The organism is Alkalibacterium olivapovliticus, from assembly GCF_003003275.1.
GTDB classification, from domain to species: domain Bacteria; phylum Bacillota; class Bacilli; order Lactobacillales; family Carnobacteriaceae_A; genus Alkalibacterium; species Alkalibacterium olivapovliticum.
Genome location: NZ_PVTO01000009.1, coordinates 57,672 through 112,373, shown reverse-complemented (window position 1 = coordinate 112,373; position 54,702 = coordinate 57,672). Strand labels below are relative to the sequence as shown.

Genomic DNA, 54,702 nt, shown 5'->3' with positions numbered 1-54,702 from the left:
GCTTACTTAAGATATTGAACCGCCGTATACGGAACCGTACGTACGGTGGTGTGAGAGGACGATAAATGAATTAATCATTTATCTCCTACTCGATTATGCTATTAGAAGGGGTATTCTTGTCTGCGGACAAGAATAGTCTTAATAAAAGAGCGCAGATCCTTTTTAGTCGGTTGGGGCTACCAAGGCTGCTGTTATTTGTAGTGCCCGCTCCATTCTGTCTAGCTGAGTCCTACAAATGGACCCGGATATGGAGTACTCAACTCAGTAGGATTTTCGAGCACTACAATTAGAGCCCCGAAATGTAGGACTCGTCTCGTTCCAGTTAGTCGAGTCCTACAAATGGCGACGGATATGGAGTACTCAACTCAATAAAAACAGCGAGTGCTACAAATAGAGCGCCGAAATGTAGGACTCGTCTCATTCTGTCTAGCCGAGTCCTACAAATGAAGCCGGAAATGGAGTACTCAACTCAATAAAAACAGCGAGTGCTACAAATAGAGCGCCGATATGTAGGACTAACCCAAGTAAACCCATTGAGTCATACAAAACACAGCCAGAAATCAAAGTATGAAAAACCCCATTCTCGAATACCGAGAATGGGGTTTACATTAACATCAATTACTCCCAGGTCACTGCGGAATGATCCACTGGCCAGGTTTCGCCTTCAGTTAATTCAAAGTGTCCGGAAGAATAGGGTTCCCCGTCAAGCGTCAGGTAAACCTCTTCAACATTATAATAACCACCGATAGTATTGATGATACCCTGAACAATCAGGCCTTCAATACCGGAGCCTGCATGCATCTCTTCAGTCAGCTCAACTGAAAAATCAGCATAGGCAATATCTTCATCTCCTAGGAACATGTAGTTGATGTCGACCCCCTCATTGATCAGTGCAGCTGACTCAGTATCGGGTGCTTGTCCTCTGAGGACCTCTACTAATGCGGTACGGATAGGCTCATTTGTGAAGAGCTCAATAGTCACGTCTGATGCAATGAGTCCTTCACCTTGGTCATCTAATGAAAAGATCGTTACCGGCAATTCTTCAGGCTGATTTTCCGAACGGGAGATGAGGGTAGACATAATTTCCATTTCCTCATCCCCAGGATTAGACACACGTTCTACCAGGCCAAGACCTTCTGCATAATAGTAGAGAGTATCAGTCTCATCAACAGTCCGTGTAACTTCTATAGCTTCAAAGGTTCCGAATTCCGTATCGATTTCAAAATCGATATTGGTGATTTCAGAAATGGAGCCTGTAGGACTTTCCCACGACTGTCCCATTTCGATAGGAAGCTGCAGGAGGATTTCATAATTTTCCTGTTCGCTGCTCAGTTCTGTATCGACAAAGTCGTCACGGAAATAGGTTTCGGGTCTGACAAAAATTTCTCTGACTTCCTGATCTGTATATTCATAGATGAACACAACATCAGTTCCTGAAGTAGACTCTACAAATTGATAGGTGTCTTCATGGACGAATTGAGGATAGCGGGTGAAGGAAGCATATTCGATGCCATCTCCTTCATAGTCCAGCAGAGTGTCTTCTGCCATTGGAATCCAGTCAGTCAAATCCTGAGAGACGGACACCTCATCGTCATTATCGTCATTTTCTGAATCTGATTCGTCGTCAGTGTCATCTGTCTCATCATCGTCTAGCTCTGGCGCGATAACTTCTTCATCTGTGTCGGGATCAGGATCATCATCCGTCTCTCCAGCACAAGCTGAGAGCAGCAGTCCAGTGGAAACTATCAGCGATGCGTAACGCAGTCGTTTAATGTCTAGCATAGTTTTCACTCCTCTTATAGTCTATCGATTTAATTAAAAATCCTTCAGCAAAGCCTGTCTGTAGATCTCTCGTGAAACATCCAAAGTCTGGTCGCCACGCTCGGAGATAGCGTCATTACCGTGTTTTTCCAGCTGACCGACTAAGGTATTAATATCCTCTTCTTTAACATCAACCTGCGATAAATTCACCGGCATATCAATCGATTTGAAAAAGATTACTGTTTTTAAGATAGCGGCGTCGATTTTCTCTTCTTCTGAGCCATTAGTGATGCCCCATACATTCTCAGCATATTGTACCAGTTTATCCCATTTTTTCAGTTTGCGGACCATCATGACAGCCGGCATGATAGCTGACAGGCTCCTAGCATGATCGGTATGGTTTAGAACAGTGATTTCATGTCCTAGTGCATGTGTAGACCAATCGCCTGGCACACCTCTTGAGAGTAGTCGATTCAGTGCAAGTGTTGCGGTCCACATAAAGTTGGCACGCAGGTTGTAGTCGTGATTCATTTCATCAACGACGTCAGGCCCGATTTTGATCAGAATACGTAAAAGACCTTCGGCAAATTCATCCTGAACCATACCGCCTACTGGGTAGGTCAGGTACTGTTCTAAAATATGAATGAAAGAATCAGTGATACCGTTTGCCAGTTGTCTCTTGGGAAGGGTATAGGTCAGTTCGGGTTCTAGTATAGAAAATTGTGGAAAAACATCCCAGCTACTGAAACTAACCTTGGCTTTTTTTTCAGGAAATGAGATGACAGACGTTTCATTCATCTCAGAACCAGTTGCCGGCAAGGTCAGAATCGTTCCGAAGGGTAAAGCGGATGTTACTTTTTTGCCGGTGCCGACTCCTTTTCCAAAAATATCGATTGGATCACCGTCAAATTCGGCTGCAGCAGCTATAAATTTAACGCCGTCGATTACTGATCCACCTCCGACTGCAAGCAGATAGTCATAATCCTCTTCATTTATTTTATCGACTGCTTTCATACATGTTCCAAAAGTGGGATTGGCTTCGATACCACCGAACTCTCCTGTTTCATAATCGGCAAGCGTCTTTTTGACACGATCCAGTGTGCCAAATCGTTTAACGCTCCCGCCACCATATAATATGAGAACTTTCTTATCTGAAGGGATGTGTTTACTTAATTGTTCGATTTTATTTTGACCAAATACGATTTTTACAGGGTTGTAAAAAGTGAAATCTGAAATCTCTGATGTCATTTAGTTCGTCCTCCTTTGATGTAGTTCAAGTATAGCATAAGCAGGGGTCTGATAAAAAAAAGACGCTGAGTATTACCCGGGGAGCAGCAAAGTCAAATAGCGAACGATAAAAGTGTATGCAAGCGTTAATATTCGTTGTATAAAAATGTAAACGTATTCTTTCGAAGTGGATCTCATTTTTACTGTTTGAGAACGAATGAAATCATGTTAGAATGTAGAAGAAACGTGGCTTTCAAAAAGCTGTTTAACAGTAGTGGAGGGATGGCATTGTCGATTGAAGAAACGCAGTTAAAACGAACACCCTTATTTGATTATTACACTAAGAATGATATTAAATTGGTTGATTTTGGATCATGGGCATTACCGATTCAGTTTACTAAACTAATAGATGAACACCATGCGGTTAGAGAGCGTGTAGGCTTGTTTGATGTGTCTCACATGGGAGAAATCGAGGTGAAAGGTGAACAGGCGACCAGCTGGTTGAACACGTTGATCACGAACGATTTATCGGCCATTAAATCCGGACAGGCGTTATACACATTAGTCACGAAGGAAACTGGGGGAATTTTAGATGATATCATCATCTTTAAAAAGAGCGATTCTGACTACTTACTGACCCCGAACGCGTCAAATACCGATAAAATCAGAAACTGGCTCCTTTCACATCAGGACGGGTCAGTCACAATAGAAGATCAGTCACTTGAAACAGGGTTGATTGCTGTTCAGGGACCCGATGCTGAAAGTGTCGTGGCTGCTGTATTTGGAGATAAAGTAAAAGAACTGAAAAACTATCATTTCACAGTTGAAATCGATTCATCTGACTTCACTGATGTGCTTGTCTCTCGAACAGGCTACACTGGTGAAGATGGATTTGAACTATATGTCAGATGGGATCAGACAGAAGCTTTATGGAAGACGCTTAAAAAAGCTGGAGAAAACGTCGCTATTGCTGAATGCGGGCTTGGTTCACGCGATACACTGCGTCTGGAAGCAGGCATGCCTCTGTATGGGCATGATTTATCAGAAGACATTACGCCGCTTGAGGCTGGACTGAGATTTGCAGTCAAATGGGACAAACAAGATAAATTTATCGGTCAGGATGCTCTGGAAAAACAGAAAGAAACAGGGGTAGAGTATTTATCTAGAGGGTTTGAACTTCTGGAAAGAGGAATTGCCAGAGAAGGCTACCCTGTCCTCAGCGAATCAGGTGAAGAATTAGGCAGCGTGACGTCAGGAACACAGTCACCGACCTTAGGTAAAAGCATCGGCTTCCTGAGAATGAAAAAAGACGCAGGAAAACTGGGCGATACCGTTTATATTCAGGTAAGGAAGAAAAAAGTCCCGGCAAAACTGATCAAGAAGACTTTTTTGCAACAGTAGAATCTGAACAGATGTTATCTGGCACTATTATATAAAGAAAGAAGGAATTAAAATGACAGATAAAGCTAAATTATTTTTTACAAAAGAACATGAATGGGTAGAATTAGTCAATGACGACTATGTCCGTATTGGCATCTCTGATTATGCTGTAGAACAGCTGGGGGATATCGTATTCGTTGAATTACCTGAGTTGAAAGCTGAATTAAGTGCAGAAGATGAATTTGCAACAGTAGAATCAGTTAAATCAACTTCTGAAATCTACGCACCTGTAGCCGGTAGTGTTGCCAAGGTAAACAGTGCACTTGAGGACGAGCCTGAAAAACTGAATGAAGCTCCTTTTGGAGAAGGCTGGCTTATTGAGATACAAGCCTCAGAAGCCGTTGATGTATCTGGTTTAATGGACTCATCAGCTTACGAAGAATACGTTTCAAGTTTATAATAACCTGTAGAAAGAAGAGCGATCAAACGCGTGTCTTCTTTCTGCTCTTTTTTTGAAATGAATCGATTTGAAGGAGTGACCCTTTTGACAAAACAGCACCGTTACCTGCCAACAACTGAACAAGATCGTAAAGACATGCTCGAGACTATTGGGGTGTCATCGATAAGAGAACTGTTTTCGGATATACCGGAATCTACTCGCGCAACGAAAGAGAAAGCAATCGAGCTGGAAGATGCCTTGAGTGAACTGTCTCTTACTAAACACATGAAAGAACTGGCAGCTAAAAACACAACAACCGAAACACATGCCTATTTTCTAGGTGCAGGGACTTATGATCACTACAGCCCTAGTATAGTTAATCACGTACTGTTGCGTTCTGAGTTCATGACAGCTTACACCCCTTACCAGCCTGAAGCTAGCCAGGGTGAACTGCAGGCATTATTTGAATTTCAGACGATGATGTGTGAACTGACTGGGATGGATGTCGCCAACTCTAGCTTATATGATGGATTCACGTCATTGGGTGAAGCCTGCAACTTAGCTACCTCTGTCACAAAAAAACAGGAGGTTCTGTATTCCAAAGCACTTCATCCACAAGCTAAAGAAGTTATCAGCACATACGCTTACGGAATGGAGTATGCTGTTAAGGAAATTGGTTTGAATGGAACAGCAACAGATCTGGAGGCTCTGAAAAACAGCATTTCAAATGAAACAGCTGCAGTCATCATCCAGTACCCTAACTTCTTTGGAACAATCGAAGATTTAAAAGAAATAAAATCACTGCTCGAAGCCTCAAAAGGAATGCTTATCGTAATGGCAAATCCCCTGGCACTTGCGCTGCTTGAATCACCGGGTAAACTTGGTGCTGATATTGTAGTAGGGGATACACAGCCTTTTGGACTGCCAATGAGTTATGGTGGACCTCACTGTGGCTATTTTGCTGTCAAAAAGAAATATATGCGTAAAGTACCGAGTCGAATCGTCGGTCAGACAGTGGATAAAGACGGCAAGCGTGGATTTGTTATGACACTTCAGACAAGAGAACAGCACATCAGACGTGAAAAAGCGACTTCAAATATGAGTTCGAACCAGGCTTTGACAGCTCTTGGCAGTTCTGTATTTCTGGCAGCTGTTGGAAAAGTAGGCCTGCAGGAAATGGCTCAGCAAAACATCAACCATGCACATTATGTGAAAAACGAACTGGAAAGCAAAGGCGTGACTGTGTTATCAGAGGCAAACTTCTTTAACGAGTTTGTCGTTAAATTAGATAGACCAATTAATGAAGTTTCGGATGTTCTGCTGGATAATGGGATCATCGGTGGATATGACGTGTCTTCAGAACTGAATGAAGAGAACACGATGCTGTTATGTGTCACTGAAAAACGCACCAGAGAAGAAATGAACAAACTCGTATCGATTTTAACAGGGGAGGGCAAGTAAATGACAACGACCTATGATGACTTATTATTTGAAATTTCCAAACCAGGCCGCATCGGTTACAGTTTACCTGAATCCTCTATTGAGAAGACGGATTTAACTAATCTGGTATCAGACCATTTAATTAGAGAAGAGCCTGCTGAATTGCCGGAATTATCCGAACTGCAGGTTATGCGTCACTATACGGGCTTATCCAATAAGAACTTTGGAATCGAAACGGGCTTTTACCCGCTTGGCTCATGTACGATGAAGTACAACCCTAAAATCAATGAAGATATTGCACGTTATCCTGGATTCGCACAGATCCATCCTCTACAGCCTGAAAAAACGGCTCAGGGCGCACTGGAGATGATGTACCGTCTTGAAGAAAACTTGAAAGAGGTCACAGGAATGGATGCCATTTCCCTTCAACCCGCAGCGGGTGCGCAAGGCGAGTGGGCGGGTCTCCTGATTTTCAAAGCCTACCATCAGGCAAATGGTGAAGGAGATAAGCGACGTAAAATTCTCGTTCCGGACTCCGCTCACGGAACCAATCCGGCTAGTGCAATCGTAGCTGGATATGATGTCGTTGAGATCAAATCAAATAAAGAAGGACGAGTCGGCGTTGAAGCACTGAAAGCAGCCGTTGGACCAGATACTGCTGGTTTGATGCTGACTAACCCGAACACACTGGGCTTGTTCGAAGTGGATATCGTGGAAATCGCTCAAATCGTTCATGAAGCTGGCGGACTCCTTTATTACGATGGAGCGAACGCTAATGCGATTCTGGGCAAATCGACTCCTGGAGAAATGGGATTCGATGTAGTTCACTTGAATCTGCATAAAACATTCAGTACGCCTCATGGTGGAGGAGGACCGGGTTCTGGTCCGATCGGCGTGAAAGACTACTTGAAAGACTTTATGCCAGCTCCCCGTATCAAAAAAGAGGAAGATGAGTACAGTCTATCCTATACCCATCCGCAATCGATCGGACGTGTCAAAGGCTACTATGGCAACTTCGGTGTTAACGTCAGGGCCTACTCCTACATTCGTTCGATGGGTGCTGAAGGACTCCTGCAGGTATCAGAAGATGCTGTCCTGCACGCGAATTACCTGAAAGCAAGACTGGAACCTTATTATGAAACACCGTATAAAGATCACTGCAAGCATGAATTTGTGTTAAGCGGTATTCGCCAGAAGAAACTGGGTGTCAGAACACTGGACATTGCCAAGCGTCTGCTGGATTACGGATTTTATGCTCCAACAGTGTATTTCCCACTGATCGTCGAAGAGTGTCTGATGATCGAGCCGACTGAAACGGAAGCAAAAGAGCAGCTGGATGCCTTTGCTGATGCGCTGATCGATATTGCAAAAGACGCTGAAGAAAATCCGGACACGGTTACGGGTGCACCGTATACTAAAGCGGTCAAACGTCTGGATGAGGTCACCGCGGCTCGCAAACCGATCGTTGTCTATCAGAAAAATTAAGCTGTTTCATTGACTAACGCATCGATATCGATTAGGATTAATGAAACAATCAACTTAAATAAAAAAAGCAGGTTCTTTAGCTATTATCATTAAAGAGCCTGTTTTTTGTAGGGAGGACACTATGGATCTGCATTTAACAGGAAAAACAGCGATTGTTCTGGCATCCAGTACTGGACTGGGGAAGGCCGTTGCCAAAGAACTGGCTCTTGAAGGAGCTAACGTCATGATCACCAGTCGCAATAAGGACAAGCTGGTTCAGGCGAAAGAAGAAATCGAACAGGTTGCCAAAGGACGAGTCGAGTTTATGGTGGCGGATGTGACCGATGCTCACAGTATCAAAGCGCTAGTTGACGTTACCCGTCAAACTTTCGGCAAAATCAATATTCTGGTCAACAATACAGGTGGACCTTCTGCAGGATCATTTGAAGACCTGACCGATCAGGACTTTCAGAAAGCATTCGACCTGACATTGATGAGTTACATCAGAGCGGTCAGAGAAGTTCTGCCGGATCTGAAGGAAACAAGAGGCCATATCCTCAATAACACATCGTCTTCAGTTAAACAGCCTATTGATGGCCTGCTGCTGTCAAACGTCTTCAGAATGGGTGTTCAAGGTCTGTCTAAGAGTCTGTCTCAGGAGCTGGCACAATATGGGATAATGGTCAATACCATCGGTGCCGGACGGATCGCAACAGACCGTCTCACAGAACTGGACCAGAACCGTGCCGAAAGAGAAGAAAAGACAGTTGATGATATACAGGCTTCGATTAAGGATCAGATACCTGCCGGCCGTTATGGAGAACCTGAAGAATTTGCTAAAATGGCGACTTTCCTGGTTTCTGGTGTCAATACCTATGTAACGGGCCAGACGATTCTGGTCGATGGAGCATTGAGCAAAGCCTATTAAGTTCAAGTGTCTGCTTTGCCATTACGGGAAGCAGCATTTTTGCGAGCAAAAAATTGAATCAAATGGGTTTAAACTCGAAAGGATCTGACTTATGACTAAAAAGATATATTTTGCATCTCCATTATTTACTGAAATGGAGCAGACCTACAACACACTGATCGTTTCTAAATTAAGGCAGGCATTTTCTGAACAGCTGGATATATATCTGCCTCAGGAAAATGTAGCGATCAATGACAAAAGTAACTATGCCAACAGTATCCAGATAGCAGATGGAGACAATGCGCATTTAGAGAAAGCGGACATACTGGTCGCCATATTAGACGGCGTGACGATAGACGCGGGAGTAGCATCAGAAATCGGCTATTTCTATTCGATGAATAAACCGATCATCGGTGTCTATTCAGATATTCGTCAGGGGGCGGGAGCCAATACTGAAAAAATAGAGGCGCTTGATGAGATTGCAGAATCACCGTTTTCATACATCAATTTGTACACTGTCGGATTAGTCAAAAAGCGCGGTAAAGTCGTCAGAAACAGTGATGAACTGACTAATGAAATCAGAACACTCATTTAGATAAAAAAATAGTATTGAAGCCTTTCTTAAGAACTTGATTAGAGTAAGATAATATAATTAAAACTATTATTGTAATCATTCTGAAATAAGTGTAGACTAATAAACGTTGTGAAAATTAAAAAGATAGAGGCGCAAAGAAAAAGAGTAGTGATCATGAGGGTGACTCCCTGTGACTGATTGCGAAAGGGTTCTTTGCCGAAGGATAGCTGATTGTCAACTTGCTGTTCTGGGCGTACGTTTAACAGGCGTATGACTGTCACGATTTCGTGGAGCACTATCCTACTCAATGTTTATCTTTTAAGCATCCAGGAGCATGTTCCTGGGTGCTTTTTCTATACAAAAAAATAAGAATTGGAGAATGAGAACAATGAAAAGAAAAATACAATGGTTTACCCTGATTGCACTGATCAGTCTGATTCCAAGCCCTGTCTTAGCGGCAGAAGCGGAAGGGACGCTCGCCTCTACATTAGGAGCAGTCACATTGATTCCACCATTAGTAGCGATCGCTTTGGCGTTTATTACTAAAAATGTAGTCTTGTCTTTATTTTTAGGGATATTCTCCGGGACGATCATTTCCCAATACGCAGGGGGGGCCAATATCCTTGAGGGGATCATACTGGGTTTCACTGATATCGTCCAGTACATCCTGACCTCACTTGCAGATCCCTGGAATGCCGGGATCATACTACAGGTACTGGTTATTGGTGGACTGATTGCTTTGATCACCAGTTCAGGAGGGGCACGTGCAATAGCGGAAGCACTCGCTAGAAAAGCTAAAGGACCGATCAGTACGCAGTTGATTACCTGGGCGCTTGGCTTGTTGATTTTCTTCGATGATTACGCAAATGCACTGATCGTCGGACCGATCATGCGTCCTGTATCTGATAAAATGCACATATCCCGTGAACGATTGGCATTTATTATTGATGCGACAGCTGCACCGATCGCAGGAATCGCTTTGATTTCGACCTGGATCGGCTATGAAGTTGGATTGATTAACGAGGCTTATCTGTCGATCGGTCAGGAAGTTAATGCTTACGGCGTCTTTTTACAGACGATTCCTTATCGATTCTACAATATTTTAATGCTTTTATTCGTTGTTCTGACATCTGCGACACTTCGAGAGTTTGGACCGATGAAAAAAGCTCAGGAACGGTCTCGTGACACTCATCAGCTGATTGCCCATGGGGCGTCTGCTGAAGTTCAGGAAGAAGATCTGGAAATCGTAGCGAAAGGTGAACCATCAATCTGGAGCGCTTTGATTCCAATCGGCGCACTGATCCTCTTCAGTTTTATAGGATTTTACACAGATGGTCGCCAGGCTATTTTAACTTCTGATAACACAGCACTTATTCAAACGGTTCAAAACGCACCATTTTCCTTTGTAACATTAAGAGAAGCATTCGGAGCTTCTGATGCGTCTGTCGTTCTGTTCCAGGCTGCTTTGATTGCCAGCATTATTGCGCTGGTGATGGGCGTTGTCAAAGGGCACTTTACCTTTGGAAAAGGGATTGACATTTGGGTGTCCGGTATGAAAACACTGATGATCACTGGAGTTATTCTTGTTTTGGCCTGGTCACTTTCAGGCGTAATGGGCGAGTTAGGAACAGCGGACTATCTTGTGTCTCTCTTAGGAAACACGTTACCGCCTTCCTTATTGCCGACAGTCATCTTCTTGCTAGGCGCCATCATCTCCTTCGCGACAGGAACGTCATATGGGACGATGGGCATATTAATGCCACTGGCTATCCCACTGGCCACGGCCATGCAGCCGGAGAATGCAGACTTTATCGTCATGTCTGCCGGAGCTGTATTGACAGGAGCCATTTTCGGGGATCACTCGTCACCGATATCAGATACGACAATCTTATCTGCTATGGGAGCAGGGTCCAACTTGCTTGACCACGTGAAGACACAACTGCCTTACGCTGTTACTATTGCGCTCGTATCCGTATTCTTCGGGTACTTGCCTACTGCATTCGGGTTGAATGTGTATATCGTATTAGCACTGGCTACTCTGATCGTCATCATGATCGTTTTCCTGTTCGGAAAAAAAGTCGACACGTCCCTGCACGACAATATAACAGAATAGAATGGACAAAAGGGTTCCCTCATATATGAGGGAACCCTTTTTTAGCCAGTATTCATTCATCAACCTTTTTCGCCATAAAGACTGAGTCACTTAATTCGGTGAAGCCATTTTTCTTATAAAAATGATAGGCGGGGAAGGTTCTTTCAGTATTCAACGTGATATGTCTGATCGCCTGAGGCTTTAATAATGCGTCTATCTGATCAAGAAAGAGACTGCCGATCCCTTTGCTCTGAAGGTCATTTGAAATGAAGAATTCCTTTATGTAAAACTCTTGTCCTTCCCACCAGTTGAACACATAGCCCAGTGCGCCGCCAATGATGTCATTCTGGTCGTTACGCAAGACAAAAGAAAGGGAATTACTGTTGCCCGTTAAATCATGCAGGTATAGATCCAGTTGAGTGTCCTCCCATTTATCGAACCAGGGATCACTGGAGAAGACCTTTAAAAAGAGTCTCTTCAATTCCTGGTTATGACTTGCCTGCAGCTCTGTTGTTTTCATTATTGAATCACTCCTATGTAATGATTTGTCTGTATCCATTTGATTATATCACTCTTTTAAGGTAGACAGAGATTCTTTGAGCTATTATATCCAATGCTTATTGATTGCGAAACGAACTGAAGAGTCATACCATTTAAATAGAAGGTAAGTATAAATAGGAAGGAGGAGAGTAATGGCTATTGAAGTGATCAAAGAGGACATTACGAAACTGAAAGTCGATGCCATTGTTAATGCGGCAAATAAATCCCTATTAGGTGGAGGAGGAGTAGATGGAGCAATTCACCGTGCTGCTGGACCTGAACTCAAAGAAGCCTGTAAAAAAATGAACGGTGCTGAGACTGGAGAAGCCAAACTGACTGAAGGGTTTGACTTGCCAGCCGATTATGTTATTCACACGGTCGGACCTGTTTATAGAGACGGCGAGCATGGCGAACCGGAGAAGTTGAAAGCCTGCTATGCCAATAGTCTGAAAGTAGCGAATGAACACAAGCTTCAGTCGGTAGCATTTCCAGCCATCAGTACCGGTATTTACGGCTACCCGCTTGATAAGGCTGCAAAAATAGCCATCGAAACAGTCAAAGAAGAACTAGAGAGGAATACAAGTGTCACTAAAGTAGTATTTGTTGCTTTCGATGATAAGACGAAACAGATTCTGGAAAACCAGTTGTAATCAGCTTAAGAAAGGATGAATAATATGAAAAAATATAGTAGATTTGGATTGATGATTCTCACTTCTACCATCATTATGTATTTTTTAATGTACTTGAATATATATGAGGTGTCTCATTTCCAATTTAGTCAGACTCGTTTCTTTATGAGTATTATGATGGGAGCAGTAATGGCCGTCATTATGCTCCTTTTCATGTGGAAAATGTATACTAACAAAAAAGCGAACGCTGCGATTTTGGCCTCATCTGTATTGATCTTCGGACTCATGTTATTTTTAGTCAGAAGTCAGACCACAGTTGATGACACTTCATGGATGAGAGCCATGATCCCACACCATTCTATAGCCATCTTAACCAGCGAAAGAGCAGATTTGCAAGATGAGCGTGTTCAGCAGTTGGCAGAAGAAATCATAGCGGCTCAGGAAGAGGAAATAAGTGAAATGGAAGCTTTGATCGAAGAACTGCAGAATGAAGATGAAGAAAACGAATAGTAATAGATAAAAACGTCTAGTCAATAAGAGAGTCATTTTCTCTTGGTAGACTAGACGTTTAATTTGATTGATTACTGATCAGATACAGGTTTTGACTCTTCAGGGATTGCGTCGGTAGAATCCTTGGTTCGCCCTAATCCATAAGTCAGAGCATAAGATGCACCGGCGAGAGCTAATGCGATGATCAGTCGCAAGACTGCACCGTTTCCATCCAAATCAGCCAGGGCATCAGTGTTTGAGACCACAGCAATCGGAGAAGCTATGACCAAGCCTAAAATCGAAGCATACGTGAACCCTGGCTGTGTTTTAAAGAAGTAGTCAATCACTTTACTGATCAGGATGATACCCACGACCATTCCTAACGCGTAAGAGACCAGTAAAATGGTGAAGGGAATAAGAGCATCAAGATCGAAATTGCTCAATGATTCTGTAAAGCCGTTAATGGTATAGATGACAGCGTAATAGTAGCCGATGATCAGCATCAGTAAAGAGCCGCTGACACCCGGTATCACCATTGCTGCAGCCGATATCACACCGACAAGAAACAGGGCCACTAGAGGTCCGATTCCGAGGCTCACGCTTTGAACGCCTGCACCTGCTACTTCAGCCACTCCCATCCAGGCTACGACTAGGAAAAAGAAAATGAATAAAATGATATGCAGGGGGCCGATAGATTTATCTTCAGCGTCCAGACTTTTTTTGAATGATTTATTCAGTATAGGCAGCCCTCCGAGTATCAGGCCGACGAAAGCAAAAGCGGTATAGAGCGTGTAGGATGCCAGCAGCCATTCAATGACCATTGAGAACCCGGCAATACCGATAAGAGCACCTGTAACCAATGGAATTAGAATTTTCATGCTTGATTTCCATTCTTTTCTTAAATGAGTAAAGGCGTGAATCACATCATCGTATATACCAAAAGAGACGGCCATGGTCCCACCTGAGACGCCCGGTATGATATTTGCTATTCCGATAAAAATGCCTTTGATTGCCATCCATATGTACTGCATATAAATCTCCTTTTCATGTTGTCGATCTGTTTTTATTTTTTGTCTGAACTTATTTTACCACATTTACAGAATAATAATAGCAGAAAAAATCCCCCGGAACTCACTATTACAATGAGAGACGAGAGGAAGTTTGAAAGCTAATTCAATTTGCTGATATATTTCTTAACTTGAACTAAAAAGCCCTGATCACAGGCAATCTGCAGTTCATCACCTGATAGAAGAATGGTATCGCGATGAGGCATAAATTCGTTGCTGTGCCGTTTGATCCTGATACATTTTGCATTATAGGGAAGGGTCAGCTGACTCATCTGCATGCCGTCAAGATACGTATTCGGTTCGACAAACACATCCATATGAATCAGTTTCCCTTCGAAAACTGTCGGGAATCGATTGGTTTTATTGTACAGTGTTATTTCATCGATCGGTTCCAGTCCCAGAATGTCGGCAAATATATAAGCTGTCAGACAGACAACTGCTATCGGCATCATCTGAGTAATCGATCCTGTGATTTCAGTCAGCAGGACAATAGCTGTGAGTGGGGCTTTAGACGTAGCTGTAAAGAACCCACCCATTGAAAAAATGACAAAGTTTCGAATGAATTCATCCGAAAGCCCTGTTCCACTTAGAACGATATTTCCAAAAATACCGCCTAAAACAGCTCCGATTGTCAGAAGTGGAATCAGCATACCGGCTGGAATCCCTGAGCCATAAGCTATCTGAAAGCCAACGAAACGGAAAACTAAAATACCAAGCAGTAAAAAAGTACCTGTACGAACAGATGCGATATCCGTAATCACGCCAGTTCCGCCACCCAGCATGTCTTCCCAGAACAATCCGGTCAAAATGACTAGGATGAACGGAATAAAGCCGTATAAATAAGAGGGGATAGGCAGTTTAGCGTAGAGCTTAGGAACGATAAAGACGGTCTTCTGAAATACCCAGCCGGCCAGTGCTAAAAGTATGCCTAAAATAACTAGATACAGATAGTGTTCCAGTGGGAATTCCGCCATGGTTCCTAAAGCCAGCGCCGGTTGAGACCCGAACAGATGAAAGGCTAGAAAATTAGCCGTAACGGAAGCAGTGAACACCGTTAAAATTAGCACACTGGAAAAGCGGTGGTGTACTTCTTCCAGAATAATAACCAGCCCAGACATCGGCGCATTAAAGGCAGCAGATAAACCGGCGGCAGCACCACTTGAAATCAGGATGTTTTCCTGAGACTTATTGCCTTTCAAAAAATGATTGATCCCTTGACCAACGACCCCGCCGATTTGAATGGAAGGCCCCTCTCTACCAACTGGAAGCCCCATACCTAAAACAAGCGTACTCGCAGCAAACTTTCGCCAGAGGATCGACCACCAGTTCAATTTTAAAGTGCCCTGCAGTTGACCTTTAAGTTCTGCAACTCCGTTACCCTGAATATCCGGATCGTCTCTCCCCATCAAGATGACCAGAAAAGCAATCACTAAAATAATAAAAGACCATCCGAAAATCCAGGCAGGATTAGCTCTTAAAAAAGTGTAAACACTTGGCATAAGGTTCAGTGTCGTATATATAGCCATACGAAAGGCGCTGACGACTGCACCGGCAACGGCACCCACTAAAATTCCTTTTAACACATAACTGATTTTAGACCAGTCAATAAATCGTATACGTTTCATACAAGACTCCTCTTGATATCAATTCGAACATCATTGCTCAGCTTTAATTGATTTTGTCTAAATATTTTTTCACTTCAGACACAAATCCACTGTCAGAAGTAAAGTACAACTCGTCGCCAGCCCAGAACACGGTATCCTGATGCGGGATAAATTCGTTTTGATGTCGTTTGACCTTGATCAGTTTAGATCCGTAAGGCAGACGCAGATAGCGTGCCATCATGCCATCCAAATCACTGTCAGGTTCAACAGAAAGCTGGAACTCACTGACGGCTCCTTCGAAGACTTTTGGAATCTGGTGAATCTTACGCTGCAGCAGTTCCTCGTATACGGGATCTGATCCAAGGAAGTCAGCCACTACGTATGAAGTCAGACAGACGACTGCCAGCGGCATTAACTGTGTGACTGTACCGGTCATTTCAGTAATCAGCATAACTGCAGTGAGCGGGGCTTTAGTGACCGCAGTCAACAGACCACCCATTGCATAGATAATAAAGCTTCGAATGAAAATATCTTCGATTCCTGTGACCCATAATGCCCCATTCCCATAAATAGCACCTAAAAGTGCACCGAGGCTTAAAACGGGGATGAAAATACCGCCGGGAAGCCCAGACCCATAAGAGATATGAGAATAAGCAAAGCGGAACAGGAAAATACCAATCAGTAAAAGAGTAGACAGTCGCTGACCACTAATCAGCGTAATAACGCCTGTCCCGCCTCCCATCATTTCCGGCAGGTAAAGACCTATTGGAATAATGAGAAGAAAAGGAACGAACCCATGAAGATAAGGAGGGATTGGCAGTTTTCTGTAAAGAGAAGGCATGACCATCAGGACCTCTTGATAAGCCCAACCACATACTGCCAGGAATATCCCCATAAAGACCAGGTGTGCATAGTGTTCTAACGGAAATTGCAGAAGAGCACCGATATCAAGTGCCGGCTGTACACCGAAAATCTGATAGGCGATAAAGTTCGCTGTGATAGAGGCTGAAAAGGCTGTAAGCAGCAGAACACCGGAAAACTTATGATGTACTTCTTCTAGAATAAACATGATGCCTGATACAGGGGCATTAAAGGCTGCAGATAACCCGGCACTTGCACCAGCAGAGATCAGGATATTCTGTTGAGACTTATTACCTTTCAGAAAATGATTGACCCCTTGACCAACAGCTCCCCCCAGTTGGATAGAAGGACCTTCTCGCCCAAGCGCTAACCCTGACCCGATTCCTAAAACACCGGCAATAAATTTGCGCCATAATATAGAGAACCAGTTCAGTTTCAGGATACCGTGCAGTTGACCTTCTATATCCTGAATCCCGGATCCCTTGATGTCTGGTTCATCTCTAACCATTATGGAGATGATAAATGCTATAATAAGGATGACAAAAACCCAGCCGATGATCCAGACAGGCTCAGTTCTTAAAAAGGAATAGACATCTCTGACAAATGTCAGCATCAGTTCAATCGATACTCTAAATAAACTAACGACTATACCTACAATGACACCGACTAATAAGCCTTTGGCAACATATGAAATTTTTGACCATTCGAATACGTTTAATTTTTTCATGAATAACTCCCACTGACCTGAAATTGTTTTTCTACATAAGTACTAAGATAACTAATCTAAATGTGAAAAGCAACAAAACGAACCATATTGGAGGACATTCTTTACTTGTTTTTAATGTCCTTATAAAGCAATGATGTTTGAATGATTTATAATGGCAATGAATTATTGCGCGTCTGTGTAAAGAATGCTACGATTTATAGAGAATAACGGAGGAGGAGCAGAAGATGATTCTTATGGGTGTCGAACTGACCATTCTTATTTTCGATTCATACTCCTTGAAAGATAAACGCAGTACCGTGAAAAGCATTGTTCATCGTATAAGAAACCGGCACCACCTGACCACTGCAGAAGTAGATGAATGGGATTTGCACAATAAAGCTGTGCTGGGTTTCGGCGTTGTTGGCAGTAATCGGCTGCTCTGCAGGAAACAGCTGGAGTCGGCTCTTAAAGATGTTGAAGAGCAGTATGAAGTGGAGATACTGGATGTTGACTGGATAGAAGTATAATAAACTAAGGACTAAATCAATGAATAAAGGAAGGTTAAACATGACAGAACAGACGTTTACTATTATCAAGAAGCCCCAGGAAATGGGTTTAGAAGACCTGCTTACCAGATATAAGAAGTCTCAACTTCTTGAAATGGGGGAAAGCCTGGCAGTTACATTTCCCAAGAGCTGGAAAAAGGGGAAGCTGATTGAATCTCTTGCCGATAAAATAGTGGAACAGGCTCAGACCATATACAATGAAGTACTCGAGCAGGTTATCGATACCCTTCCTGATAAGGAACAAACTATGTACTATCTTGAGACTGTGGATAGCATAAAAAACTTGGCACCTTTAATCAAAAAAGGATTTTTCTTTGCCGCCGAAACTAATGACGGGTATGTGTTTATCATTCCTGAAGAAGTGATAGAAGCAGTCGATTCGGCAAAAGGAGTAGAAGATTCAGCAGAGCCTGCAGAATCATCTGCAGATGATTCAAATGATGAAGTAGTGGAAAACGTGAGTACACATCAAGCTGTAAAGTCACTGACTAAATGGAAAAATCAGCTGCTCAGTATTTACGGAACCTACAGCACGTCGCATTTGCAGTCGATCTGGAACAGGTACTATTCAGAAGAGCTGAGTTTAGAAGAAATCGACGAGTTAGTATCAAAATAAGCACTAGTGAAGGAGATAATTAAAATGATTAGAATACTCATCGATTCAGGTATCGATCAGAACGACTATATGAAAAAAAGCTATGAATATGATTTTCTACCCTTAAGTGTCATTATCAATGAAAAGGATTACCTTGATCAGGTGGAGATCTCACTTGAAGAAGTGCACGACCATATGAAAGATGAGATCATGCCGAAGACCTCTCAAGTTTCCCCAAAAACGATAATTGATACACTGGATGCCTGCCGTGAACGCGGAGAAGACGTTATTTATATTACGATTTACAGTCAGTTTTCCGGTACTTATCAGGTTGCACAGTCGACTGTCGAAGTATACAAGAAGGAATACCCTGACATGAACATTGCCGTTATCGACTCTAAAGGCGGTTCAGGAGGAGGAGCCTTACTCGCTCTTCAGGCAATGGAAATGGCCAAACGCAATGAAGATTTTGGGACAATTGTTGCTCAGACGATAGAAAACACGGAACACGTCAAGTACCACTTTACATTGAACAACCTGAAGTGGCTGGTTAAAGGGGGAAGACTTCCTAAAGTAGCAGGAGCAGCAGGTGATGTGCTTAATATCAAACCCTATCTGTCAGTTAATGAAACAGGCATTTATTTGAAGAAACTGGTCCGTGGTCAGGACAGAATTTACAAACGCATGATAAAAGATGTGCAAAAAGGTGTCGATGGATTTCAGGATCAGCTGGTGACGATCAGTCACGTTGGAGACATTGAAAGCGCCAGGAAGCTGGAGTCGATGGTCAAAGAAGCACTACCAGACGTCACCACTCAGATTTTTGATATTGGTGCCGTTCTGGCAGCGCATCTGGGTATAGGTGGAGCGGGTGTGTTTTATTTCGATAAAAAACCACAGAATTATATGTATATAGAAGACTAGAATAGACTAGCTGAATAACCGAATCATTAGACCTTTCCTGTTTTGTGGGGAAGGTTTTTTCTTTTTGAAGACTTGAAATCCCGTCAGCTAATATCCGGTCATATCAATGCATATCATTTGTTCTTTCTGAGCGCCTTGGCTATACTAAAGGTGTTCATGATACAAAATCTATTAAAAAAGGAGACAGATAATATGAACAATATTGGAGATTCATTTCAGCGTGGCCTCAACACATTTGTAGATTTTTTACCTCGGTTGTTGATGGGGATAGTCCTTATTATAGTAGCATGGCTTGTGGCTACTTTGGTAATGAAAGCTATTACTAAAGGATTAAAGGCAGCTGGAGGAGCTAGCCGACTGCAGAAGTGGGGAGCGGCTAATACTGAGGAACAGGGTCACACAATGATCAATGCGTTAGGAAAGGTAGGGTATTTTCTTGTATGGGTATTATTCTTACCTGGCATTTTCTATACGTTTGGACTAGAAGCCATTGGTCAGCCCATTCAAAACATGCTGGACACAGCCTTATCATTCCTGCCTAATATTTTATCCGCAATCGTGGTTCTTGTATTAGGATTCTTTGCGGCTAAGTTCGTTAAGAATTTAGTATACAATCTAGCCGTTGCAGCGAATCTGGACCGTTTCCTCGATAAATTTGCAGGAACTGAAACAGACGCTCAAGAGGTTGAAAAAAGTAAAGGAACACTTGCTTCAGTTTTAGCAAACATTGTCTACTTCCTGATTTTAGTGCCGATCATCTTAGTTGCATTGGATGTATTGAATATCGATACGATTGCACAACCTGTCAGTGACGTACTCAACACAATTCTACAGGCTATTCCAAACATCCTCGTAGCAGTTGTACTGTTAGCGATTGGTATGGTATTAGCTAAGTTTGCAGGAGACATCATTACCGACTTATTAAGAGGAACAGGGTTCAACAAATACTCATCTTATTTAAAACAATCAGGAAACGTTAATATTGACCTGGCTAAAATTACTGGTCAAATCGTTTCATTCCTAATTGGGATTTTCTTCTTAGTTGAAGCACTGAACGTCCTGAATCTGGCAATGCTGAACACAATCGTGGCAGCTATCATCTTATACCTGCCAAACGTGCTGTTTGCAGCAATCATTATTGGCTTAGCCTTTATTGGGGGTCAAGTGCTGGCATCAGGTATCAAGAGTGCAACAGGAAGCTCATTCGCCGGAATGACCGTTAAATATATTCTGATCACCTTTGCAGTATTCATGGCATTGGATCAGTTAAACTTTGCCACAACTATTGTAAACTTCGCATTCCTGTTCATTATTGGTGGACTGGCAGTTGCATTTGCCTTAGCATTTGGCTTAGGCGGACGCGATTTTGCCAGAAAACAGCTGGAACGCGCAGATCAGAAAATTGAAAAAGAAAGTGCAAAACCAAGCGGTTCAACAAACGATTCACCAGAACTTTAAAATGAAAGGAAAAGAGAAGCTCACCGCAGCTTCTCTTTTTTTACATATAAGGATCATGATGCGGAAACTGACCCTGTCTGATTCAGCTTGAGACGGTTAAGCTGGTGTTAGAAGGGTAAGATGTGTTAGTTATGTCGACTGAGCTCATAAACGAATGTGAGATAGACATATAATCGAGTATATGATTGACTCTGTTCGATTTGCTCAGCTGAGTCCTACATATCGAGATCGGTTAAGACTAACTGGATAGATAAAATGGCTTGAGCTCTACAATTCCATTTTTGATTTGCATGGCTCAAGCATTGACAGGCAGCTGAGTTCTACTTATCGGCAGTAAATAAGTAGTGCTCAAAAAAAATGTATAGTCTAGACCGACATATATCGTCTTTTATGTCGGTCTCAAAAGACTAAAAGTAGCGAGCAAGCATAATAGTCACCTCATTTGCAGTACTCAATAAAACTAAATCAGTGAGACAGACAAAAGGCAGCCACCATACCCCTAAAAGACAGACAAAAGCAGTACTTGATCGGAATAAATCTCCGATAAGCACTGCTTTTGTCTTTGTATGAGAATAATTCAGTAGCTTAAAGCCAGTTGAGCATCCCCATGATGAGTACCACAAGAATGGCGGCTGGGGCAACGAATTTTGCTGTTAAAAAGTAAAGGGGGCCTAATGGATTATGAGCAATATCCCCGTGATGGAGAACTTCCTTTTTAGTCCAGGTCCAGCCAACGAACAAGACCATAATCAGACCGCCTAAAGGGAGAAGTAAATTTCCTGTGAAGCTGTCCATGAAGTCCAGGAAGGATTCACCAAAAATGGTAATACTGACGGCTCCCTGACTTAATGAAGAAGGGATACCTAATAAAAAGATGATCGCTCCAACAATGACCGTTACTTTTTTACGCGACATGTTCAGTTTACGGATAAAGTAGGCAACAGCCACTTCCAGTAGTGAAATAGCGGACGATAGAGCCGCCATAGATAGTAAAATGAAGAACGCGAAACCAGCTAGTGTACCAATACCGCCCAAGGCTTCGAAGATATTAGGCAGGACCATGAAGACCAGTCCAGCCCCTTCTGCTGGATCCAACCCGTAAGCGAACAGGGCAGGGAAAATAACTAAGCCTGAAATAAGTGCAAATAACGTATCTAGAACAATAATGAATGCAGCGGAAGAAGTCAGTCTTTCTTTCGGCTCAAGGTAGCTGCTGTAAGTCAGCATCGCGCCCATACCTAAACTCAGTGTGAAGAAGGCTTGACCCATTGCAGAAATATAAACACTTGGATCAGTAAAAGCAGCCCAGTCAGGCTGAAACATGAATGCGAACGCTTCAGCAGCTCCCCCTAATGTCAGACTGAATGCAGCTAGACCAACTAAAAGAATACTTAAGATCGGCATCATCCATTTGCTTGAAAGCTCGATTCCCTTTTGAACACCTAGATAGACGATTCCGATAGTCAGACCCATAAAGATGAATTGCCAGAAAATAGGGGAGAACGTGTCGCCGATAAAGCCGACGAAGAAATCTGTAGAATCACCGGTGATACCACCAGTCAAATATTCAAACGAGTAACGCAGTGACCATCCACCGATGACGCCGTAAAAAGACAAAATCAGGAAGGCCGCTAATACACCCAGTCCACCGGCTGCCATCCAAGGCGTCCCTGGTGCGATTTTCTTGAAGGCATCAACTGCATCGGTTTGTGCTCGACGACCAATCGAAAATTCAATCAGCATAACTGGAAAGCCGATGACTAAGACGCTTAATAGATAAATAATTAAAAATGCTGAACCTCCGCCTTGACCCATCGCATAGGAAAATCGCCAGATATTTCCTAATCCTACTGCTGACCCCATGGCCGCCATGATAAAACCCCAATGCGAACCCCAATGCTCTCTTTTCTGTACCATACTGATTTCTCTCCTTTTTAGACTTCTCTCTATAAATTAGAATTTAATGAGAGAAAAATTGTTATTTCTCATTCTAGTCTAGCTTTCATGAAAACACAACAGTTATTTTTGAAAAGTATTCTACTAATGAAATAGTGGAAGGGATTAAGGGTTCCAATTCAATTAGAATATCACCCTCACTACTTTTCGCTTGATCTGTTTTTATGTCCATTTGGTCTTCTTTTTAACGGGTGTAAACTTCGGCTTCATGACAATCGGCAGTATTATCGGGTACGAGCTGGTTCAGTCAGAACGCTATGTCTGGTTTTTTATTCTTTCATTTATTTTGGGAATGGTGACTATTCTGGCTGAACCGGCTGTCTATGTGTTGACCTCTCAAATTCAAAGGGTCACAGCTGGAGCGATTAGACCAGTATTTGTCCTGACTGCGTTATCGCTTGGAGTAGGCTCAGCGACTCTTCTGGCTGCAATCAGAATAGTCAGCACTGATTTGGAACTATGGCATATTATACTGCCGGGTTACCTCCTGGCGTTAACTTTGAGCTTTTTCGTCCCTCGAACCATTGTCACAATGGCATTTGATGCCGGTGGAGTAGCATCTGGGCCCATGACAGGGACATTTATACTGGCCTTTATTCAGGGAGCGGCAGAAGGGATGCCGACTGCTTCTGTCCTTGTAGACGGGTTCGGAATGATCGCATTAGTTGCATTAATGCCGATTGTCACCATTCAACTTTTCGGTATTATTTATGCAATACAAAAAGATTAACTGAATATTTATTTATGTGTATATCTCATCATCATTCGGATGAATAGTCATAATTAAGGCATAAATGTGGCTAATATACTGCATCTTAATGACTTAATTTAGACACAGACATTTATCTTGAAGTCTTGTATAATCAACATATAGCAAGTAGGACTGCACCTGATGTGCCCTAACGTTTTTAGAGCTTCACTGAGAGAGTAGGGATGAGATGAACAAGGTAGAAAAACGATTTATTTATTTAATAGAAACGCCAACCGAATCCAAAGAATTGTTCATTAGAGAAAATGAATTGATTGAAAATGCAGATGGGGAATTGGACTGTCCACTCGATACGATCTTGAGCCGATACCATATGGCATGGGACGACCTTTTTCAAATGAACGCTGCCACAGTGTCTTTGGTGGAAGAAGACATCGCGGAAAGAAGAATGATCCGTTCGATTTCGTTCGAAAATTTGCGCTACTATAAAGATTAAATAGTTGAATGAAAGCTGGATATCCTCTTTGAGGGATATTCAGCTTTTTTGTGTTTACATATAAGCTGAAGGACAGTCAGTCGTCAATTATTTAAAAAATCCAGATGATATTTATTTTTTGCTATAGTATCCGCTTACATTATGGAACCTCACAAAGTAAACTTAGCTTAGAAAGAAAATTTGAAAGGGGTAATAAAATGTTAGAAGTGATCAAGCGTTCAAGATTGTTAATGATGACAGGCCTATTGAGTGTTGTGTTAGCGGGATGTAGTGGCGATACGGAGGCTAACGTAGCTGAGGAGACAGACAATGAGGGAACTGAAGAAGTAGAGCCGGATGCAGAAGACACTACGGATGAAGAGTCAGAGGGTGGTCTGGATGTCGGTATTATCCTGCCTACACGTGACGAACCGCGTTGGGTACAAGATGAGCAGCGATTTATGGATGCCTTATCTGATTCAGACTATACAACAGAAATTCTGTTTAGCCAGGGATCATCTGCAAATGAATTACAGAACGTTGAAACTCTGGTCAGCAAAGGAATCGATATCCTGATCATGAGTCCTCATGATGGCGATGCGGCAGGTGCAGCAGCACAGGCAGCAGCCGATGAAGGCATCACAGTCATCGCTTATGACCGTCTGATAACCAGTACAAAAGCAGTCGATTATTACGTTACCTTTGACAGTGTCGCAGTCGGAGAAGCACAAGGGCAATACCTTGTAGACAATGCTGAAGGATCAGACATTCCTTTGTATTTATACGCTGGAGCTTCATCTGATAACAATGCCTTCTTGTTCTTCGAAGGCGCATGGTCAGTTCTGCAGCCGAAAATAGAAGACGGCACATTTGTCATAGCTAACTCAAGTGAGGCAGAAGCACTATCCGGTACTGCTGAATTGACGCGTGACGAAATGGGCAGCATCATGGGTCAAATCACCACTAACTGGGATCCTAATGAGGCTATCAACAGAGCACAGACTCATTTAACATCAGCAGGAGATGATTTAAAAGGGGATGTTGCCATACTGGCACCAAATGATGGAACAGCCCGTTCAATAGCAGACACATTTTCAGCAGACAGTGATATTACAAGTTACGTGATTACTGGACAAGATGCTGAAATGGCGTCAATTCAATACATTATTGACGGAAAACAGTCAATGACAGTCTTTAAAGATGTTCGCCGCTTAGTAGAAGATGCAATGGGAATGGCGATTACAATTCTTGATGGAGACACACCTGAAACAACCGGATCTTATGACAATGGAGCAAAAGATGTAGAAGCCATGCAGTCTGAGGTTATTGTTGTGAATCAGGATAACGTTAAAGCTGAGCTGATCGATTCCGGATACTATGAAGCGAGTGAGTTTACTGGTTTAGATTAATACAATCAATAACAATAGAATCAGGGAATAGTGATAGCTTGCTATCACTATTTCTTGTTCTAATTGTATGAGATGAAGGTGGGAAATGACTATGGCTGAAAACATTCTCGAAATGCACACGATCACGAAAGAATTTCCCGGAGTAAAAGCTCTGGACAACGTGACATTTCAAGTCGAAAAAGGTGAAATCCACTGTCTGGTAGGCGAAAATGGGGCAGGAAAATCAACATTAATGAAAGTCCTGAGTGGGGTTTATCCTTATGGGGAATATGAGGGTGACATCGTTATAAATGGGAAAGTACAGCAATTCAATACAATCAACGACAGTGAAGATGCCGGAATAGCAATCATTTATCAGGAACTGGCCTTGTTTCCAGATTTGCCAGTCTATGAAAATATCTATATAGGAAATGAAGTGAAAAACAAAGGCGTCATCAACTGGAATCAGACGATTATTAAATCAAAAGACATGCTTAAAAAAGTCAACTTGAAGGTCAAACCGGAAACATTGATTAAAGATCTGGGAGTAGGAAAACAGCAGTTAGTAGAGATTGCTAAAGCACTGAGCAAAAATGTGCAGCTGCTGATTCTGGATGAGCCGACTGCTGCCCTCAATGAAGATGACAGTGAAAACCTGCTTGACTTGATCAAAGCACTTAAAGTACAAGGCATAACCTGTATTATGATTACACATAAACTGAAAGAAGTCGTCACTATAGCGGACAAGGCAACGATTATTCGTGATGGTCAGACCATCTGTACCCTGGTTGCAAAAAAGGGTGAAATCAATGAGCGTTCAATCATTAAAAACATGGTCGGCCGAGAGTTAAACGACATTTTCCCCAAAAGACCCGAAAAAAATATAGGGGATACGATTCTGGAACTTCAGAACTGGTCTGCTTACGATCAGCAGCTGGGCCGTCATGTGGTGAGAAAAGCCGATATTCATCTAAAAAAAGGCGAAATTATTGGCCTGGCAGGTCTGATGGGCTCTGGAAGAACAGAACTCGCTTTGAGTATGTTTGGGAATCCCAAAAATTACAAACTAAAAGGCACTTTACTGATGAATCATAAAGAAACTCATTTCAAGCACACCAGTGACGCTATCAAGGCGGGGCTTGCCTACGTAACGGAAGACCGTAAAGGGAACGGGCTGTTCCTGGCTCAAAATATTACCAGCAATATCACGGCTGCTAATTTAAACGGCGTTTCAAACAATGGCATTTTAAATATGAATGAAGAAGTCACTGTTGCGGAGCGTTACAAGTCATCTATTCATATTAAGTCTTCATCGATCAATCAACTGGTCGGTAAACTAAGCGGCGGTAATCAGCAGAAAGTGTCAATCAGTAAATGGCTTTTTGTCTCACCGGATATTCTTATCCTGGACGAACCGACGCGGGGAATAGATGTAGGCGCTAAGTTTGAAATTTATACGGTTATGAACGAACTGATCAATCGCGGTATGAGTATTATTATGATCTCATCGGAATTAGGAGAAGTACTGGGAATGAGTGACCGCATTTATGTAATGGCTGAAGGGACTATCAAAGGAGAAATAAAAGCTGAGGATGCTGATCAGGAAAAAGTAATGGAACTGGCTACACAATAGGAGGATAAACGAATGAGAATTGTCAATGAAGCGAAAGCTTTGATAAAAGAAAACATTAGAGATTACGGCATGTTCATAGCGCTTTTTGCCATCATGATCACCTTTAATATACTGACGAACGGGATGTTTATGTCCTCCCGTAATGTCAGTAACCTGCTGGATTCAGCTGGATATATTGCAGTCCTGGCAGTAGGGATGACACTCGTGATTGTTATACGACATATCGATTTATCAGTTGGCTACATTGCCGGATTCTTAGGGGCAGTGGCCGCTATTCTGCTGATGCAGCAAGGATGGTCCGTTTTTCTTGTTATTCCGGTGATTCTGATATTAGGAATTGTTATTGGCCTTTTTAATGGCTTACTTATTGCACAACTGGGCATTCCGGCATTTGTTGCAACGCTGGCCGCTATGCTGATATTTAGAGGTGCACTGCTTCAGGTAACAGCAGGAACTGGAACGATCATAGTGCAGGATCCCTTTTTTAATGCGATAGGGAATGGCTTTATCCCTTCTGTAATGGAAATCAACAGTTTACATTTGACCACACTACTCATTGGACTTATTGCTATTCTGTTTTTTATCTATGGCGAAGTCAAGACGCGTATCGACAGAATAAAATATAATTTTGAAGTGGTTTCTGTACCGATTTTCGTACTGAAACTGATTTTCATCTCTTTGATCATTGGGTACATTACTTACATCCTGGCTGGATATAACGGCTTTTCATGGACTGTGATCATTGTTTTGCTAATCACTATGATATACCACTTTATTACGAGCAAAACGGTATTAGGACGCCAGATTTATGCCGTTGGGAGTAATCCGGAAGCTGCCCATTTGAGTGGGATCAATGTTAAAAAAGTAACGTATATTGTGATGGGTTCTATGTCAATGCTTGCAGCTCTCTCAGGCATCATGTACACGGCACGTCTACAGTCGGCAACAACGACTGCAGGTATGCTGTTTGAACTGGATGCCATTGCTGCTGCCTATGTAGGAGGCGTTTCTTCTGCAGGTGGTGTAGGGAAGGTAACGGGTGCCATCATTGGTGCAATCGTCATGGCTTCACTGACTAATGGAATGAATCTGATGGGTGTCGGTATTTCTTACCAGTACATGATAAGAGGGGGCGTCCTTGCCGGAGCAGTCATTTTTGATGTTATCACTAGAAAACGAGGAAAATAAACTGTTTGACGGCAGATCAGTTCGTTTGGTGCGAGCCGGCAATTAAGATAGAACTCCACATTGTTCGGCTAAAGGATGCAACTGACCTTTCGACTAATGCGGAGTTTTTTCTTATATTGCTAGTTTTGAGATAAGACTGTACTATATAAGAGTGTGAAGCGTTTACATAGATGAGGTGGATGTGTAGTGAATAAATTACTTAGTGTTTTTGCATTTCTTGTATTGAGCATACAATGACGCGACGGCAGGGGCCGTGATCGAAGCACTTGAAGAGGAGGGGCTGGCAGGGAAAATACCGGTAGTGGGTCAGGATGCCGAGCTTGAAGGGGTACGAAGGATTGTAGAAGGGACTCAATCAATGACGGTATACAAATCAATCAAGTCATTGACTCAGCAGACGGCTGAAATTGCTGTTAAAATGGCTGCTGGTGAAGAGATTTACACCTCCACTACACTCAATAATGGAAAGAAAAATGTGCCTACTGTGTTACTCAGACCTGTGGCAGTCAATAAAGATAATATTCAGGAAACCGTTATACAGGATGATTATCACTCTAAAGAAGATATATATGCAGTGGACTAGACTTCATCTGCAGTCAAATGGTTTGATTCTGAGAATAGTGGCCAAAAAAGACCTCCGGTAATAGCGCGATTAGCAGCTACTATCGGAGGTCTTGGTATTTTATGGACTTTAACGCATTCCTTGAGAACAAGGATGATAATGTTTAGTCAGTGTCACTCTTTTTAGTGTTTTCCAGATCATCCACTTTATCAATGTCAAATGACTCTAAATCGTTAGGCGTTGTTTCAGAAGCTTTGTCTGCTTCAGATTTACTATCGGGCGTCTCATCAACTGTTTCGTCAGCATTAATAAACTCATTTTTGTTAGAAGGTTCATCATTTAATGGGAATGTGTTATCTTTATCTGGCATATTTTTCTCTCCTTTAAGTGTCTTCCGGTTTCAGTCATTGCTGTGATCTAATTTGTCTAAATTGAACTTTTCAAAATCTTCAGGTTTTGCTTCCTCTTCCTTCGCCTCATCAGACAATCCAGCCTGATCTGAATCGGTATCGTTTTCGGCAAATTCTTTGGCACGCTTAGCACCTCGCGCTTTTAATAAATGGTCAGCCTGATTCTGCTGATCCTGATGCAGAGTCGGATCATTTTCCAATAAAATCCCTCCCGTTAAGCCATAATTAAATCGGTTCAATAATAGTTTAGCACAGATTAATAAATAACGCTTTCAGAAAGAATTGTGTGATACAATAGGACTATCTTTTTTAAGAAATGAATTGATTCAGGAGGATAAAACATGGCATGGATTTTATTAGCACTTGTCATAGCATTAGTAGCGTACTTATATATCCAAAATTATTTAATTGAAGTGACTCACTATACCATCACTATTCCAGCCTTAGATAAACGGCTAAAAGGAAAGAAACTGGTTCATTTGACGGATCTGCATTTTAAGCCGCGAACAAATAAAAGCTATGTGGAAACAATCATTGAAAAAACGAAAGAAGCCGATCCCGACTACATTATGCTGACTGGCGATCTGGTGCAGGGAGGGCTTCAAACATTAGCTGATACTCCCCTCAGACGATTTGCTGAGTTGTGTACAGCAATTGCCCCGACCTTTGCGATAACAGGAAATCATGATATCCAAAGTGGAACATTGAATGAATTTCAGTCAATACTGAGTGCCTCCAGAGTTAAACTACTAGTAGATGAAGCAGTAACGCTATCTGTCGATGATGAAGAATTACTGGTTGTTATGGGACTGGCTGAACGACAGAATCAGACTAACCTGCCGCAACCCATTTTAAAACCGGTCGAGCTGACCAGTAAGATGGAAAAGCTGCCGAAGATATTACTGGCACACAGGCCTGAGTATTTTGAACATTATACATTTGATAAAACCAAATCGCCTGCATTGACTCTAAGCGGCCATACGCATGCTGGACAAGTGCGTCTTCCATTTATAGGGGGATTATTTGCCCCTGGGCAAGGAATGTTACCGGAATTTGACTATGGCGTGTTCAACTCTGAAGAAGACCGGTCCAAACGCATGCTTATTTCCAGAGGACTAGGCAATTCATCTTTTCCTCTAAGAATAAACAACCGCCCTCAAATCGTAGTCGTAACGTTGAACTAACAACAAAGTAACGAATACAGATTTTTTTAAAAAAGGAGATTGACCATGACGACATTAAGATTAGGTACTATTGGAACAAGTGGGATTACAGAACAATTTATCGAAGCTGCACTGAAAAGTAATAAGTACAGCCTGGAAGCTGTTTACTCCCGTTCACAGGAAAAAGCGACGCAATTTAAAGACCAGTTTGGTGCTGCAAAAGCATATGCTGACTGGGATGCTTTTTTAAGTGATCCGGAAATCGACGTTATCTACATTGCTTCACCAAACAGTCTTCACTTTAACCAGGCCAAACAGGTATTAAAGCATCAGAAGCATGCCATAGTCGAAAAACCGATCGTGACGACTTTATCAGACTGGGACGAACTGATCGAGCTGGCTAAACAGCAGAACAAATTGGTCGTTGAAGCAGCCAGACATATCTTTGAACCTAACTTTATAAAAGCAACCGAACTGATACAGAAGCTTCCCAAAGTATACGGCGCATCATTAACTTACAGTAAATATTCTTCCCGCTATGATAATGTTCTGAATGGGGAAGAACCGGCTATCTTTTCAACCCGATTTGCCGGAGGAGCCGCTAATGATCTGGGGATCTACGTGGTTTATGCTGCGATCCAGTGGTTCGGTAAGCCGAATTCGGTGCATGCCTTTACTCAAAAAATCAGCACTGGTGTGGACGGGAAAGGAACTGCGATATTGAGATACCCTGATTTTGATGTCACGATCCATTTCGGAAAAATTAATACATCCTTACATCAGTCAGAAGTCTATGGTCCTGATCACACGCTTGTCCTGGATGCCATCACAGGTCTGTCAGAAGCTAGACTAATCGACGTTCGCACTAAGGATTTGGAAACTGTACCTATGGATGAGCCTTCTGATAATCCGCTGATCTGGGAAGCTGTGGCCTTTGCAGATGTCATGACTGACTTTGACACTGCCGAAAGTAAAAATAGCTTATCAAAATGGTGGACCTTATCCAAACAAGTCCATGAAGTTCTGGAAGAAATCAGACAACAGTCAAACTAATTGATTGTAAGCGATAGTGTTGTAACGTGAAAACATAAGGTTAATTTAGTCAAATAAGCAAGACGACTCATCCAATGTAAACTGGGTGAGTCTTTTTATGAAGTTTTCTGGGGAAGGCTGACATAAAAATGGACAGAACACTAAATCTAAGCTGAGTGCATCTTATGTGTATGTTACAAAGCTTCAGTTGAGACGACTCGGGCGAGTCGTTTCTGATAAGTTGGACCACCAGCGGAGGTTATTGTAGGGCTCGGCTGACTGTAGCGATTGAGTGCTACAAATACGGACTTATAAGGACTAGTCGCAGCTGTTTATATTTACCAGTGCTACAAATAGCGAGTGGATATGTAGCACTCAGTAGTTTCTCAGTATCGAGCCCTACAAATACGAGCCCATTAAGACAAGTCGCAGCCGTTTATATTTACCAGTGCTACAAATAGCGAGTGGATATGTAGCACTCAGTAGTTTTTCAGTGTCGAGCCCTACAAATACGGACTTATATATACAAGTCGCAGCCGCACTGTTTGTCGAGTACTACAATAAGGAAGTGGATAGGTAGCACTTAGTAGTTTCTCAGTGTCGAGCCCTACATATACGGCCTTATAAGTACATGTCGCAGCTGTGACTAATGACCAGTGCTACAAATAAGAAGTGAATATGTAGCACTCAGTAGTTTTTCAGTGTCGAGCCCTACATATACTGGCTTTTATGTACAAGTCAGAGCTGTGACTAATGACCAGTGCTACAAATAGGAAAGAGATAGGTAGCACTTAGTAGTTTCTCAGTGTCGAGCCCTACATATACGGCCTTATAAGTACATGTCGCAGCTGTGACTAATGACCAGTGCTACAAATAAGAAGTGAATATGTAGCACTCAGTAGTTTCTCAGTGTCGAGCCCTACATATACGGACTTATATGTACAAGTCGCAGCCGCACTGTTTGTCGAGTACTACAAATAGAACACCAATGTGAAGGGTTCGATAAATTGTTCCCATCAGGGGCAAAAAATACAAAAAGAACGAGGAAATTGATCGAACACCCGCTTTAGATAAAAGCAATAAAACCTAAACACAGAAGAGGAATAAACAGACTTTCAGACTGTTTATAGATAACAAAAAGAAAAAGAATTTGTCCTCTTTAAGAGAGCCAAAGTGGACAACAATTTTTTTGAGGTGTATGATTAATATAGAGTAATGAGAAGGGATGAAAAGACCTTTTCGATAATCGTATAGGGGGAATATTAAATGGCTTCAAAAGGAATCATGCTTGTTTGCGCAGCTGGAATGAGTACCAGTATGTTAGTATCCAAAATGCAGAAATGTGCGGAAGAAAAAGGAATCAATGCAGACATTTTTGCGGTCTCTGCAGATGAGGCCCTTACCAAACTGGAAACAAGACCAGTAGATATTATACTTCTAGGACCACAAGTCCGCTACATGAAAGGGAAGTTCGAAGCGAAAGCCGCTGAACATGATATTGCGATCGATGTCATCAATATGCAGGACTATGGCATGATGAACGGAGAAAATGTGCTCGAGAGCGCAATGGCTCTTATCAATTAATCGACCTGCTTCACACAGGAGGGATACGAATGGGTGAGGATAAAAAGGAAACAATGGAAGTGGTTATGTCTTTGATCATGTATGGCGGAGATGCTAGAAGCAGTGCGATGGAAGCAATCCACGCAGCCAAAAATAGTGACTTTGAGCTGGCGGCTGAGAAAATAATTGGTGCACAGAAATCAATTTCTGAAGCACATCAAGTGCAAACGGGGTTACTTACTCAGGAAGCTTCTGGTGAGCCAGTTGAACTTAATCTGCTGATGGTTCACGCACAGGATCACCTAATGACTGCGATGACCTATAAAGATCTCGCCGAGGAAATGATCGACCTTTACCAGCGAGTTGACAGTATCCAGTAAGTCAGATTTCGAAGAACATAGAATCACCAGAAGGCTAGTCACTTAACATAGTAATAGGCGTTAGTTACCTATTAAAGAAGCGTGCTGATTTGATACAGTTTTGGACATGGACTGTAAAAAATGGTACGCTTCTTTTTTGATTAAAAAAAAGTGTTAAAATCGTCCGTTTTATATTGTAAAAGAAAACGGTTCAGTGTATAGTTGTAGCGATGAGAGTTTTCTAATCTGTCAACTAACAAGTGAGGAGGAAGTGCAAGATGAAAAATGTAATCGTATTATATGCTAAATTAGGCCAAACTGAATGCACTAAGCTGTCACTGTTAAAAGGGCGGCTGACAACCTCCTTAGTTACAATAGAATGAATCCCTTGTTTTTTGGCGTGTGAACGATCGAGATAAACTAGGCAGTCTATTCTGTAATGGGGATAGACTGTCTTTTTTTGAGGAGAAAGGAACGATTCAATGTTTGAAGTATTAATAAAATTAAAATTCTTTTTTAAAGAGAATAAATGGCAATACCTGGGTTCATTTATTGCATTGGCTATTGCCAACGTATTTTCAGTTTTTATCCCATATATTGTGGGACGATTTATCGATGCCATTATAACAGGAGAGATGAATGCAGCGGTGCTGAGGACCTACAGTCTTCAGTTCGCTGGATTAATTATTGTGACGTATGTCCTGGACTTTTTCTGGGGATATGGACTCTTCTCCGGAGCCTACAAGTTGCAGAAAGAAATGCGCAGCAAACTGATGCGTCACTTCCTGCGAATGCGTGCGCCATATTTTGAAAAATTCCGCACTGGAGATCTTATGGCCCGCGGAACTCAGGATATTCGTTCGCTTGCGGATACAGCGGGCTACGGCATGCTTGTGTTGATGAGTGCAACCGGATTTACAGCTACATTAGTTGTAATGATGGGGGTCTCAGTGAACTGGGGATTGACTCTGGCGGCTGTTATTCCACTTCTTCCTATGGCGTATGTGGTCAAGGTCAAAGGAGCTCAGGTGGATGAAGCCTATGAAATCGCACAAAAGTCATTTTCATCCGTTAATGATGACGTTCTGGAAATGATTGATGGGATGCGGGTTATTCGTGCATACGTCAAAGAAGCTGATTTTATAGACAAATTTAAAGATCAGACCAGTGGATTATTGAAAAAGAACAATCGTGTATCTGAAATTGCCGCTATCTTTTCACCGACTGTTAAAGCGTTTGAAGGGTTGAGCATTATGATCGCTTTAAGTTACGGTGCAGTTCTTGTCTCACAGGGCGTACTGACAGTTGGAGATATCGTGGCCTTTCAGATGTATCTTGGAATGATGATCTGGCCGATCATTTCTGTTTCAGAGCTTGTCCTCATTCTAAGGCAGGGGAGCGCCTCAATGAGACGAGTTGAAGAAATCACGCATGCGACGGACGGGTTGAATTTCAAAGGTAATATCCAAGCGAGCCATGTAGATGATTTTGAATTCAATCAGTTTACATTTAAATATGATTCAAGCGAAACCATTAATCTGGATCAGGTTGATCTGGACCTGGATAAAGGGAAAACATTGGGTATAGTAGGGAAAACAGGATCTGGAAAAACAACTCTCATCAGACAACTTTTAAATCAGTTTCCTGTTGGTACCGGAACATTCAATATGGGCAAATCAGCATATGCTGAATACGACGACCCTTCTCTCAGACGCCTAATCGGTTATGTACCGCAGGATCACGTCCTGTTCAGTCGAAGCGTAAGAGACAATATCTCATTCGGTAAAAAAGATGCCACGGACGAGGATATTATTCAAAGTATTAAAATGGCATCGTTTGAAGATGATCTGAATAACATGGACAAAGGTCTGGACACAATGATTGGTGAAAAAGGCGTGTCCATCTCTGGTGGTCAGAAGCAGCGGATATCAATTGCCCGAGCTCTGATTAAAGATCCGGAGATCCTTATACTGGATGACTCTTTATCCGCAGTGGATGCTAAAACGGAACAAAATATCATTCATAACATCCAGCATGTTAGAAGCGGGAAGACGACGATTATTTCGACACATCGTCTGTCAGCTGTAAAAGAAGCAGATGAAATAATTGTACTAGACAACGGTCAAATAATCGAACGGGGTTCACACGATAGTCTGATCGCGAAAGAAGGCTGGTATTACGACCAGTTTATGAAACAGGAAGTAAAGGAACAGACAATAACGGAAGACGTGTCATCACCAGATCCATATAAAAGGAGGGATGACTAGATGAAGACAGTTAAACGTTTATTATCTTATATGAAATACTACAAATTATATTTTACAATTGGGATCGGCCTGGTCATGCTGTCTATGGTAACCGATTTAGGCGCACCGATTGTTGCACAGCGCATCATTGATAATGTTATCACGCCCTCAGCTGCACAAGGAGAAACGGTAACAGATGTTCTGATCAGATTGATACTCATTTACTTTGGATTGACAGTTTCAACGGTTATTACGCGTTATATATCAGCAATATACCGTATGCGAGCAGCCAACGGGATCATCAAAGTTTTGAGAGACCAGCTCTATACGCATGTTCAGGAACTGCCAATCAATTATTTTGATAATCAACCAGCCGGCAAGATTGTGGCTCGCATAACAAATGACACAGAAAGCTTAAGACAGCAGTTTTATGTTGCAACTGTTGGTCAAATTCTAATCAATGTCTTTTATGTACTGGGAGCATTCATCGCCATAGCCACATTCCACACTGGATTAGCTTTGACACTGCTGGTGCTAATTCCGATCATGTTTTTATGGAATAAATTTTACACTAAATATGCTCGGGAATTTCACCGTAAAGAGCGTGATTTGAATTCGGATATCAATGGTAAATTGAATGAATCGATACAGGGAATGCAGATTATTCAGGCTTTTGAGCAGGAAGAACGAATCCAGGGAGAGTTTGAAGAAATCAATGAAAAGTGGTATGAAGTCATGCGGAAGTATGTCATCCTCGATTCCGCTTTCCAGTGGACGTTTGCAGATTTCTTGAGACGATTGTCTCTACTGCTGTTGATGGTTTACTTCAGTACGCAATACATCAACGGAGTACTGGGGATCTCTGTCGGAATGCTGTTTCTGTTCAGTGATTATGTTGGTCGCTTGTACGAGCCAATTAAGGGAATCATTCAGCAAATGGCATTCGTGCAACAGGCCATTGCAGCGGGAGACCGTGTATTTGAAATGATGGATATGAAAGCAGAAGATAATCCGACTGAAAAAATGAACGTAACCGACGGACGGGTGTCTTTCAATCATGTAACGTTTGGATACAACGAAGAGACAGATGTACTGAAAGATATTCATTTTACCGCTGAACCAGGCGAAACAGTTGCCTTAGTCGGCCATACCGGATCTGGTAAGAGCTCGATCATGAATTTACTATTCCGTTTTTACGATCCACAGTCTGGCGAAGTAACAGTTGATGGACAAAATACGAAAGAATTTTCCAGACAGTCTGTCAGAGAAGAGATGGGAATCGTGTTACAGGATCCATTCCTGTTTACAGGGACGATTTATTCCAACATCACGATGGACAATCCATCCATTTCAAAAGAAGTGGCAACTAAAGCACTCATGGATGTAGGGGGAGAGAATCTACTTGAGAAATTTGAAAAAGGAATAGATGAACCGGTCGTTGAAAAAGGAAGCACACTCAGTTCCGGACAGCGCCAGCTTATCTCCTTTGCACGTGCATTGGCCTTTGATCCAAAAATTCTGATTTTAGATGAAGCAACCTCTTCAATTGATACTGAAACAGAAGAAATCATTCAGCACGCCATGAACGTACTGAAAAAAGGCCGGACAACCTTTATTATTGCCCACAGATTATCTACGATTCAACATGCTGATCAAATACTCGTATTGGATCAAGGGGTAATCACTGAGCGTGGCACACATGACAGCCTGCTCAGCCAAAATGGTGACTACGCCGAAATGTATGAAATGCAGAAAAAAGGACAAGCGATAGCATCGTAAAAAAAGAAGTCATCTCCCAGATTGAAACTAGGGAGATGACTTTTTTTTCGAAAAGACAAATAAGTAAAGGAAATAAGTCCGTCGATTATGATCGCTCTTCTATAAACCCATTACTTAGAAGCCAATAATGGAACAACGACTCAAACAGCCCTACAGCAACCGCAAACACGAAACTGGCTACAATGACTTCTTCATCTGTTATTGAAGCTAAATAGATCCGGGAAACAGCAAACGTTGTACCAGCGTCTACCAAAGTAGCGACGAAATTTCCGCCTGATTTCAAAACAACCAGATCGCCTATCACGTATATCACCACGGTTGTAATGACTGCCGTTACGAATATACCGTTAAAGGGCAATTCAAAAATGATATATAATACTATAAAACTCAATACAATAAGAGCGGCTAGTTTTAACGCCAAAGCTTTCAAATGCTTCACAAAAAACACCTCCTTAATCACAGTTATTATGAGAATACACTGGATAGAATAGAATCACAAGACATAATCCTCGCTGTTTCGTTATTACTTTATATGTGAATTGGAACTGGAATCAAGTTTTCAGTTTTTACCTAATCGGAAGTATATGCAGTGCTTTACTGTAAAAATATAAATAACAAGTGCTATTAATAGCTAAATACATGGTAATTGAATATATTTTTTTTGAAAAGCAAAGGAGGTGATTAGATGCAACATGTAAAAGCTGTTGGTGTAAAATTAGTTGCACATATTGTGCTTGCTTTAGTTATTCTCACATTATTATTTGATATCGATGCAACACACTCGATTATCATAGCTTTGATAGTCGGTGTCGGGATATATATCCTTGGAGACCTGATTATTTTACGTAAAATCGGAAATATCGTTGCAACGGTAGCAGATGCTGGTTCAGCTTTCCTGATAACCTGGCTTTATCTCAACGCCACTGTAAATGGAGACTGGCTGATTGCAAGTTTGGTATTCGGATTACTGGTGGGTGTGTTTGAATGGTTCTTCCACGGCTGGTTATTAAAACAGAACGTGGTACCCGATGAACGATCAATGAAATAAATTTGAAAGTGTAAGTCTGTTAGAAAGGTAGATTCGGCCTTTTTAACAGACTTATTTTTTGTATAAAAGAAAATATGAGGAGAACAAAAATTGCATTATAGGTGAATAAGATTTTCATCTGCAGGACTTACTTAGTCTTTCTCACGCGGCAGTTTCTTTTCAAGATCTTCAATCTTTAAAATCAGTTTATCGATTTTATCCTCCAGGGCATTTATTTTCTTCACTTCTTTAGACTTTACTTGTGTGAAATGAGTAGTCAATGAACTAGTCAATGCACCAATTAAGCCTAATCCTAAGAACATCAGAATCATTGCTGAAAGGCGACCAACTAGTGTAACCGGGAAAATTTGCCCATGACCAACAGTTGCTGCCGTAACGATAGACCACCATAAGGACTCTGTAAACGACACGTCTTCTGAAACTGAAAACAAAGTAGCGCAGAACAGAACCAGTAGAATAGCCGTATACAGGACATAAATCAGTCCGTTTGTATGCAGAACTGATTGAATCTCCCGTTGCGATCGACCTTTCAAGCCTAATAGACGAGTGAAGCGTGAAAAGCGGATGAGATGTGTAAATCTTAGAATTCTGAAGATACGGGACAATCGGAATAACCGGAAAATCGAATAGACCGGAATAATGGAGAGTAGATCGAAGACATGATGTGTAATGAATTCTTTCTTGTCAGGTGCTAAAACAAGGCGATACACATAATCAAATGTAAAAATAAGAACAAAGAGGATATCAATCGCAAAATAAGGCTGGTCAAGAATTGAAATAATAGACAGCAAATCTAAAATAATCAGAAATATAGAAGCAATGGACAGTCCCATCATGGTTAAATTATAAAGTCTAAATGAACGCATAGAAACCTCCAGAAGTCGGTAATAGGGTAAGTAATAGCTTAATAGTAGAATGTTTTGAAAGAGAAGTAAAGGGTTAATGGAAATGGGAATTCTTCTTTTAGACACGGGTGCAATGTTTAGGTAATGAGTAAACAAAACAATACGCCAGATGCTAAACCGTTGAAGTTTAACATCTGGCGTATTAGTCGTTAAGTTGGATTATTTTTTAGTTGAGTAACGCAGCATTCTAGTTTCGAGATCCTTTTGAAATATTTTTCGGAAAAACTGGATGATGGGACCAAGAAGAAATGCAGTAATTAAAGTATTAACTCCAAGTGTTGCACCGAACAAGAATCCGATAATAGAGAAAGAAACATCAATGATGACACGAGATGTACCGTATGTCCATCTACCATTTGCTTTCTCAGTCAGAATAATCGGGAAGGCATCATATGGTGCCACACCTTCTTTGGCTTCAGTATACAGAGCCACTCCGCTTGAGATAAAGAACAGTCCAAGAATGGAAAAGATGATTCTAATGAGCAGACCATCTGGACTTGTGAAATACGAGTTATACAAGTTTACGGTAATATCTGAAAAATTACCGACAATGAAGATATTGAACAGTGTTCCTATGCCGACAAGGGCACGGTTATCAAAATATATCAGAATAAGTGCGATTAAGCTGGTGATCATAATGAACAGACCAAACCCAATATTAAGAAACCCACTGGCTCCTAAGTTAAATGTGGTGTATGGATCAGTTCCAAAATCAGCGAGGCGGAAAAACGACACTGCAAAACTGATGAAGAATGTTCCAATAAGTGAGTAGACTAACTTTAATTTTTTCATAAAATCCCTCTTTTTCATTTTAACGTGCATTGCTCATCATAAGGCTTAAACAGAAATAAGTCAATTGTATGAAGAGAACTCTCATTAATATGATTTTGAATTATATGACGTTTTTAATATAACGATATTCATCAAAAAAGCAGGCATGAATTCGATTTAATAAAACGACCCTAGAGAGATTCGAACTCCCGACCTAGTGCTTAGGAGGCACTTGCTCTATCCTACTGAGCTATAGGGTCAAAATAAATGACGTAGTATTTATTATTATACCAATAGATACTTCTAAAAGACAGACCAGTTTAGATTTTAATATATACTGATGAAGTAATTAATGAGTGTTTTAGAAGAAAAAGACAGCTCGGTCTTTTATGGCGATACCTGTTCGACAAAGTAAGTGTGTGGTTTCATCTCTATGTGCCATGTTAAAGACAACTTCGGCACACTCAAGTCTAATAGTTCCGAGACTTTACCATAGCAGGAGTCACTTCTGTATACTCACTAATCATAGGTGAATGAGTTAACTGAAGTTGTGACCACTTCGGTAGACTCCAGCCAAATTATTCAGCGACTTTACCAGAGCAGGAGGAACTTTGGTATACTCACTCATCATAGGTGAATGAGTTAGCTGAAGCTGTGACCACTTCGGTAGACTCCAGCTAAAATGTTCCGTGACTTTACCAGAGCAGGAGGAACTTTGGTATACTCACTCATCATAGGTGAATGAGTTAGCTGAAGCTGTGACCACTTCGGTAGACTCCAGCTAAAATGTTCCGTGACTTTACATAGTAGGAACGACTTCGGCAAACTCCAGTCAAACTGTTCCGTGACTTTACATAGCAGGAGCCACTTCGGCATACTCACCCATCTAAGGTGAATGAGTTAACTGAAGCAGGCACGACTTCGGCTGACTCCAGGCAAAGGGACCACCACTTGTCCTATGCATCTAATCCGATGAGTGTAGATGAATGGGATCAAACTTTTGGCCGTATATACAAAGAGTTATCTGATGCAGGCTTGCCAGGGATCATGGCAGGACATATTCACTTGCCTGAATATGAAAAAGCACTACATCCTGAACGGGACGAAAAAGACTTCCTGCCTGCGTCATTAAATAAAACATTGCTGACTGAATTATTACGTGATAAATTGGGCTACAATGGAGCAATCGTAACAGACGCTTCTCATATGGTCGCCATGACAGGCAGCATGCCGCGTAGAGAAATGGTCCCAACGGCTATCGAAGCAGGATGCGATTTATTTTTATTCTTCAACGATCCCGACGAAGATTTCCAGTGGATGAAAGAAGGATACGAGAACGGACTGTTATCAGACGACCGATTACATGATGCCTTACGCCGCACCCTGGGCCTTAAAGCCAAACTGGGCTTGAACACTTTTGAAGGCCGTCGTGAAGACATTATGAGATCTAAAGAAGAGGCACTTAGCCTGATCAATACAGAAGACAGTAAAGCTGTGGTGAGAGAAGTAGCGGACAAAGCGATCACGTTAGTAAAAGACGAGCAGAAAGACTTGTTTCCGATTACGCCTCAACGCTATAAACGCATTTTACTGGTTCCGGTGCAGGGATTGTCTGGTGGTTTCGGAGCGATGATAGCTGGAAACAAACCGAAAGCCTACGATTACTTGAAAAAAATGCTGGAAGCGCGTGGGCACGAGGTCTCGATCTGGGAAAATACAGAAGAACGCATTATGAAACTTCCCGAAAGTGAACGAGCTGCTGCAATCGCTAACGTGTACGCTCAGAAACAGCCGATATCTAAATTAACAAAAGCGTATGATTTGATCATTAATGTATCAGACGTCAACAGTGGTGGAACGATTCAGCGAACAGTCTGGCCTGCTTCTAAAGGCACACCGGACATTCCGTTCTATGTGCATGAAGTACCGACCTTATTTATTTCGGTACAGAATCCATTCGATCTGGCAGACGTTCCACAAGTTGGCACATACATCAATACGTATGATGGGATGGAAGTCACAATGGATGAGCTGGTTAAAAAATTAGCAGGAGAATCTGATTTTAAAGGAGTCAGTTCAGTGGACGCTTTCTGTGGGTTGTCAGATACTAGAATCTGGAGAAACAGTAGCTACTAAAAAATAAATCAAAATAGAGTTGAACCAGTTGTAAATGAAGAGTCATGTCAGGGCTCACTGGTTCAGCTTTTTTTTGCGTATGAGTTGGTATAATCAAAATGATACTGCTAAACTTAGCCTATAATCAATCGCTATGGAACACTGACAAAGGAGGGATCCATATGAAGCAGAATAAAGAAGTTCTGATAGTCGGAGCGGGACCGACCGGGCTGGTTTTGGCACTCGAACTGGCTTACCGAGGTGTGGCGTTTAGAATCATTGATAAAAATGACGGACCAGGTGAGTCGTCACGTGCAATGCTTGTCGTCCCAAAAGTACTGGAAAGTTATAAGAAGTTCGGACTTGATCAGACAGTCTCTGAAAAAGGCATAAGACCGGAACACATCAATTATTATGTGAAGAATATGAAGAAATCAGCCATCCCGTTAGGCAGACTGGGGAGAGGTCAAAGCGCTTATCCTTATGTGGTGACTTTTCCTCAGGATGAACATGAGAAAGTCCTTCTTGAGCAACTGAAAAAAATGGGGCACAGCGTTGAATGGAAGACAGCCTTTGACTCCCTTGAAAAAATTGACGACATGAACAAAGTAGTCCTTAAAAAACAAGATGAAACGGTAACCGGTCTGTTCGACTATGTGATCGGCTGTGATGGAGCGTCGAGTTCAGTCCGAAAAAGTGTTGGGATCACATTTTCAGGGGAAACTTACGAAGAGATTTTTTACGTGCTTGATGCCGTCATCGATGGGAAAATCACGCATGAGGAATCTGGTTCGTTTGTATTTGTAGAGAAATACTTTGCACTGTTTTTCCCGCTTCGAAACCGACAAACCACTAGGGGCATTGGTATGTTTCCACCGGATTTAGTCAGGTCAGAAGCATTCAGCTTTGAGGCGCTGAAGCCGCGTCTTGAAAATGAGTTCAGCATTACGATTCAGAAAAAGAACTGGTTCTCTGACTACAAAATTCACAGGCGAACGGCAGATCAGTTCAACCAAGAGACTGTCTTCCTGGCAGGAGATGCGGCTCACATCCATAGTCCGGCAGGCGGACAGGGAATGAACCTGGGTATTGGAGATGCGGTAAACTTAGGATGGAAACTGGCAGCTGTCATTTTGGATGACGTTGATGAAGCGCTGTTGCGCACTTACGAATCAGAACGAAAACGGCTGGCTGAGTCTGTCGTGTCACGAACAGATAATGCTTTCAAAGTCATGGCCTCTCAGTCTAAAGTGAGTCAACTGATTCGCACACGGGTAGTCCCTTTAGCTGCTTTCGCGGCTGGACAAAGCGAATGGCTTCAAAGTCAAGTGTTCAAGGTCCTCTCTCAGCTCTACATTTCCTACGATGAGAGTCCATTAAATAACCAAGGAACTTCAAAACTAAAAAGCGGGACACGTTTACCGTATGCAGATGGTGAGCAGTTTGAGTTTAAACGTGAGGCTGGCTGGCAGCTTCATTACTTCAATGAAGCACCAGATTTTTCACTTTTTAAAAAAGAGATACCCGTTGAACTGATCAGAAGGCGCTGGACAGATAAAACAAGTAAAGCCGGATTTGAAAAAGACTATCTCTACTTGGTAAGACCTGACGGGTACATCGGATGGACAGGAAAACCAGGATCGACAAAGGAGCTGTTCGACTATATAGCGGTCTGGATAACCTAAAGAAAATGCATAACGATAGATAAATGTGCTATCATTTAATTAACTAATAAATGAAATGGAGTGAACTAAATGAAAGTATCAACGAAATGGGAAGGCAATTTAGCTTTTACAATGAGCAATCCTGACGGCAATCAAGTCAGAATGGACGCACGAAATGAGGCAGGCGGAGAGGGGTCAGGCGTTTCTCCGATGGAAGCAGTTTTAGGTGGACTGGCAGGCTGTATGGGAATCGATATGTACATGATCCTTAAGCCGTTTCAGGATAAAATCACACGGTTGGAAATCGAAACAGATGGAGGCCGGAACGACACAGCACCAAAGTACTTTACGGCAATCGAAGTAACCATTCATCTTGACGGAGATGTCCCGGCAAGTCGTGTCTGGAGAGCGGTAAAACTGAGCGACGAGAAATACTGTTCAGTTGCGAACTCGCTGAATGCTGACTTGACATACAACGTCATTTTAAATGGTGAACATGTACCTCAAGTTGCCAAGTAAACCAAATAACAAACCGCTTCTAAAACAAGGGAGAGACATAAATGGCGACATTGACCGCAACGTTTCAATCCAGAGAACTTATGAGAAAAGTATCCTTTACAGCTATAATCCCCACCGCAACAAAGTCGTTGTATGATCCAACACCAGTGACAGAAGAAAGTGGCCCTTTAAAAACACTCTATTTACTGCATGGATGGGACGGTAATCAGGAAGACTGGATCCAGAATACGCGCATAGTAAAATGGGCAACACAGTACAATATAGCAGTAATTATGCCGTCGGGAGAGAATAGCTTTTACGTTGACCACCCAAGCGGGGACAATTACGGAAAGTTTATCGGACGAGAATTAGTGGAAGAAACACGCAAACTGTTTCCTCTTTCCAGTAAGAGAGAAGACACCTATATCGGGGGCTTATCCATGGGTGGGTACGGTGCTTTAAGAAACGGGTATCATTTCAGCGACACTTTCGGGAAAATACTGGCCTTCTCCAGTCGAGTCTTTCAAAAAAATGATCCGTATCATGATTTGACTGAAGACGGACCGATCAACAGACGGATCTGGCACATGATTGGGAGTAAGAGTTTTCATGATGTTCCAGATAACATCGATATATACTCTCTCATTAAGAATTGTCACAATAAACCGGATCTGTTTTTATCATGTGGGACTGAAGATTTCCTTTTTGAAGAGAACCGGGCTTTGCATGAGTATTTAAACGAATCAGGAGTAGAACATAAGTATATGGAAGAACCCGGCGAACACAACTGGAGTTTCTGGGAATCGTCGATCCAAGAAGCTTTAGCATGGGTATTTAAATAAGGAGTCAAAAACCATTCTTCGTAATAAGTGGGGAATGGTTTTTGACTAAATTTTTTTATCTCATTCATAACTTATAAACGGGAAAAAACAGATTATGGGACTGTAATAAAATCATACTGAAAACAGGCGTTTCTTATTGAGAACTAGGAGAGAACGCAAATGTCATCAGTTATGTGATATGATAATTGTAAGGGCTTAACTTAAAAAGAAGAGCATTAGGAAAGATAAGTTAATCAAGTATTTTAGATATAAGGAGACTGATAAAAATGATCAAACTAGAAACAGTAAACGAATCAAACTGGCGGGATGTAATCAATATAGAAGTTGCAAATACCCAAAGAGGATTCATTGAATCAAACAGGCAGTCACTGCTTGAAGCGGCTTATGACACCTCTTTAAAATGGCATCCTTTCGTAGCCAGCAAAGATCAGGAGTGTGTTGGCTTTACTATGATAGGGGCGTATGATTCAACCGAGCACTATATATGGCTTGACCGAGTCATGCTTTCTGAGGATTATCAAGGAAAAGGACTAGGCACTGAAATGCTGGATGCCGTCGTGCAATTGATCAAAGAAAAGTGGGTCGTAAAAGAGATTATCTTAAGTGTGACACCCGACAATAAGCAGGCGATCGCTTTTTACGCCAACTACGGATTTGAGTGGCTCGACAAAACTGATCCAGCTAACGGTGAACAGCTGATGAGATTAGCAGTGTAAATACAAAAAAGTGCATCATCCGAAGATGACACACTTTCGATTAATAAAAATTTATGCCCAGGCGCCTTTACGGAAAACGGGTACACGAGAGCCGTCTTCACGGATACCATCGATGTCCATTTCGTTTGATCCGATCATGAAATCTACGTGAACATCTGAACGGTTCAGCCCAGCTGCTTTCAGTTCTTCTTCAGACATTTCAGTTCCGCCTTCTAAGTTGAATGCGTAAGCTGAGCCCAATGCCAGGTGGTTAGAGGCATTTTCATCAAACAACGTATTGAAGAATGTTAGACCGGATTGAGAAATAGGAGACGCATCAGGAACTAGAGCAACTTCTCCTAAACGAGCAGCCCCTTCGTCTGTTTCGATCAGTTTTTTAATCACATCTTCCCCTTGATCTGCAGTGACACTCTCTACTTTACCATCCTTGAAGTGGAACGTCATGCCTTCAATGATTGTACCGGCATAGCTTAATGGTTTAGTTGAAACAACGACACCATCAACGCGGTTAGCATCGGGAGCTGCAAACACTTCTTCAGTTGGCATATTTGCCATGAAGCGCTCGCCTCGAACGTTCAAGCTTCCAGCGCCTTCCCAACGGTGACCTTTAGGCAAGCCAACAGTCAAGTCAGTACCAGGTGCCGTATAGTGTAAAGCAACAAATTGTTCTTTATTCAGTTCGTCAGCTTTAGATTCCAGCGTTTTGTCTTTTTCAGTCCAGGTTAGTACAGGATCTTCATCATATAAATGAATTGCTTTAAAAATCGCGTCCCATAGTGCATCAACGCGCTCTTCAGCTGTTTCCAGCTCAGGGAAGACTTTTTCAGCCCATTTTTCACCTGATGCAGCTGCAACGACCCAGCTGACTTTGTTGGATTGAGTCGCTTTACGCATAGCAGAAAAGGCACGTCCATTTGCAGCTTGAGCGGATGCAATCTTGTCACTATCCAATCCTTTTAGTGCGTCCGGATTTGATGAACGAACGCTGATGCGGCTGGCACCTTTTTCAATGTGGTCCAGTGATTCATCAATTTTATATTGTGGTACTGTTGAAACGACTTCTTCAGGTGCATGTTCAAAGGTTGAACGCGTCACACTGTCATCTGTCCACTTCACGATAACTTCTTTAGCGCCTCTGTTATAAGCAGCTTCTGTGATCAAACGGGCTAAAGGAGCCTGATCAACGTCGACGCTTAAAACGACTGTATGTCCTTTAGATACATTGACACCAGTAGAGACCAGTAAGTCAGCGTATTTTTTTAAATTTTCTTCAAAGTTAGGTAATACCATTTAAATTCCTCCTATAGTTTAGTCACCTATATAATCTTAGCATAGATGACAGTTTGTCACAATCTAAAAGAACAGCCATCTAATTTTAATTCTGTTTTCATATGAACAGAGATTAGAACGAAATTAATCTTAAAGAACTGCTGGAAGTTAACTTATTTTCATTATACAAAATAACGTCTTTTTTGAGTATGTTTATTATGTTATACTTATAAAGATAATGGGTTAAACGAAGTCAAATAATCATATGTGAGTAAGGGGAGAAGTAATCATGCCTAGAAAAAGGAGAATATTAAAACATCATATACTGGATGCTGCATTAGATTTAATGAGACAGGAAGGATTTGACCGCTTTACTGCGAGAAAAATAGCAGAATGCCTAAATGCCTCTACTCAACCAATTTATAAAGAATTTAAGAATATGGATGACTTGAAAATTCACCTGACTGATTACGTTATCGATTTCATTAAACTAAATGTGTTTAGAATAGAAGAAAAGCAACTCGATATTAGAGAGGTCTGCACAAATTACATACTTTTTTCCAAGAGAGAAGGCCGTTTGTTCGCTGCCCTGTTTATGGGAAGAGAGCTGTGTGCAACAACACTCCATGAGGCGATCTATGCCTCTCTGCATGAAGTGTTGTCGTATCATGAAATAGCTAGTCAACATAGTCAGGCAGAAAGAGATGAACTGATTGATATTATCTGGCCCGCCATTCACGGCTACGCCATCTTAACAGCACAGGGTAAATACACCATGTCTGAAGAATTGCTGATGAACAAGGTCAATCATATAGTCGACCATTCAATCAAGGTCTGGCACAGTGGCTTGGCAGCTTAATAATTGCTTTGAATGAAATAAAGCCGATCGTTAAAGTGACAGGGATGTCAGATTAACGATCGGCTTTTTTTAGAATTCGATAGTATCAGGGTCTTTAGCTTTTCCGGCCCTTCCATCAAGGGAATCGATCAGCTTCATATCGTCTGAATCGATTTCAAAATCGAACAGTTCTGTATTTTGCCAGACACGTTCCTTAGTAACGGTCTTTGGAAGGGGAAGGAACCCGTGCTGCAAGCTCCATCTTAAAACAACTTGGGCAATTGATTTGTTATATTTATCTGCCAGTTCTTTCAGTTCATCCACCTCAAAAATTTTGCCGGTTCCAAGCGGGCTGTAAGCTTCTGATATAATATCGTGCTCATTGTTGTATTTGACAACTTCTGGTTGCATTTCACTTGGATTCAGCAAAATCTGATTGACAACTGGCTTGATCTTAGCTGTTTCAAGCAATGGGTCCAGATGATGAGGCAGAAAATTGGAGACCCCAAGGGATTTCAGTTTACCTGCTTCAACGGCTTCTTCCATTGCTTTCCAGCTGCCGGCATTAACTTCTTTCCAGTTTTCACGAGAATAAATAGGATTCGGCCAGTGAATCAGAAGCAGATCGATGTAGCCGGTATCAAGTTTTTCTAAAGAAACGTCGATAGCTGCCTTTGTTTTTTCATAGCCGTGCTCTCTGTTATGCAGTTTTGTCGTAAGAAAAATTTCTTCCCTAGGGATGCCACTTTCTTTGATGGCTTCACCAACTTCTTCTTCATTTTTATATCCGGAAGCTGTATCGATGTGTCGATAGCCTGCTTCAAGAGCCCATAAGACAGACTGTTTCGCTTCATCATCGTTCGCCTGCCATGTTCCGAAACCGATGATAGGGATTTCCAGTCCGTTATTCAGTTTGTAAGTATCTGTTAAAGACATGCACATTCCTACTTTCTATTTAATTAACTTCTATAAAAAAGTATACATAAAGTAAGGTAAGAGCGCCAATGAAAACGCTCTTAGTTAGCTTTATATCAAAAGGTGCTATATACAAGCAGTCAAAGAGACGCGATGCAAAAAATCTCTATTTAACATTCGATCCTTCCTATAAGTAGGGAAGACAGTGAATGCTCAATAGAGACTTTAAGAGTAACCTACTGATTAGTGTAGGCTTTGATTAGGTGTTCTGCGAAAGCTTTCAGATTTTGCTCGTCGTCCTCTTCAGGATTCAAGTTGACCTTGACATTTTCTGCCCCTTTGACTGCACCTGTTTTAGCAAACTGCTCATCAAAATCATCAACGGATTTGCAGTACTTGTCATAAAATGTATCGCCTGATCCAAATGATCCAAAAATTTTCCCTGTCAGATCGACTTCTTCAAGTTCTTCATAAAAATCAACGATCTCATCCGGCAGATCTGCATCTGTTCCATAGGTGTATGTGCCAACTATTACGATATCAGCAGACGTAAAGTCTTCTGGATCCGCAAATACACTCTCGACCACTTCGACTTCGGCACCTAATTCCTGAAATGCAGCTTCTAAAATTTCAGCACATTCTTCAGTGTTCCCAGTCAGACTCGCGTATACGATCATTACTTTTGGCATGACCTTCATCCTTTCCATCAGGTTATGTCGTCATCTATCCTAAAAAATGATACCACTTATTAGTAGGAGTTTCAATGGTTCATGTTTTCACAAAACGCATTTTTTAACAAGATATAAGGAAAGTTTTACAGCATTCAGATAATTTAATCCGACGATATTACATTATTGAGAACATTTCAGTTCAATTATTACGATTTTTGACTAATTGATTAGGATTGACCTTTCTTTTGAAACCGTTATACTAAACGTAGTATTTATTTTGAGGAGTGACGTAATGTATCATGATAAATTGAATGCGTTTCCGGATGACTTTTTGTGGGGATCTGCTTCTGCAGCCTATCAAGTAGAAGGAGCCGCAAGCGAAGAGGGAAAAGGCGAGTCTGTATGGGACCGATTCGTTAAAATTCCCGGCAAGACGTTTAAAGGGACCACAGGTGAAGTAGCAGTCGACCATTATCACCGCTATAAAGAAGACGTTGCATTGATGGCAGAGCAGGGAATGAAGGCTTATCGTTTTTCTGTTGCATGGAGTCGAGTGATTCCGGACGGTGACAGAGAGATTAATGAAAAAGGCCTCGCGTTTTATGACAAGTTGATCGATGAATTGATTGAAAACGGGATTGAACCAGTGTTGACATTGTATCACTGGGATATTCCACAGGCATTGCAGGATAAGTATGGCGGGTGGGAAAATCGTCAGGTTATTGAAGATTTCACCCGTTATGCAGAACTGTTATTTGAGCGATACAACAATAAAGTGAAATACTGGGTCAGCCTGAATGAGCAGAATATTTTTATTACACTCGGCTATCGCATGGCTGCTCATCCACCTAATGTAACAGATGAAAAACGGCTGTTTGAAGCCAATCACATTGCCAACTTAGCGAATGCATCAGTCATCAAACGGTTTAGAGAAATGGGAATCAAGGGTAAAATCGGTCCAAGCTTTGCGTATGGTCCGACTTATGCTTTAGACAGTCATCCGCTTAATCAGCTGGCTGCGGAAAATCATGAAGCCTTCAGTGCGCACTGGTGGATGGATATGTATGTCTTTGGTGAGTACCCTAAAGTCGTCTGGAATTATCTGGAGAAAAAGGGATTGACACCGACAGTGCACCCTGAAGATGAAGCGCTCCTCAAATCAGCTAAGCCAGATTTTATGGGACTGAACTACTATCAGACCAGTACAGTTGAAGCCAACGAACCGGATGGTGTTGCTGCCGGTAAAATTAACACCACGGGTAAAAAAGGCAGCAGCGAGGCGAGCGGTATGCCTGGCGTCTTCAAGTCAGCTGACAACCCATATGTCGACCAGACAGACTGGGACTGGGATATTGATCCAACTGGTCTCCGAATCGCGATGAGACGGATAGACAGTCGCTATGATCTGCCTATTTTAATCACAGAAAATGGATTAGGTGCTTATGACACCTTAGAGGAAGACGGAACAATCCATGATGATTACCGCATCGATTTCCTGAAACGTCACATTGAAGCTATTCAGGAAACGATCACAGATGGTGTAGACGTTCTCGGGTACTGCACCTGGAGCTACACAGATTTGCTGAGCTGGATGAACGGGTACCAGAAACGATACGGCTTCGTTTATGTCGACAGAGAAGAATTAGATGAAAAAGAACTGAAGCGCTATAAAAAAGACAGTTATCACTGGTACAAAAAAGTAATCGAAACGAACGGTCAGGAACTCTAGTAATGACTCATTAGAATAAAAGAAGGAGCGGGCTTGAGCTGATCAAGTCCGTTTTTTCGACTAATCTGTGAGATTACAGTAAAATGAGTTTACGCATATTAGTCTGATAAACGTGTATTAAATGGATGTTTATCATTTGAAGGAGAAGATCACCATGACAAAAGCAGTTGTAATAGTTAACCCGACTTCCGGAAAAGAAAAAGGCGAAGAGTTTGGTCCTTTGGCACAGACAGAATTGGAAAAAATATATGATGAAGTGGAATTGAGATGGACCGAGGCAGAAGGGGATGCGACACAATTCGCACGTGAAGCCTGCCGCAGTCATGTCGATGCGATATACGCTCTAGGTGGCGATGGAACGGTCAATGAGTGCGTCAATGGGATTGCACCTGAAGATAACCGCCCGCCGTTTGGGTTTATTCCACTTGGAACAGTAAATGATTTAGGACGCGTTCTTGATATTCCGATGGATGAGAAAAAAGCTGTGGAAGGTCTGACTGATCGAAAAATACGCACCATCGATATCGGGAAAATCAATGACCAGTATTTCATTGATATCGTGGCGATTGGGTCAATCCCTGAAGCCGTGCATGATGTGCCCATTGAGAAAAAGACTAAACTGGGTCCTCTGGCATATGTCATAGAAGGAGCGAAAGCATTAACTGAAAAAGAAGTGCACCCGTTCCAATTTAATATGGATGGAGAAGAAATCGAAGAGGAGTCTGTTCTCGTACTGGTTGCCTTAACCAACTCAGTAGCCGGCATCACCACAATGATTCCAGAAGCTAGTGTTGATGATGGGTATTTACATTTAGCAGTCGTTAAAGGGGATTCAATTGCGGAAAAGATGAACCTGGTTCCTAAAATTTTTGCTGGAAAAGTGACAGATGATGAAAACGTACTTTACCGTAAGTTCACTGAAGGAACAATTTCACTTAAAGAAGGGTACACTAAAGAAGTGTTAAGCAATGTTGATGGGGATGAAGGCGACTCCTTGCCTATTTCCTTAAAAGTCTTGAAACACCACATTGATGTCTTCGTCCCTGATACAGAAGGAAATAACTGATTTTAAGATTTTAGCCTGTCTTCAAAAAAAGTCTCAAAAAAGGCTATCTTTCTTCTCGGATTGAATACGCTTTACGGCTATGCTAAAATAGTGAGAGATATAAATTAGAACTAAAAAAGGACGATTACTGAATGGCACAGACAAAAGTAAGAGAAATACTGCAATCCGATGAATCGACTAAAGAGAAACTCGACTATCTGTGGGGATATTATAAAACTCACGTCATTATTACGATCCTTGCAATTCTGTTTGGCGGCTACCTGCTGATCGACTGGATCAATCGCCCAGTGACCTACTTCCATATGACCGTTTTAGCACCGGAAGTCATGTTTGATGAAGAAGAACCTTTGTCGATGGAGTTGACGGAAATTCTTGACCCTCAGGGAGCAAACGATACAGTCTATGCCTCATTTACACCGCATGGGGAGCTGGCTGAGCGATTCTCTGCTCAATTTACTGCAGCAGAATACGATTTGATTCTAATGGATGACTTTTCATTTGGTGAATATTCCGAGTATGAAACTATGCAGGAATTTCGTGTCTCAGGATTAGATGAAGAAGATTACTATGAATCTGACATTTATGATGATCCGATTGGTATCGATTCAGACCATTTCCCTATATTCGATAACTACACGACTACGCAGGACCTGATCGTGATTATACCAGGTAACACGACCAGACGCCCGGCCATTGAAGAATTCTTCGCTGATCAGGGTCTGGAACTCGAATTTATAGACAACGACTAAGACTAACAGGAAAGCCTTCTCTCAGTGAGAAGGCTTTTTTGTTTAAAATCACAGATGAGGATAAAAGAGGAGCCCAGCTGCAGATGCAGCTGGGTTTCATTTTGAATGTGAGTGGGACATACTCGTCTGAGGACGAGTATGAACCGTCTTTTAAGCCCGGTTTGGAGTTTTATAGAGTTTTAAAGTGTAACTCAGTCAATCTGGTATAGCGAGTTAGAGCCAAAAGTCCCTATAGGCGTAACTCAATAAAAAGTCTGTTTCAGCTGCGGTTAGTCATCCAGACTGACTTCAACTGAATTTTCTTGTTTAGATGAGTTTAGGGTAGTCGGTACGACTATCTTCGACTCGACTAACGGACCATTTTGAGATGCAGTTAGTGCTTCTGACCAGGTGGAACTCAAAATAAATAGTGATTGAGTTGATTGTAATGGGTATATAGGATGCAACTCATTACCGAAAATCAAGTGAGAGAGAGGCTAAGTAATAAAAGAAACACTATAATAGTGAGAATTTGAAGCATTCATCAATATATTAGAGTAGGAGGCGGTAAAATGATTATTGCAAAAGAAAGAACCGATTCAAATCTGTTCAAAGGGTTAAAGTTTCTTGATAAGCGGACAACATTAGACGAGGAAAGTCGAAAACAGCTGATCAATTTGAAAAAGGGGATCAAAGGAGAAGATCTTTTTGACGCTCTCGTCAAAAAGGTTCTGAACAAGAACGTGCTGGTGCTGCATGACCTGTTACTGATTCATAATGGCTCTACTTTTCAAATCGATAGTTTACTGATCACTTCTTCTTCTATTTATCTCTATGAAATAAAGAATTATCAAGGGAATTTTATTAATGATAACGGGCATTTTATGACAAATTCAGGAAAAGAAATCAATAATCCCACTACTCAGTTGAAAAGAACTGAAACACTGCTGAGAAAGGTACTGATGGACATGGATTTTGACTATGAGGTAAAGGGCTACGTCGTATTTACGCATCCTACATTTTATCTCTATCAGGCAGTAGACAGTGACCCGTTTATATTCTCACCCCAATTTGAGAGTCATTTCAGGTCGGTAAACAGTCAATCAAGACCACTTTCAACTGAGCACGAATACGTATCCGATACGCTGATTCGGTTACAAAGAGAGGAGGCACCTTATCAGAAGCAATTACCGGACTACACATATCAGGACTTTAAGAAAGGGATAAACTGCAGTCAGTGCACTAGCTTGAATACACGAATCACCCAACGTAGAGCCTACTGCAATGAGTGCGGGTATGAAGAGGAGTTGTCAAAGACGATCATACAAAATATGAAGCAGTTCAGATTCTTATTTCCTGAAAAACGGCTGACGTCAGCTCTGCTGTTTGACTGGATGGGCGAGTCTGTAAAAATGGCAAGATTAGCCTGTATCCTGAAAAAGGAATGCATCAGAATGGGGTATTCGAAAGGGACATACTACATAGATAAGGGTAAGATCGAAAAGGAGTCACGCTTCTCAGGATGACTGTAGACGCATTACGTCAGTTCTAGACGAAAACCCTTTTGTCCGCGCCTCTTTTTCGCTATACTGATAAGGATAATAGTATAGAATAGGAGAATGTAGTTGTGATTACATTGAAATCACCTAGAGAAATCGAAGCAATGGATAAGGCCGGAGATGTACTGGCGGCAATTCATGAATCATTGCGCGATTTTATTAAACCAGGAATCTCTGGGATG

50 protein-coding genes, 1 tRNA gene, 2 pseudogenes and 1 riboswitch (1 of these 54 cut by a window edge) are annotated in these 54,702 nt (G+C 41.8%); of the genes and pseudogenes, 37 read left to right on the top strand and 16 right to left on the bottom strand.

What is annotated here, in order from left to right; translation table 11 throughout:
* Positions 1-618: 618 nt before the first annotated feature.
* A complete protein-coding gene (locus CLV38_RS06220; protein WP_106192920.1) occupies positions 619-1,782 on the bottom strand; it encodes a GerMN domain-containing protein in 1,164 nt (387 codons plus the stop codon).
* Positions 1,783-1,815: 33 nt separating this feature from the next.
* The gene (locus CLV38_RS06215) at positions 1,816-3,009 is read right to left on the bottom strand and encodes an iron-containing alcohol dehydrogenase (protein WP_106192918.1); all 1,194 of its coding nucleotides are present in this window, start codon (positions 3,007-3,009) and stop codon (positions 1,816-1,818) included.
* A gap of 267 nt (positions 3,010-3,276) precedes the next feature.
* Between CLV38_RS06215 and gcvT the strand changes: the two genes are divergently transcribed.
* The 7 genes from gcvT (at position 3,277) to CLV38_RS06180 (ending at position 11,305) form a co-directional block, all read left to right on the top strand.
* On the top strand, positions 3,277-4,389 hold the full coding sequence (gene gcvT / locus CLV38_RS06210; RefSeq protein WP_245920555.1) for a glycine cleavage system aminomethyltransferase GcvT: 1,113 nt from the start codon (positions 3,277-3,279) through the stop codon (positions 4,387-4,389).
* A gap of 52 nt (positions 4,390-4,441) precedes the next feature.
* Positions 4,442-4,828, top strand: a complete 387-nt coding sequence (gene gcvH / locus CLV38_RS06205) for a glycine cleavage system protein GcvH (RefSeq protein ID WP_106192915.1) — start codon at positions 4,442-4,444, stop codon at positions 4,826-4,828.
* An 84-nt stretch (positions 4,829-4,912) separates the two neighbouring features.
* Positions 4,913-6,268 (top strand): aminomethyl-transferring glycine dehydrogenase subunit GcvPA, encoded by a 1,356-nt coding sequence (gcvPA, locus tag CLV38_RS06200; RefSeq protein ID WP_281260044.1) that lies wholly within the window; start codon positions 4,913-4,915, stop codon positions 6,266-6,268.
* Positions 6,269-7,732: an aminomethyl-transferring glycine dehydrogenase subunit GcvPB gene (gcvPB, locus tag CLV38_RS06195; RefSeq protein ID WP_106192913.1), complete on the top strand. Its 1,464-nt coding sequence runs from the start codon at positions 6,269-6,271 to the stop codon at positions 7,730-7,732.
* 121 nt (positions 7,733-7,853) lie between these two features.
* Positions 7,854-8,639, top strand: a complete 786-nt coding sequence (locus tag CLV38_RS06190; protein WP_106192910.1) for an SDR family oxidoreductase — start codon at positions 7,854-7,856, stop codon at positions 8,637-8,639.
* A 91-nt stretch (positions 8,640-8,730) separates the two neighbouring features.
* The gene (locus CLV38_RS06185; protein WP_106192907.1) at positions 8,731-9,213 is read left to right on the top strand and encodes a nucleoside 2-deoxyribosyltransferase; all 483 of its coding nucleotides are present in this window, start codon (positions 8,731-8,733) and stop codon (positions 9,211-9,213) included.
* A gap of 116 nt (positions 9,214-9,329) precedes the next feature.
* Positions 9,330-9,498, top strand: a riboswitch (Lysine riboswitch).
* Positions 9,499-9,580: 82 nt separating this feature from the next.
* A complete protein-coding gene (locus CLV38_RS06180) occupies positions 9,581-11,305 on the top strand; it encodes a Na+/H+ antiporter NhaC family protein (RefSeq protein WP_106192905.1) in 1,725 nt (574 codons plus the stop codon).
* Positions 11,306-11,357: 52 nt separating this feature from the next.
* Here the strand turns inward: CLV38_RS06180 and CLV38_RS06175 are convergent, their stop codons facing one another.
* Complete coding sequence (locus tag CLV38_RS06175) at positions 11,358-11,804, bottom strand: GNAT family N-acetyltransferase (protein ID WP_106192903.1); 447 nt, start codon at positions 11,802-11,804, stop codon at positions 11,358-11,360.
* Between the two features lie 172 nt (positions 11,805-11,976).
* Here CLV38_RS06175 and CLV38_RS06170 point away from each other — a divergent pair, with 172 nt between their 5' ends.
* Both CLV38_RS06170 and CLV38_RS06165 read left to right on the top strand, forming a co-directional pair.
* The gene (locus CLV38_RS06170; RefSeq protein ID WP_106192901.1) at positions 11,977-12,474 is read left to right on the top strand and encodes an O-acetyl-ADP-ribose deacetylase; all 498 of its coding nucleotides are present in this window, start codon (positions 11,977-11,979) and stop codon (positions 12,472-12,474) included.
* Between the two features lie 24 nt (positions 12,475-12,498).
* Entirely contained in the window at positions 12,499-12,963 is a 465-nt protein-coding gene (locus CLV38_RS06165) for a DUF305 domain-containing protein (protein WP_106192899.1), read from the top strand.
* 71 nt (positions 12,964-13,034) lie between these two features.
* Here the strand turns inward: CLV38_RS06165 and CLV38_RS06160 are convergent, their stop codons facing one another.
* The 3 genes from CLV38_RS06160 to CLV38_RS06150 form a co-directional block, all read right to left on the bottom strand.
* Positions 13,035-13,973 carry a DUF368 domain-containing protein gene (locus tag CLV38_RS06160; protein ID WP_106192896.1) on the bottom strand — a complete coding sequence of 313 codons (939 nt, stop codon included), beginning with the start codon at positions 13,971-13,973 and terminating at the stop codon, positions 13,035-13,037.
* A gap of 137 nt (positions 13,974-14,110) precedes the next feature.
* Complete coding sequence (locus CLV38_RS06155) at positions 14,111-15,634, bottom strand: ClC family H(+)/Cl(-) exchange transporter (RefSeq protein WP_106192894.1); 1,524 nt, start codon at positions 15,632-15,634, stop codon at positions 14,111-14,113.
* A 43-nt stretch (positions 15,635-15,677) separates the two neighbouring features.
* Positions 15,678-17,201 carry a ClC family H(+)/Cl(-) exchange transporter gene (locus tag CLV38_RS06150; RefSeq protein WP_106192891.1) on the bottom strand — a complete coding sequence of 508 codons (1,524 nt, stop codon included), beginning with the start codon at positions 17,199-17,201 and terminating at the stop codon, positions 15,678-15,680.
* A gap of 224 nt (positions 17,202-17,425) precedes the next feature.
* Here CLV38_RS06150 and CLV38_RS06145 point away from each other — a divergent pair, with 224 nt between their 5' ends.
* The 4 genes from CLV38_RS06145 (at position 17,426) to CLV38_RS06130 (ending at position 20,723) form a co-directional block, all read left to right on the top strand.
* Positions 17,426-17,707, top strand: coding sequence for a DUF503 domain-containing protein (locus CLV38_RS06145; RefSeq protein WP_106192889.1), 282 nt, complete (start codon positions 17,426-17,428; stop codon positions 17,705-17,707).
* A 40-nt stretch (positions 17,708-17,747) separates the two neighbouring features.
* Positions 17,748-18,362 carry a hypothetical protein gene (locus tag CLV38_RS06140; RefSeq protein WP_106192886.1) on the top strand — a complete coding sequence of 205 codons (615 nt, stop codon included), beginning with the start codon at positions 17,748-17,750 and terminating at the stop codon, positions 18,360-18,362.
* 24 nt (positions 18,363-18,386) lie between these two features.
* Positions 18,387-19,265: a DegV family protein gene (locus CLV38_RS06135; RefSeq protein WP_106192883.1), complete on the top strand. Its 879-nt coding sequence runs from the start codon at positions 18,387-18,389 to the stop codon at positions 19,263-19,265.
* 192 nt (positions 19,266-19,457) lie between these two features.
* A complete protein-coding gene (locus CLV38_RS06130) occupies positions 19,458-20,723 on the top strand; it encodes a mechanosensitive ion channel (RefSeq protein ID WP_106192881.1) in 1,266 nt (421 codons plus the stop codon).
* Between the two features lie 585 nt (positions 20,724-21,308).
* Here CLV38_RS06130 and CLV38_RS06125 read toward each other — a convergent pair.
* The gene (locus CLV38_RS06125; RefSeq protein WP_106192878.1) at positions 21,309-22,640 is read right to left on the bottom strand and encodes a sodium-dependent transporter; all 1,332 of its coding nucleotides are present in this window, start codon (positions 22,638-22,640) and stop codon (positions 21,309-21,311) included.
* A gap of 190 nt (positions 22,641-22,830) precedes the next feature.
* Between CLV38_RS06125 and CLV38_RS06120 the strand changes: the two genes are divergently transcribed.
* From CLV38_RS06120 to CLV38_RS06095, 6 genes and pseudogenes are all read left to right on the top strand, one after another.
* Positions 22,831-23,409, top strand: coding sequence for a DUF1538 domain-containing protein (locus tag CLV38_RS06120; RefSeq protein ID WP_281260043.1), 579 nt, complete (start codon positions 22,831-22,833; stop codon positions 23,407-23,409).
* Between the two features lie 208 nt (positions 23,410-23,617).
* Positions 23,618-23,884: a hypothetical protein gene (locus tag CLV38_RS06115; RefSeq protein ID WP_106192873.1), complete on the top strand. Its 267-nt coding sequence runs from the start codon at positions 23,618-23,620 to the stop codon at positions 23,882-23,884.
* A gap of 197 nt (positions 23,885-24,081) precedes the next feature.
* Positions 24,082-25,272 carry a sugar ABC transporter substrate-binding protein gene (locus CLV38_RS06110; protein WP_211295429.1) on the top strand — a complete coding sequence of 397 codons (1,191 nt, stop codon included), beginning with the start codon at positions 24,082-24,084 and terminating at the stop codon, positions 25,270-25,272.
* 91 nt (positions 25,273-25,363) lie between these two features.
* Positions 25,364-26,884: a sugar ABC transporter ATP-binding protein gene (locus CLV38_RS06105; protein ID WP_106192871.1), complete on the top strand. Its 1,521-nt coding sequence runs from the start codon at positions 25,364-25,366 to the stop codon at positions 26,882-26,884.
* 12 nt (positions 26,885-26,896) lie between these two features.
* A complete protein-coding gene (locus tag CLV38_RS06100) occupies positions 26,897-28,072 on the top strand; it encodes a sugar ABC transporter permease (protein WP_106192868.1) in 1,176 nt (391 codons plus the stop codon).
* Positions 28,073-28,316: 244 nt separating this feature from the next.
* Positions 28,317-28,655, top strand: a pseudogene (locus CLV38_RS06095) (substrate-binding domain-containing protein); the annotation flags it as partial.
* Between the two features lie 142 nt (positions 28,656-28,797).
* Here CLV38_RS06095 and CLV38_RS06090 read toward each other — a convergent pair.
* Both CLV38_RS06090 and CLV38_RS06085 read right to left on the bottom strand, forming a co-directional pair.
* On the bottom strand, positions 28,798-29,004 hold the full coding sequence (locus tag CLV38_RS06090; protein WP_106192862.1) for a hypothetical protein: 207 nt from the start codon (positions 29,002-29,004) through the stop codon (positions 28,798-28,800).
* A gap of 30 nt (positions 29,005-29,034) precedes the next feature.
* Positions 29,035-29,244, bottom strand: coding sequence for a hypothetical protein (locus CLV38_RS06085; protein WP_106192860.1), 210 nt, complete (start codon positions 29,242-29,244; stop codon positions 29,035-29,037).
* Between the two features lie 141 nt (positions 29,245-29,385).
* Here CLV38_RS06085 and CLV38_RS06080 point away from each other — a divergent pair, with 141 nt between their 5' ends.
* The 6 genes from CLV38_RS06080 (at position 29,386) to CLV38_RS06055 (ending at position 37,186) form a co-directional block, all read left to right on the top strand.
* A complete protein-coding gene (locus CLV38_RS06080; protein ID WP_106192857.1) occupies positions 29,386-30,228 on the top strand; it encodes a metallophosphoesterase in 843 nt (280 codons plus the stop codon).
* Between the two features lie 45 nt (positions 30,229-30,273).
* Entirely contained in the window at positions 30,274-31,260 is a 987-nt protein-coding gene (locus tag CLV38_RS06075; RefSeq protein ID WP_106192855.1) for a Gfo/Idh/MocA family protein, read from the top strand.
* A 1,245-nt stretch (positions 31,261-32,505) separates the two neighbouring features.
* Positions 32,506-32,823 (top strand): PTS sugar transporter subunit IIB, encoded by a 318-nt coding sequence (locus CLV38_RS06070; RefSeq protein WP_106192853.1) that lies wholly within the window; start codon positions 32,506-32,508, stop codon positions 32,821-32,823.
* A 29-nt stretch (positions 32,824-32,852) separates the two neighbouring features.
* Positions 32,853-33,182, top strand: coding sequence for a PTS sugar transporter subunit IIA (locus CLV38_RS06065; RefSeq protein ID WP_106192851.1), 330 nt, complete (start codon positions 32,853-32,855; stop codon positions 33,180-33,182).
* Between the two features lie 461 nt (positions 33,183-33,643).
* Positions 33,644-35,428 carry an ABC transporter ATP-binding protein gene (locus tag CLV38_RS06060; RefSeq protein WP_106192848.1) on the top strand — a complete coding sequence of 595 codons (1,785 nt, stop codon included), beginning with the start codon at positions 33,644-33,646 and terminating at the stop codon, positions 35,426-35,428.
* A complete protein-coding gene (locus CLV38_RS06055; RefSeq protein WP_106192846.1) occupies positions 35,429-37,186 on the top strand; it encodes an ABC transporter ATP-binding protein in 1,758 nt (585 codons plus the stop codon).
* An 85-nt stretch (positions 37,187-37,271) separates the two neighbouring features.
* Here CLV38_RS06055 and CLV38_RS06050 read toward each other — a convergent pair whose 3' ends face one another.
* On the bottom strand, positions 37,272-37,625 hold the full coding sequence (locus CLV38_RS06050; protein ID WP_170068834.1) for a DUF2512 family protein: 354 nt from the start codon (positions 37,623-37,625) through the stop codon (positions 37,272-37,274).
* A gap of 246 nt (positions 37,626-37,871) precedes the next feature.
* Here CLV38_RS06050 and CLV38_RS06045 point away from each other — a divergent pair, with 246 nt between their 5' ends.
* On the top strand, positions 37,872-38,234 hold the full coding sequence (locus CLV38_RS06045; protein ID WP_106192841.1) for a DUF2512 family protein: 363 nt from the start codon (positions 37,872-37,874) through the stop codon (positions 38,232-38,234).
* Positions 38,235-38,365: 131 nt separating this feature from the next.
* Here the strand turns inward: CLV38_RS06045 and CLV38_RS06040 are convergent, their stop codons facing one another.
* The 3 genes from CLV38_RS06040 to CLV38_RS06030 form a co-directional block, all read right to left on the bottom strand.
* Positions 38,366-39,100 carry an ion transporter gene (locus CLV38_RS06040; protein WP_106192838.1) on the bottom strand — a complete coding sequence of 245 codons (735 nt, stop codon included), beginning with the start codon at positions 39,098-39,100 and terminating at the stop codon, positions 38,366-38,368.
* Between the two features lie 198 nt (positions 39,101-39,298).
* Positions 39,299-39,931 (bottom strand): YczE/YyaS/YitT family protein, encoded by a 633-nt coding sequence (locus CLV38_RS06035; RefSeq protein ID WP_106192836.1) that lies wholly within the window; start codon positions 39,929-39,931, stop codon positions 39,299-39,301.
* A gap of 165 nt (positions 39,932-40,096) precedes the next feature.
* Positions 40,097-40,170, bottom strand: a tRNA-Arg gene (locus tag CLV38_RS06030).
* Positions 40,171-40,846: 676 nt separating this feature from the next.
* On the opposite strand from CLV38_RS06030, the pseudogene CLV38_RS06025 reads away from it, so the two are divergent.
* From CLV38_RS06025 to CLV38_RS06005, 5 genes and pseudogenes are all read left to right on the top strand, one after another.
* Positions 40,847-42,046: pseudogene (locus CLV38_RS06025) on the top strand (glycoside hydrolase family 3 N-terminal domain-containing protein); the annotation flags it as partial.
* A gap of 161 nt (positions 42,047-42,207) precedes the next feature.
* Positions 42,208-43,710 carry an FAD-dependent monooxygenase gene (locus CLV38_RS06020; RefSeq protein WP_170068833.1) on the top strand — a complete coding sequence of 501 codons (1,503 nt, stop codon included), beginning with the start codon at positions 42,208-42,210 and terminating at the stop codon, positions 43,708-43,710.
* 69 nt (positions 43,711-43,779) lie between these two features.
* The gene (locus tag CLV38_RS06015; RefSeq protein ID WP_106192831.1) at positions 43,780-44,208 is read left to right on the top strand and encodes an OsmC family protein; all 429 of its coding nucleotides are present in this window, start codon (positions 43,780-43,782) and stop codon (positions 44,206-44,208) included.
* A 41-nt stretch (positions 44,209-44,249) separates the two neighbouring features.
* Positions 44,250-45,029 carry an alpha/beta hydrolase gene (locus tag CLV38_RS06010; protein WP_106192829.1) on the top strand — a complete coding sequence of 260 codons (780 nt, stop codon included), beginning with the start codon at positions 44,250-44,252 and terminating at the stop codon, positions 45,027-45,029.
* A 266-nt stretch (positions 45,030-45,295) separates the two neighbouring features.
* Positions 45,296-45,745 (top strand): GNAT family N-acetyltransferase, encoded by a 450-nt coding sequence (locus tag CLV38_RS06005; protein ID WP_106192827.1) that lies wholly within the window; start codon positions 45,296-45,298, stop codon positions 45,743-45,745.
* A 51-nt stretch (positions 45,746-45,796) separates the two neighbouring features.
* Here CLV38_RS06005 and CLV38_RS06000 read toward each other — a convergent pair whose 3' ends face one another.
* On the bottom strand, positions 45,797-47,035 hold the full coding sequence (locus CLV38_RS06000) for an aminopeptidase (protein ID WP_106192824.1): 1,239 nt from the start codon (positions 47,033-47,035) through the stop codon (positions 45,797-45,799).
* Positions 47,036-47,303: 268 nt separating this feature from the next.
* Here CLV38_RS06000 and CLV38_RS05995 point away from each other — a divergent pair, with 268 nt between their 5' ends.
* Positions 47,304-47,873 (top strand): TetR/AcrR family transcriptional regulator, encoded by a 570-nt coding sequence (locus CLV38_RS05995; protein ID WP_106192822.1) that lies wholly within the window; start codon positions 47,304-47,306, stop codon positions 47,871-47,873.
* A gap of 69 nt (positions 47,874-47,942) precedes the next feature.
* Here CLV38_RS05995 and CLV38_RS05990 read toward each other — a convergent pair whose 3' ends face one another.
* Together CLV38_RS05990 and CLV38_RS05985 are read right to left on the bottom strand one after the other, a co-directional pair.
* On the bottom strand, positions 47,943-48,788 hold the full coding sequence (locus CLV38_RS05990; protein ID WP_106192820.1) for an aldo/keto reductase: 846 nt from the start codon (positions 48,786-48,788) through the stop codon (positions 47,943-47,945).
* A 215-nt stretch (positions 48,789-49,003) separates the two neighbouring features.
* Entirely contained in the window at positions 49,004-49,456 is a 453-nt protein-coding gene (locus CLV38_RS05985) for a flavodoxin (RefSeq protein WP_106192818.1), read from the bottom strand.
* A 274-nt stretch (positions 49,457-49,730) separates the two neighbouring features.
* On the opposite strand from CLV38_RS05985, the gene CLV38_RS05980 reads away from it, so the two are divergent.
* The 5 genes from CLV38_RS05980 to map all read left to right on the top strand — a co-directional run.
* Entirely contained in the window at positions 49,731-51,167 is a 1,437-nt protein-coding gene (locus CLV38_RS05980; RefSeq protein ID WP_106192815.1) for a glycoside hydrolase family 1 protein, read from the top strand.
* Between the two features lie 154 nt (positions 51,168-51,321).
* The gene (locus tag CLV38_RS05975; protein WP_106192812.1) at positions 51,322-52,233 is read left to right on the top strand and encodes a diacylglycerol/lipid kinase family protein; all 912 of its coding nucleotides are present in this window, start codon (positions 51,322-51,324) and stop codon (positions 52,231-52,233) included.
* Between the two features lie 131 nt (positions 52,234-52,364).
* On the top strand, positions 52,365-52,982 hold the full coding sequence (locus tag CLV38_RS05970) for a hypothetical protein (RefSeq protein ID WP_106192810.1): 618 nt from the start codon (positions 52,365-52,367) through the stop codon (positions 52,980-52,982).
* A 551-nt stretch (positions 52,983-53,533) separates the two neighbouring features.
* A complete protein-coding gene (locus tag CLV38_RS05965) occupies positions 53,534-54,487 on the top strand; it encodes a nuclease-related domain-containing protein (RefSeq protein WP_106192807.1) in 954 nt (317 codons plus the stop codon).
* Between the two features lie 101 nt (positions 54,488-54,588).
* Positions 54,589-54,702, top strand: partial view of a type I methionyl aminopeptidase gene (map, locus tag CLV38_RS05960; protein ID WP_106192805.1) — the 5' portion only. The gene runs 642 nt beyond the window's last position; only the first 114 of its 756 coding nucleotides appear in the window; the start codon lies at positions 54,589-54,591; its stop codon lies beyond the right edge, outside the window.

Bases quoted from the DNA above. Each gene is read 5' to 3' on its own strand.
- CLV38_RS06220 (WP_106192920.1), bottom strand. From the start codon at position 1,782: ATGCTAGACATTAAACGACTGCGTTACGCATCGCTGATAGTTTCCACT.
- CLV38_RS06215 (WP_106192918.1), bottom strand. From the start codon at position 3,009: ATGACATCAGAGATTTCAGATTTCACTTTTTACAACCCTGTAAAAATC.
- gcvH (WP_106192915.1), top strand. From the start codon at position 4,442: ATGACAGATAAAGCTAAATTATTTTTTACAAAAGAACATGAATGGGTA.
- gcvPB (WP_106192913.1), top strand. From the start codon at position 6,269: ATGACAACGACCTATGATGACTTATTATTTGAAATTTCCAAACCAGGC.
- CLV38_RS06190 (WP_106192910.1), top strand. From the start codon at position 7,854: ATGGATCTGCATTTAACAGGAAAAACAGCGATTGTTCTGGCATCCAGT.
- CLV38_RS06185 (WP_106192907.1), top strand. From the start codon at position 8,731: ATGACTAAAAAGATATATTTTGCATCTCCATTATTTACTGAAATGGAG.
- CLV38_RS06180 (WP_106192905.1), top strand. From the start codon at position 9,581: ATGAAAAGAAAAATACAATGGTTTACCCTGATTGCACTGATCAGTCTG.
- CLV38_RS06175 (WP_106192903.1), bottom strand. From the start codon at position 11,804: ATGAAAACAACAGAGCTGCAGGCAAGTCATAACCAGGAATTGAAGAGA.
- CLV38_RS06170 (WP_106192901.1), top strand. From the start codon at position 11,977: ATGGCTATTGAAGTGATCAAAGAGGACATTACGAAACTGAAAGTCGAT.
- CLV38_RS06165 (WP_106192899.1), top strand. From the start codon at position 12,499: ATGAAAAAATATAGTAGATTTGGATTGATGATTCTCACTTCTACCATC.
- CLV38_RS06160 (WP_106192896.1), bottom strand. From the start codon at position 13,973: ATGCAGTACATATGGATGGCAATCAAAGGCATTTTTATCGGAATAGCA.
- CLV38_RS06155 (WP_106192894.1), bottom strand. From the start codon at position 15,634: ATGAAACGTATACGATTTATTGACTGGTCTAAAATCAGTTATGTGTTA.
- CLV38_RS06150 (WP_106192891.1), bottom strand. From the start codon at position 17,201: ATGAAAAAATTAAACGTATTCGAATGGTCAAAAATTTCATATGTTGCC.
- CLV38_RS06145 (WP_106192889.1), top strand. From the start codon at position 17,426: ATGATTCTTATGGGTGTCGAACTGACCATTCTTATTTTCGATTCATAC.
- CLV38_RS06140 (WP_106192886.1), top strand. From the start codon at position 17,748: ATGACAGAACAGACGTTTACTATTATCAAGAAGCCCCAGGAAATGGGT.
- CLV38_RS06135 (WP_106192883.1), top strand. From the start codon at position 18,387: ATGATTAGAATACTCATCGATTCAGGTATCGATCAGAACGACTATATG.
- CLV38_RS06130 (WP_106192881.1), top strand. From the start codon at position 19,458: ATGAACAATATTGGAGATTCATTTCAGCGTGGCCTCAACACATTTGTA.
- CLV38_RS06125 (WP_106192878.1), bottom strand. From the start codon at position 22,640: ATGGTACAGAAAAGAGAGCATTGGGGTTCGCATTGGGGTTTTATCATG.
- CLV38_RS06115 (WP_106192873.1), top strand. From the start codon at position 23,618: ATGAACAAGGTAGAAAAACGATTTATTTATTTAATAGAAACGCCAACC.
- CLV38_RS06110 (WP_211295429.1), top strand. From the start codon at position 24,082: ATGTTAGAAGTGATCAAGCGTTCAAGATTGTTAATGATGACAGGCCTA.
- CLV38_RS06105 (WP_106192871.1), top strand. From the start codon at position 25,364: ATGGCTGAAAACATTCTCGAAATGCACACGATCACGAAAGAATTTCCC.
- CLV38_RS06100 (WP_106192868.1), top strand. From the start codon at position 26,897: ATGAGAATTGTCAATGAAGCGAAAGCTTTGATAAAAGAAAACATTAGA.
- CLV38_RS06090 (WP_106192862.1), bottom strand. From the start codon at position 29,004: ATGCCAGATAAAGATAACACATTCCCATTAAATGATGAACCTTCTAAC.
- CLV38_RS06080 (WP_106192857.1), top strand. From the start codon at position 29,386: ATGGCATGGATTTTATTAGCACTTGTCATAGCATTAGTAGCGTACTTA.
- CLV38_RS06075 (WP_106192855.1), top strand. From the start codon at position 30,274: ATGACGACATTAAGATTAGGTACTATTGGAACAAGTGGGATTACAGAA.
- CLV38_RS06070 (WP_106192853.1), top strand. From the start codon at position 32,506: ATGGCTTCAAAAGGAATCATGCTTGTTTGCGCAGCTGGAATGAGTACC.
- CLV38_RS06065 (WP_106192851.1), top strand. From the start codon at position 32,853: ATGGGTGAGGATAAAAAGGAAACAATGGAAGTGGTTATGTCTTTGATC.
- CLV38_RS06060 (WP_106192848.1), top strand. From the start codon at position 33,644: ATGTTTGAAGTATTAATAAAATTAAAATTCTTTTTTAAAGAGAATAAA.
- CLV38_RS06055 (WP_106192846.1), top strand. From the start codon at position 35,429: ATGAAGACAGTTAAACGTTTATTATCTTATATGAAATACTACAAATTA.
- CLV38_RS06045 (WP_106192841.1), top strand. From the start codon at position 37,872: ATGCAACATGTAAAAGCTGTTGGTGTAAAATTAGTTGCACATATTGTG.
- CLV38_RS06040 (WP_106192838.1), bottom strand. From the start codon at position 39,100: ATGCGTTCATTTAGACTTTATAATTTAACCATGATGGGACTGTCCATT.
- CLV38_RS06035 (WP_106192836.1), bottom strand. From the start codon at position 39,931: ATGAAAAAATTAAAGTTAGTCTACTCACTTATTGGAACATTCTTCATC.
- CLV38_RS06020 (WP_170068833.1), top strand. From the start codon at position 42,208: ATGAAGCAGAATAAAGAAGTTCTGATAGTCGGAGCGGGACCGACCGGG.
- CLV38_RS06015 (WP_106192831.1), top strand. From the start codon at position 43,780: ATGAAAGTATCAACGAAATGGGAAGGCAATTTAGCTTTTACAATGAGC.
- CLV38_RS06010 (WP_106192829.1), top strand. From the start codon at position 44,250: ATGGCGACATTGACCGCAACGTTTCAATCCAGAGAACTTATGAGAAAA.
- CLV38_RS06005 (WP_106192827.1), top strand. From the start codon at position 45,296: ATGATCAAACTAGAAACAGTAAACGAATCAAACTGGCGGGATGTAATC.
- CLV38_RS06000 (WP_106192824.1), bottom strand. From the start codon at position 47,035: ATGGTATTACCTAACTTTGAAGAAAATTTAAAAAAATACGCTGACTTA.
- CLV38_RS05995 (WP_106192822.1), top strand. From the start codon at position 47,304: ATGCCTAGAAAAAGGAGAATATTAAAACATCATATACTGGATGCTGCA.
- CLV38_RS05990 (WP_106192820.1), bottom strand. From the start codon at position 48,788: ATGTCTTTAACAGATACTTACAAACTGAATAACGGACTGGAAATCCCT.
- CLV38_RS05985 (WP_106192818.1), bottom strand. From the start codon at position 49,456: ATGCCAAAAGTAATGATCGTATACGCGAGTCTGACTGGGAACACTGAA.
- CLV38_RS05980 (WP_106192815.1), top strand. From the start codon at position 49,731: ATGTATCATGATAAATTGAATGCGTTTCCGGATGACTTTTTGTGGGGA.
- CLV38_RS05975 (WP_106192812.1), top strand. From the start codon at position 51,322: ATGACAAAAGCAGTTGTAATAGTTAACCCGACTTCCGGAAAAGAAAAA.
- CLV38_RS05970 (WP_106192810.1), top strand. From the start codon at position 52,365: ATGGCACAGACAAAAGTAAGAGAAATACTGCAATCCGATGAATCGACT.
- CLV38_RS05965 (WP_106192807.1), top strand. From the start codon at position 53,534: ATGATTATTGCAAAAGAAAGAACCGATTCAAATCTGTTCAAAGGGTTA.